General features: G+C 58.1%; 51 protein-coding genes and 3 tRNA genes. 21 read left to right on the plus strand and 33 right to left on the minus strand.

The features are described from left to right. The 3 genes from H9646_RS00155 to H9646_RS00165 all read right to left on the minus strand — a co-directional run bounded on the left by H9646_RS00155 (position 1) and on the right by H9646_RS00165 (position 704). A tRNA-Asn gene (locus H9646_RS00155) sits at positions 1-76 on the minus strand. 44 nt (positions 77-120) lie between these two features. Then, positions 121-196: transfer RNA gene (locus H9646_RS00160), tRNA-Asn, on the minus strand. Between the two features lie 73 nt (positions 197-269). Beyond that, positions 270-704 carry a YbaN family protein gene (locus H9646_RS00165; RefSeq protein WP_191721320.1) on the minus strand — a complete coding sequence of 145 codons (435 nt, stop codon included), beginning with the start codon at positions 702-704 and terminating at the stop codon, positions 270-272. A gap of 56 nt (positions 705-760) precedes the next feature. Between H9646_RS00165 and H9646_RS00170 the strand changes: the two genes are divergently transcribed. Then, entirely contained in the window at positions 761-955 is a 195-nt protein-coding gene (locus H9646_RS00170; protein WP_191721321.1) for a hypothetical protein, read from the plus strand. Between the two features lie 26 nt (positions 956-981). Here the strand turns inward: H9646_RS00170 and H9646_RS00175 are convergent, their stop codons facing one another. Next, positions 982-1,152: a DUF3149 domain-containing protein gene (locus H9646_RS00175; RefSeq protein ID WP_191721322.1), complete on the minus strand. Its 171-nt coding sequence runs from the start codon at positions 1,150-1,152 to the stop codon at positions 982-984. Between the two features lie 217 nt (positions 1,153-1,369). Between H9646_RS00175 and H9646_RS00180 the strand changes: the two genes are divergently transcribed. After that, complete coding sequence (locus H9646_RS00180) at positions 1,370-1,834, plus strand: DUF2721 domain-containing protein (protein WP_191721323.1); 465 nt, start codon at positions 1,370-1,372, stop codon at positions 1,832-1,834. A 42-nt stretch (positions 1,835-1,876) separates the two neighbouring features. Here H9646_RS00180 and H9646_RS00185 read toward each other — a convergent pair whose 3' ends face one another. Further along, positions 1,877-2,794: an HTH-type transcriptional regulator ArgP gene (locus H9646_RS00185; RefSeq protein ID WP_191721324.1), complete on the minus strand. Its 918-nt coding sequence runs from the start codon at positions 2,792-2,794 to the stop codon at positions 1,877-1,879. 70 nt (positions 2,795-2,864) lie between these two features. Between H9646_RS00185 and H9646_RS00190 the strand changes: the two genes are divergently transcribed. Continuing rightward, positions 2,865-3,509, plus strand: a complete 645-nt coding sequence (locus tag H9646_RS00190; protein WP_191721325.1) for a LysE/ArgO family amino acid transporter — start codon at positions 2,865-2,867, stop codon at positions 3,507-3,509. Positions 3,510-3,741: 232 nt separating this feature from the next. Here the strand turns inward: H9646_RS00190 and H9646_RS00195 are convergent, their stop codons facing one another. Both H9646_RS00195 and H9646_RS00200 read right to left on the minus strand, forming a co-directional pair. Continuing rightward, complete coding sequence (locus H9646_RS00195; RefSeq protein WP_191721326.1) at positions 3,742-4,050, minus strand: hypothetical protein; 309 nt, start codon at positions 4,048-4,050, stop codon at positions 3,742-3,744. Positions 4,051-4,258: 208 nt separating this feature from the next. Next, entirely contained in the window at positions 4,259-5,044 is a 786-nt protein-coding gene (locus tag H9646_RS00200; RefSeq protein ID WP_191721327.1) for a MetQ/NlpA family ABC transporter substrate-binding protein, read from the minus strand. Positions 5,045-5,225: 181 nt separating this feature from the next. Between H9646_RS00200 and H9646_RS00205 the strand changes: the two genes are divergently transcribed. Continuing rightward, entirely contained in the window at positions 5,226-5,441 is a 216-nt protein-coding gene (locus tag H9646_RS00205) for a DUF3820 family protein (protein ID WP_191721328.1), read from the plus strand. A gap of 74 nt (positions 5,442-5,515) precedes the next feature. Here the strand turns inward: H9646_RS00205 and H9646_RS00210 are convergent, their stop codons facing one another. From H9646_RS00210 to mfd, 5 genes are all read right to left on the minus strand, one after another. Further along, positions 5,516-5,983: an ABC transporter substrate-binding protein gene (locus tag H9646_RS00210; RefSeq protein ID WP_191721329.1), complete on the minus strand. Its 468-nt coding sequence runs from the start codon at positions 5,981-5,983 to the stop codon at positions 5,516-5,518. A gap of 470 nt (positions 5,984-6,453) precedes the next feature. After that, entirely contained in the window at positions 6,454-7,164 is a 711-nt protein-coding gene (gene serB / locus H9646_RS00215) for a phosphoserine phosphatase SerB (protein ID WP_191721330.1), read from the minus strand. 87 nt (positions 7,165-7,251) lie between these two features. Further along, positions 7,252-8,229 (minus strand): Bug family tripartite tricarboxylate transporter substrate binding protein, encoded by a 978-nt coding sequence (locus H9646_RS00220; RefSeq protein WP_225213902.1) that lies wholly within the window; start codon positions 8,227-8,229, stop codon positions 7,252-7,254. Between the two features lie 188 nt (positions 8,230-8,417). Beyond that, a complete protein-coding gene (locus H9646_RS00225; RefSeq protein ID WP_191721331.1) occupies positions 8,418-9,077 on the minus strand; it encodes a hypothetical protein in 660 nt (219 codons plus the stop codon). Positions 9,078-9,197: 120 nt separating this feature from the next. After that, positions 9,198-12,671, minus strand: a complete 3,474-nt coding sequence (mfd, locus tag H9646_RS00230) for a transcription-repair coupling factor (RefSeq protein WP_191721332.1) — start codon at positions 12,669-12,671, stop codon at positions 9,198-9,200. Between the two features lie 101 nt (positions 12,672-12,772). Between mfd and H9646_RS00235 the strand changes: the two genes are divergently transcribed. After that, the gene (locus H9646_RS00235; protein ID WP_191721333.1) at positions 12,773-13,591 is read left to right on the plus strand and encodes an IspD/TarI family cytidylyltransferase; all 819 of its coding nucleotides are present in this window, start codon (positions 12,773-12,775) and stop codon (positions 13,589-13,591) included. A 49-nt stretch (positions 13,592-13,640) separates the two neighbouring features. Beyond that, entirely contained in the window at positions 13,641-14,126 is a 486-nt protein-coding gene (gene ispF, locus H9646_RS00240; RefSeq protein WP_191721334.1) for a 2-C-methyl-D-erythritol 2,4-cyclodiphosphate synthase, read from the plus strand. 108 nt (positions 14,127-14,234) lie between these two features. Here the strand turns inward: ispF and H9646_RS00245 are convergent, their stop codons facing one another. Together H9646_RS00245 and ompR are read right to left on the minus strand one after the other, a co-directional pair. Further along, entirely contained in the window at positions 14,235-15,704 is a 1,470-nt protein-coding gene (locus tag H9646_RS00245) for a sensor histidine kinase (protein WP_191721335.1), read from the minus strand. A 48-nt stretch (positions 15,705-15,752) separates the two neighbouring features. Further along, the gene (ompR, locus tag H9646_RS00250) at positions 15,753-16,484 is read right to left on the minus strand and encodes an osmolarity response regulator transcription factor OmpR (RefSeq protein WP_191721336.1); all 732 of its coding nucleotides are present in this window, start codon (positions 16,482-16,484) and stop codon (positions 15,753-15,755) included. A gap of 206 nt (positions 16,485-16,690) precedes the next feature. Between ompR and H9646_RS00255 the strand changes: the two genes are divergently transcribed. Next, positions 16,691-17,437 (plus strand): SIMPL domain-containing protein, encoded by a 747-nt coding sequence (locus tag H9646_RS00255; RefSeq protein WP_191721337.1) that lies wholly within the window; start codon positions 16,691-16,693, stop codon positions 17,435-17,437. A 142-nt stretch (positions 17,438-17,579) separates the two neighbouring features. Here H9646_RS00255 and H9646_RS00260 read toward each other — a convergent pair whose 3' ends face one another. Next, on the minus strand, positions 17,580-18,362 hold the full coding sequence (locus H9646_RS00260) for a 3-hydroxybutyrate dehydrogenase (protein ID WP_191721338.1): 783 nt from the start codon (positions 18,360-18,362) through the stop codon (positions 17,580-17,582). Positions 18,363-18,437: 75 nt separating this feature from the next. On the opposite strand from H9646_RS00260, the gene H9646_RS00265 reads away from it, so the two are divergent. The 3 genes from H9646_RS00265 to H9646_RS00275 all read left to right on the plus strand — a co-directional run bounded on the left by H9646_RS00265 (position 18,438) and on the right by H9646_RS00275 (position 21,827). Next, the gene (locus H9646_RS00265; RefSeq protein WP_191721339.1) at positions 18,438-19,355 is read left to right on the plus strand and encodes an alpha/beta fold hydrolase; all 918 of its coding nucleotides are present in this window, start codon (positions 18,438-18,440) and stop codon (positions 19,353-19,355) included. A 154-nt stretch (positions 19,356-19,509) separates the two neighbouring features. Further along, positions 19,510-21,687, plus strand: coding sequence for a RelA/SpoT family protein (locus H9646_RS00270; protein ID WP_191721763.1), 2,178 nt, complete (start codon positions 19,510-19,512; stop codon positions 21,685-21,687). Positions 21,688-21,750: 63 nt separating this feature from the next. Then, a tRNA-Val gene (locus H9646_RS00275) sits at positions 21,751-21,827 on the plus strand. A 157-nt stretch (positions 21,828-21,984) separates the two neighbouring features. On the opposite strand, the gene H9646_RS00280 is transcribed toward H9646_RS00275, so the two are convergent. The 6 genes from H9646_RS00280 to H9646_RS00305 all read right to left on the minus strand — a co-directional run bounded on the left by H9646_RS00280 (position 21,985) and on the right by H9646_RS00305 (position 29,080). Further along, positions 21,985-23,673 carry a methyl-accepting chemotaxis protein gene (locus tag H9646_RS00280; protein WP_191721340.1) on the minus strand — a complete coding sequence of 563 codons (1,689 nt, stop codon included), beginning with the start codon at positions 23,671-23,673 and terminating at the stop codon, positions 21,985-21,987. Positions 23,674-23,685: 12 nt separating this feature from the next. After that, positions 23,686-24,834: an HD-GYP domain-containing protein gene (locus H9646_RS00285; RefSeq protein ID WP_191721341.1), complete on the minus strand. Its 1,149-nt coding sequence runs from the start codon at positions 24,832-24,834 to the stop codon at positions 23,686-23,688. A gap of 412 nt (positions 24,835-25,246) precedes the next feature. Continuing rightward, the gene (locus tag H9646_RS00290; RefSeq protein WP_191721342.1) at positions 25,247-26,542 is read right to left on the minus strand and encodes a TRAP transporter large permease; all 1,296 of its coding nucleotides are present in this window, start codon (positions 26,540-26,542) and stop codon (positions 25,247-25,249) included. After that, positions 26,535-27,041: a TRAP transporter small permease gene (locus tag H9646_RS00295; RefSeq protein WP_191721343.1), complete on the minus strand. Its 507-nt coding sequence runs from the start codon at positions 27,039-27,041 to the stop codon at positions 26,535-26,537. Before H9646_RS00295 ends, H9646_RS00290 begins: the two co-directional genes overlap by 8 nt. A gap of 115 nt (positions 27,042-27,156) precedes the next feature. Continuing rightward, entirely contained in the window at positions 27,157-28,140 is a 984-nt protein-coding gene (locus tag H9646_RS00300) for a TRAP transporter substrate-binding protein (protein ID WP_191721344.1), read from the minus strand. A 268-nt stretch (positions 28,141-28,408) separates the two neighbouring features. Further along, a complete protein-coding gene (locus H9646_RS00305) occupies positions 28,409-29,080 on the minus strand; it encodes a GntR family transcriptional regulator (RefSeq protein WP_191721345.1) in 672 nt (223 codons plus the stop codon). A 76-nt stretch (positions 29,081-29,156) separates the two neighbouring features. On the opposite strand from H9646_RS00305, the gene H9646_RS00310 reads away from it, so the two are divergent. From H9646_RS00310 to H9646_RS00320, 3 genes are read left to right on the plus strand one after another with little or no spacing between them, the layout of a single operon-like run. Beyond that, entirely contained in the window at positions 29,157-29,915 is a 759-nt protein-coding gene (locus tag H9646_RS00310) for a LamB/YcsF family protein (RefSeq protein ID WP_191721346.1), read from the plus strand. 11 nt (positions 29,916-29,926) lie between these two features. Continuing rightward, the gene (locus H9646_RS00315) at positions 29,927-31,543 is read left to right on the plus strand and encodes a 5-oxoprolinase subunit B/C family protein (RefSeq protein ID WP_191721347.1); all 1,617 of its coding nucleotides are present in this window, start codon (positions 29,927-29,929) and stop codon (positions 31,541-31,543) included. 46 nt (positions 31,544-31,589) lie between these two features. Then, a complete protein-coding gene (locus tag H9646_RS00320; RefSeq protein ID WP_191721764.1) occupies positions 31,590-33,317 on the plus strand; it encodes an acetyl/propionyl/methylcrotonyl-CoA carboxylase subunit alpha in 1,728 nt (575 codons plus the stop codon). Positions 33,318-33,392: 75 nt separating this feature from the next. On the opposite strand, the gene H9646_RS00325 is transcribed toward H9646_RS00320, so the two are convergent. Beyond that, the gene (locus tag H9646_RS00325; protein WP_191721348.1) at positions 33,393-33,839 is read right to left on the minus strand and encodes a diacylglycerol kinase; all 447 of its coding nucleotides are present in this window, start codon (positions 33,837-33,839) and stop codon (positions 33,393-33,395) included. 11 nt (positions 33,840-33,850) lie between these two features. Next, positions 33,851-35,626, minus strand: a complete 1,776-nt coding sequence (locus H9646_RS00330) for a phosphoethanolamine transferase (protein WP_225213904.1) — start codon at positions 35,624-35,626, stop codon at positions 33,851-33,853. Between the two features lie 120 nt (positions 35,627-35,746). Between H9646_RS00330 and H9646_RS00335 the strand changes: the two genes are divergently transcribed. Beyond that, complete coding sequence (locus H9646_RS00335; RefSeq protein ID WP_191721349.1) at positions 35,747-36,418, plus strand: response regulator; 672 nt, start codon at positions 35,747-35,749, stop codon at positions 36,416-36,418. A 14-nt stretch (positions 36,419-36,432) separates the two neighbouring features. Next, positions 36,433-37,863, plus strand: coding sequence for a sensor histidine kinase (locus tag H9646_RS00340; RefSeq protein WP_191721350.1), 1,431 nt, complete (start codon positions 36,433-36,435; stop codon positions 37,861-37,863). A 239-nt stretch (positions 37,864-38,102) separates the two neighbouring features. On the opposite strand, the gene H9646_RS00345 is transcribed toward H9646_RS00340, so the two are convergent. After that, entirely contained in the window at positions 38,103-38,240 is a 138-nt protein-coding gene (locus tag H9646_RS00345; RefSeq protein WP_191721351.1) for a transcription initiation factor TFIID subunit D10, read from the minus strand. Positions 38,241-38,733: 493 nt separating this feature from the next. On the opposite strand from H9646_RS00345, the gene phaR reads away from it, so the two are divergent. Together phaR and rimO are read left to right on the plus strand one after the other, a co-directional pair. Beyond that, positions 38,734-39,246, plus strand: a complete 513-nt coding sequence (phaR, locus tag H9646_RS00350; RefSeq protein WP_191721352.1) for a polyhydroxyalkanoate synthesis repressor PhaR — start codon at positions 38,734-38,736, stop codon at positions 39,244-39,246. A gap of 187 nt (positions 39,247-39,433) precedes the next feature. Further along, positions 39,434-40,819 (plus strand): 30S ribosomal protein S12 methylthiotransferase RimO, encoded by a 1,386-nt coding sequence (gene rimO, locus H9646_RS00355; RefSeq protein WP_191721353.1) that lies wholly within the window; start codon positions 39,434-39,436, stop codon positions 40,817-40,819. A gap of 151 nt (positions 40,820-40,970) precedes the next feature. Here rimO and H9646_RS00360 read toward each other — a convergent pair whose 3' ends face one another. Continuing rightward, the gene (locus H9646_RS00360; RefSeq protein WP_191721354.1) at positions 40,971-41,300 is read right to left on the minus strand and encodes a carboxymuconolactone decarboxylase family protein; all 330 of its coding nucleotides are present in this window, start codon (positions 41,298-41,300) and stop codon (positions 40,971-40,973) included. A gap of 174 nt (positions 41,301-41,474) precedes the next feature. Here H9646_RS00360 and H9646_RS00365 point away from each other — a divergent pair, with 174 nt between their 5' ends. Further along, positions 41,475-42,038: an HdeD family acid-resistance protein gene (locus tag H9646_RS00365; RefSeq protein ID WP_191721355.1), complete on the plus strand. Its 564-nt coding sequence runs from the start codon at positions 41,475-41,477 to the stop codon at positions 42,036-42,038. A gap of 76 nt (positions 42,039-42,114) precedes the next feature. On the opposite strand, the gene H9646_RS00370 is transcribed toward H9646_RS00365, so the two are convergent. From H9646_RS00370 to earP, 8 genes are all read right to left on the minus strand, one after another. After that, positions 42,115-42,846 (minus strand): ABC transporter ATP-binding protein, encoded by a 732-nt coding sequence (locus tag H9646_RS00370; RefSeq protein WP_191721356.1) that lies wholly within the window; start codon positions 42,844-42,846, stop codon positions 42,115-42,117. After that, positions 42,839-43,705, minus strand: coding sequence for an ABC transporter ATP-binding protein (locus H9646_RS00375; protein ID WP_191721357.1), 867 nt, complete (start codon positions 43,703-43,705; stop codon positions 42,839-42,841). The genes H9646_RS00370 and H9646_RS00375 overlap by 8 nt, the downstream gene beginning before the upstream one ends. Then, positions 43,702-44,796, minus strand: coding sequence for an ABC transporter permease subunit (locus H9646_RS00380; RefSeq protein WP_191721358.1), 1,095 nt, complete (start codon positions 44,794-44,796; stop codon positions 43,702-43,704). Before H9646_RS00380 ends, H9646_RS00375 begins: the two co-directional genes overlap by 4 nt. Continuing rightward, on the minus strand, positions 44,793-45,722 hold the full coding sequence (locus H9646_RS00385) for a branched-chain amino acid ABC transporter permease (RefSeq protein WP_191721359.1): 930 nt from the start codon (positions 45,720-45,722) through the stop codon (positions 44,793-44,795). The genes H9646_RS00380 and H9646_RS00385 overlap by 4 nt, the downstream gene beginning before the upstream one ends. Before the next feature lie 148 nt (positions 45,723-45,870). Next, positions 45,871-47,031 carry a branched-chain amino acid ABC transporter substrate-binding protein gene (locus H9646_RS00390; protein WP_191721360.1) on the minus strand — a complete coding sequence of 387 codons (1,161 nt, stop codon included), beginning with the start codon at positions 47,029-47,031 and terminating at the stop codon, positions 45,871-45,873. A gap of 82 nt (positions 47,032-47,113) precedes the next feature. Next, the gene (gene putA, locus H9646_RS00395; RefSeq protein ID WP_191721361.1) at positions 47,114-50,950 is read right to left on the minus strand and encodes a trifunctional transcriptional regulator/proline dehydrogenase/L-glutamate gamma-semialdehyde dehydrogenase; all 3,837 of its coding nucleotides are present in this window, start codon (positions 50,948-50,950) and stop codon (positions 47,114-47,116) included. Positions 50,951-51,293: 343 nt separating this feature from the next. After that, positions 51,294-51,848 (minus strand): elongation factor P, encoded by a 555-nt coding sequence (gene efp / locus H9646_RS00400; protein WP_191721362.1) that lies wholly within the window; start codon positions 51,846-51,848, stop codon positions 51,294-51,296. Positions 51,849-52,008: 160 nt separating this feature from the next. Beyond that, the gene (gene earP / locus H9646_RS00405) at positions 52,009-53,112 is read right to left on the minus strand and encodes an elongation factor P maturation arginine rhamnosyltransferase EarP (RefSeq protein ID WP_191721363.1); all 1,104 of its coding nucleotides are present in this window, start codon (positions 53,110-53,112) and stop codon (positions 52,009-52,011) included. 197 nt (positions 53,113-53,309) lie between these two features. Between earP and uvrC the strand changes: the two genes are divergently transcribed. The 3 genes from uvrC to H9646_RS00420 all read left to right on the plus strand — a co-directional run bounded on the left by uvrC (position 53,310) and on the right by H9646_RS00420 (position 56,459). Further along, complete coding sequence (gene uvrC, locus H9646_RS00410; RefSeq protein ID WP_191721364.1) at positions 53,310-55,253, plus strand: excinuclease ABC subunit UvrC; 1,944 nt, start codon at positions 53,310-53,312, stop codon at positions 55,251-55,253. A gap of 75 nt (positions 55,254-55,328) precedes the next feature. Next, positions 55,329-55,898 (plus strand): CDP-diacylglycerol--glycerol-3-phosphate 3-phosphatidyltransferase, encoded by a 570-nt coding sequence (pgsA, locus tag H9646_RS00415; RefSeq protein WP_191721365.1) that lies wholly within the window; start codon positions 55,329-55,331, stop codon positions 55,896-55,898. Between the two features lie 288 nt (positions 55,899-56,186). Beyond that, positions 56,187-56,459 carry an HU family DNA-binding protein gene (locus H9646_RS00420; protein ID WP_182327378.1) on the plus strand — a complete coding sequence of 91 codons (273 nt, stop codon included), beginning with the start codon at positions 56,187-56,189 and terminating at the stop codon, positions 56,457-56,459. Positions 56,460-56,479: the final 20 nt, after the last annotated feature.

Raw genomic sequence — 56,479 nt, forward strand, 5'->3', positions numbered from 1 at the left:
TGGCTCCCCGACCTGGGCTCGAACCAGGGACCTGCGGATTAACAGTCCGTCGCTCTACCAACTGAGCTATCAGGGAATACACTTTGGTGGTGCCTTGATGAATTGCAAGGCGTCAATATTTGGCTCCCCGACCTGGGCTCGAACCAGGGACCTGCGGATTAACAGTCCGTCGCTCTACCAACTGAGCTATCAGGGAACAAGACCTAGATTATATACATGGATTTTTCACTGATTTGGAAGTTGCAGCGAAAAAGTGGAGCAATCCAAGCTTATGCAGGCTCAGGGCGCAGCCACAACCAGACCAGAACGATGGCCATGCAGGTGCAGGCCAGTATGCGTGCCCACAGTGGGGTGGGTGTCAGCCACAGGATGACGGCACACACGGCCATCATGGCCGCAGCGCTGCGTTTGGCGCGGCGGCTGACAAATCCGCCTGCCTGCCAGTTCTGCAGCATGGGGCCAAACAATGGGTGGTTCCACAGCCATGCATGCATGCGCGGGGAACTGCGCATGGCGGCCCAGCCTGCAATCAAGATAAAGACGGTGGTGGGCAGGCCCGGAATGAATACGCCCAGGATGCCCAGACCCAGTGACGTGACGGCCAAAGCACGCAGCAGCCAGCGTGTGTACCAGCGGCGCACCAAAGCAGGCGCGGGTGTGGTGGCTAACGCAGAAGGCTCTTCAGACTTGGCAGGCAAGGACATGGTGCAATTGTGCCTGTGCGTTATGCCATGTGGGGAAAGTGTGGATCAGATGCGCTTTGAAAACAAGAGCTGACTGCGCTTGTCATGCCTGGTTTTTAAATGCTTTTGATTGTGCAATCTTTGTCAGGAAAGCGCTATCAGCTATCAATGTTGCCATTGCCATTGCTGTTGCTGTTGCTGTTGCTGTTGCTGTTGCTAAGGTGGCGGCTGTGCGGCCGCGCAATGACAAAGGCCTGCAAGAGCAGGCCTGAGAGTCAATTTGCTTGGTGACAAAGCTTTAGGTTTTGGCTGATGGTGCAGCTGTTTTCTTGGCGTGCTCTTTGCTGCTTTTACCAATTTTTCCCATGAAGAGTACGGTGAAGTAAATCCACATGGCGATGAGAATCAGAATAACGATCAAGCTCATCAAACCGTAATCGGTTGAGATTAAATCGGTGAGCATCTTCATGGCAAGCGTCCTCTGCAATCAGTCATGGGTTGATAGGGATGCGCTCACTATCGTGTGAGGTGCCAGACTGGCGTTTGCGGCACATCAAAGGCATGGGCTGCGCCATTTGCGTTAAAGCAAGTGTCTCAATGGTTGGCGGGGCCGGTTTTTTGCATACCATGCAAAGAGCTGCCGATAGGCGGTGGAAATTTTCAGTTTTTTACGGACAAGACGACACATGATCGATCCTTCCAACGTGACGCACAGCGTGCAACTGGCCGTTGCGCCGGTTTTCTTTTTGACGGCGGTGGCCGGCATGATCAGTGCAGTGGCCGGGCGCCTGGCGCGCATCATTGACCGTGCGCGGGTCATGGAAGAGCGCGTGCGTGCCAGCACCGATGAAGACTTTATTGACCGGGGGCTGCGTGAGCTGAATTACTTGCGCACGCGGGGGCGCATTGCCAATTGGTCGATCGGGTTGCTCACGCTGTGTGGCTTCCTGATCGGCCTGACGATTGTTTTTTTGTTCGTGGGTGAAGCATGGAGCGTGCGCGGCTACCAGATTGCCGTTTTTTCTTTTTTGGCGGGAGTGGGGTCGTTCATTGCAGCGCTGGCCTGCTTTATGTGGGAGACCGTGCTGGCGACAGATTTGCTGAACTTCAATGTGCTGGAGACGGGGCGGAAGATGGGACACGAGCGCTGAGTGAACAGGCCCGCCACTTTTCGCTCTCGTGGCCTGACAGCCTTACTGTCTGTGGTCGATGGGGTCTAGCCAGTCCTGGGCCGCGTTAATCACGCACTGGGTCAGCCGCTCCAAACCGGCTTGAGCGTTACGCGCATGCGCCCAGTACAGAGGCACTGAAATGCCGCTGTCAGGCACCAGCTCTACCAGAGAGCCGTCTTGCAGGTGCTCTTTGATCAATACAGTAGGGTGCATGCCCCAGGCCATGCCGGCCAGGCTGGCGCGTACAAAGGCGTGGGCAGAGGGCACCCAGTGGCGTGGTGGTGCATGGCGTGCAGTGACACCATGCTGCAGCAGCCATTTGTCTTGCATGGCGTCTTTGCGGCCATAGGTCAGCAGCGGTGCTTGGGACAGGTTTTGGGGGTTGATGCCAGCGCCACCAAAAAAGCGTGCAATAAATTCAGGGCTGGCGGCTGCTACGTAGTGCATGTTGGCCAAAGGCCAGATATTGCAGCCCGTGATGTGGCTGGACGAGGCGGTCACGGCTGCGATCACTTCGCCTTCTTTGATGCGCTTGGCAGTGTGGTCCTGGTCATCAATGCTGATGTCCAGCAACTCATTGCCCCCTTGTGTGAAGGCGGCCATGGCATCGACAAACCAGCTGTTGAGTGAGTCTGCGTTGACGGCCAGCTTGAGCGTAGGGCGCTGCACTTGCCCTTCTGGCACCAGCTCGGGGTTGTTGCGGCGCAGCTCATTTTCTAGCAACGCCACTTGCTCGACGTGCAGACACAAACGTCGCCCGGCCTCGGTGCCAGTGCAGGGCGAGCCCCGCATCACCAGCACTTGGCCCACGCGCTCTTCCAGCAATTTGATGCGCTGAGAAATAGCCGAGGGAGTGACGTGCAGCTTGCGCGCAGCGCGATCAAAGCTGCCTTCGCGCAGCACCGCGGCCAAAGCTTCCAGTCCAGCGTAGTCGAGCATGTAGTAAAACTTAATTCGATTGAGAATGTTTAATTTTACTTATGTTGCAAGTGCTTTGAGAATTCAGGGCATGTGGACTGAAAACATTGCTGCTTCGTGGCTGGCTGGTTTTACCGTTTGCCTGTCGCTCATTATCTCGATTGGTGCGCAAAACCTGTATGTTTTGCGGCAGGCCGTGCGCGGGCAGCATGTGCGAGCCTGTGTGGCATGGTGCGTTACCTCCGATGCCATCTTGATCGGACTGGGCGTGGCAGGCATGGCGCAATTGCTCAGCAGTCAGCCCAGCCTGGCGCTGTGGCTGGGCTGGGGTGGTGTGCTGTTTTTGGTGGGTTACGGCGCGTTTGCTTTGTGGCGCATGGCCATGGCCTCTGATGCCAGCGCAGTGGTGGACAGCACTCAGGTGGCACCCCGTGGACTGCTGGGCGTGCTGACCACGCTGGCGGTGATTACCTTGCTCAACCCCCATGTCTATCTGGATACCGTGGTGCTGGTGGGCTCCATTGGTGCGCGCCAAGAGGGCAATCTGAAATGGATTTTTGTGCTGGGCGCTGCATGCGCCAGCCTTGTGTGGTTTGGCCTGCTGAGCTTTGCCGCGCAGCGGATGCGTGCTGTGTTCGCAAGGCCTGTGGCGTGGCGTGTGCTGGACGGTGTGACGGGCGTGATGATGCTGGTGCTTGCATGGTGGGTGTGGCAAGGGCTGCCGGCGGCGTCTTAAACGCCTCTCACAAGTGCTCAATCACACCCCCCCTTGTTTGCGTCGCAGTTTTGTGTTTTCGCACGAGCCGTCTCGTAGCGCCTGTGGCTTAGTGCCTCGCTTGCGCCGCAAATTTTTGGCTTTTTTTGAGGGGTGCTTGCCACCCTGATTAAGTAAGGTGCAAGAGCGTTGAGCCCAGTAAAAATCTCGTGGTGATTGCCACGGGCTTTTTGTTTGGGTGCGCTGGCTGCGCTTAATCCAGGCGGGCCAGTACTTCCAGTAATTTCCACTGGTTGGCCAAAATCTGGTAGTGACCGGTTTCCCCTGTCTTGTGGCTCACCGCTTCGATGTAGACCACATTGCCATGCTCGCGGGCACGGGTCATCAGTGGCTTGATCTTGTCGTAGTTGTAGCGTTCGGCCAAGTCGCCACGAAAATTCAAAATGCGTTCGCTGCCAGATGCCCGGTGGGCGTCATAAAGCTCCAGAGTGCGGGCCAAGGTCACTTCGCTCAGACCTGCGGTGATCGCTTTGTCCATGGAGGGTGATGCGTTATCGCTCATAAAGAAGATCCGGTATGGGAGGGGAAACAACAGGTATGTCGCTTTGTAACGGCCTGCATCATGCCAGCGGCGTCAATCGATGCCTCTGCAGGTTGTTAGTGTTTTGCTCAGGCTTGCTCTTGCCAATCATGGCAAACCATGCTGTTGCGCAAAAAAAAACGCTGCTTTGGCAGCGTTTTTTCAGATTCATGTCTGGGGTTACTGGTTCTTAGAACGCAGGAACGACAGCGCCCTTGTACTTTTCTTCGATGAACTTCTTGGTTTCTGCCGAGTGCAAAGCCTTGGTCAGCTTGGCGATGTCTGCACCGTCGGCGCGGTCCTTGCGGGCCACCACAATGTTGGTGTACGGCGAGTCAGCGTTTTCAATGAACAGCGCATCCTTGGTGGGGTTGAGCTTGGCTTCAATGGCGTAGTTGGTGTTGATCAGTGCCAGATCCACGTCGTCCAGTGCACGGGGCAGCAAAGGCGCTTCCAGTTCCTTGAACTTCAGCTTCTTGGGGTTCTTCACCACGTCCAAGGCCGTTGCGGTCAGGTTCTTGGGGTCTTTGAGTTCGATCAGACCTTGCTTGGCCAGCAGCAGCAATGCGCGGCCACCGTTGGAGGGGTCGTTCGGAATGGCTACAGTCGCGCCACTCTTGAGATCGGCAATGTTCTTGATCTTTTTGGAGTAGGCACCAAAAGGCTCAACGTGTACCTTGCCGCTGGGCACTTGCACCAGGCTGCTCTTGCGGTCTTTGTTGTAGCTGTCCAGATAGGGCTGGTGCTGGAAGAAGTTGGCATCCAGCTGCTTGTCTTCCACGGCAGCGTTGGGCTGCACGTAGTCGCTGAATTCGCGCACTTGCAGCTCAATGCCGTCAGCCTTGAGCTGGGGCTTGATGAAGTTCAGAATTTCAGCGTGGGGCACGGCTGTGGCGGCAACCTTGAGCACGTCGGCAGCGTGGGCGGAAATAGCCAAAGTGGCAATGGCCACGGCAGTCAGAGTCTTCTTCAACATGGTGGATTCAGTTCCTGTGACAGAGAAAATGGTTGCTTGCATCAAGCCTTGTCAGCGCGATGGCGCCTGTATCAAGGTGTAGGGCAAGTGTAGCCTTGGGGCTGCGTTTTGTGTGTAAAAAATGAAGATTTGGTTATAAAGAAAGTGGTTTTTATGCAAAATTTGAACATTCAGGCCCGCCGTGCAAGCTGAAGACCTGGAAAAACTGGTCACTACCCGCATGCCTTTTGGTAAGCACAAAGACCAATTGATCTGCGATTTGCCCGGTAATTACCTGGCGTGGTTTGCCCGTGAGGGCTTTCCGCCGGGGCATATTGGCCAGTTGCTGGCACTCATGCATGAGCTGGACCACAACGGCCTGTCTGACTTGCTGCGGCCACTGCGTCAGCGCCGCTAGCGTGCCAAGCAAAACGCCCTGCGGTGTAAACCGGCAGGGCGTTTTTGGATGCCATGCGCACTAGGCGCCATCAATTACTTGATGGCAGCGCGGGCAGCTTCAGCCTTGGCCTTGGCGGCGTCCAGCTTTTGTTGCAGCTCGGTGGCTTCGGCTTCAGCGGCCTTGGCATCGGCTTCAGCCTTGGCCTTGGCTTCTGCGTCCTTGGAGGCGCCATCACCATTGAAAGCGCCAGCAATGGCGCTGCCAGCCACGGTACCAACCACTGCGCCTGCAGCAGTAGCGGCCATGGTGCCCATCAGGCCAGAGCCTGCAGGACGTGCTGTTGCCACAGGAGCGGCTGGTGCTGCGGCAGCAGCAGGTGCAGCTGGCGCGGCAGCGGCTGGTGCAGCCGGTGTGGCGGGCTTGGCCGGGGCCTTGTTGATGGCGGCAGGACGCACCGACTTGCCACCGCCCATGCGTTTGGCGTGGGCCAGCGTAGGCGCAGCCAAGGCGGCAATGGTTACGGCAATCACAGAAGCGGTGGTGCGAAAAGATGTCTTCACTGAGGATCCTGAAAAAAGGGTGTCAATCAACGTGGTCAAAACATGACCACAGCGCACACTGGCGCTGCTGTTAACTACATGGGGCTGAGGATGGATATTGCAAGCTGGGCAGCCTGTTTGCAGGCGCTGGCTGGCTTGCCGTGCCGGTCACACACGTTGGTATATTGCGTTGTAGGTGTGAGGCGACCATTCTAAGGAATGCACAGACCTGTGCAGATGAAATGACCTTGCCAAGTGATGCCGCGCTGTGCAGATGTGGTGGCTTGTACAGGTTGTGCAGCGCACACCCATGGCCCCGGCAGGCATGGCTGGCAATGCGGGCCTGAGCTTGCAGACTGGCCTTGAAGCGGCTGCACTGAAAATAAAAAAAGAGCTACCAGCGTTTATGTACAAACGTTTTCAGATAGTTTTATATCTGAAAGTGTTTCGCTGACTGCGCTAGCAGCTCTTTTTTTGAAAGCGTGGCTGGCTTACTTCAAAATTTCCAGCAAACGATCCAGGCCGCCTTCGTTGATGCACACATTGGCTTCTCCACGCACGCGGGGCTTGGCGTGGAAGGCCACAGACAGGCCCGCGGCCTGCATCATGGGAATGTCGTTGCTGCCGTCACCCACCGCAATGCATTGCGCCGGGGTAATACCCAGCAGGCTGGCCACTTCCAGCAGCGTGCGGCGTTTTTCGGCGCCGTCACAAATGTCGCCCCAGGCTTGCTCGATCAGGCCACCGGTCAAAGTGCCATTTTTTATTTCCAGCACATTGGCACGCACAAAGTCGATGCCCAGCAGGCCACGCACGTGCTCGGCAAAGAAGGTAAAGCCGCCAGAGACCAGCAGCACCTTCAGTCCTGCAGCCTTGGCGGCCTTGACCAGCGTTTCTGCACCGGGGGACAGCTTCAGGCGCTCGGCAATTACGCGCTGCATGTCGGCTTCGGTCACGCCCACCAATTTGTCGACGCGCTGGCGCAGGCTGTCCTTGAAGTCGGTGATTTCGCCGCGCATGGTGGCTTCGGTAATCGCCGCCACTTCGGCTTTCTTGCCGGTAGCGTCGGCAATTTCATCGATGCACTCGATGGTGATCAGTGTGGAGTCCATGTCAAAAGCAATCAGCTGGTAGTCGCTGAGCTTTTGCGGCACGGTGATGTTCTGAATGGTCAGACCGGGGGCGATTTCGGTAGCAGGCATGGACTCGGGGAGGCTGGAGGTTGCAGATCAGCCCCGTAACTGCCGACGGCGAAGGGGCTGGCCTGCATTATCGCGGTTTGGCAGCGCTTATTGCGGCTGTAAACCTGCGGCCTTCACCAATTGGGCGTGCAGCTTGATGTCGCTGGCAATGTTGGCCTTGAGTTCATCGGGCGTGGAAGGGGCGGGCTCCATCCCGTTGCTGGCCAGCTTGTCTTTGACTTCGCTTTGCAGCACGGCGCGCACTGCCTGGTTGAGCTTTTGCACAATCTCGGGCGGCGTATTGGCCGGTGCCAGCAGACCAACCCAGGCGGACAGGTTCAGGTCGGCAAAGCCGCTTTCCACCATGGTAGGTGTGTTGGGCAAGAGGGCGGAGCGCTGGGGGCTCATCAAGCCCAGCGCGTGCAGCTTGCCCGACTGAATGTGGGGCAATGCCTCGGGCAGCACGGCAAACAGCATGTCGACGTTGCCGGCCAGCGTGTCGTTGATGGCGGGCGCGCCGCCTTTGTAAGGCACATGCAGCATCTGCGCATGGGTGCGCGTTTCAAACATGAGGGCACCCAGGTGCTGGGGGCTGCCGTCGCCCGAGGAGGCGTAGGTCAGCTTGCCGGGCTCTGCCTTGGCCTGACTGATCACGGCGGCCACGCTGGGAAATTTGGTCTTGTCTTTCACCACCAGCACCATGGGCTGGTTGACCAGCTTGGAGATGGGTTGAAAGTTGCCCTGCGGGTCATAGGGCAGGGTTTTGAAAATGCTTTTGTTGGTGGTCAAAAACGAGGCAGGTGAGACCGTGAGCATGTAGCCATCGGGGGCAGAGCGTGCCACCTGAGGCATGCCAATCTGGCCCGAGGCCCCCGCCTTGTTGTCCACCACAAACGACTGGCCCAGCTGTTCGCCCAGCTTTTGGCTGACGACACGGGCAATCATGTCTGCACTGCCGCCAGCGGGCAGGGCCACCATCACTTTGACGGGTTTGCTGGGGTAGGCGTTTTGAGCGGTAGCGCTGCTGCACAGTATCAGTGCAAGCCATGCACCAGCGATTGGCGCAACGAGGGGTCGAGCGGACATGAAATTTTCCCTTGCAGTGCTTGTGCCTGCCAACATGGCAGGAGACGACACAGTGTCAGGGTCAGAGCAATTTCAGTGCCTGCCGTTAGAGCGGCTATGTTCCAGGCTCGCATGTACCGCTGGTCAGCTATGGGCCATTCGCTGCTTGTGATTGTTGAGGCGTTGTCTGCGCAGCCTGAAGGAGCGCTTCAGTCCTTTTTGCCGTAAAGGTACAAATCATCTGACCATGTGGCCAGCCACTGCGGCTTGTAAGCGACGAACACGGCACACATCATGCCGGTGACCACGGCGTCGCCCCAGGCCATGAGCCAGCGAGCAATGGTGGTCAGATCTTCATTCACACCGGGAAGCTGGTGTCCCAGCGCCGCAGACAGCATGCCTGCTAGAAACAGGCTGATCACCGAGCCCACAAAGCCGCGACCGAAGATGTAGGCAAACACTTTGGTGCCCAGCCAGCGTCGCACCAGTGCACCCCAGAGCATGGCGAAAGTAGCAGGTACCACGCCGTGCCACACGGTCAGGCGCAGGGCCTCTGCAGCCCCCAGCCCCGGTGACAGCGCATAGGCAATGCCGCCCACCAGGCACAGCGCTGGCACGGCCAGCGGCCAGCCAAGGCACATCATCACCAGGCATGCCCCGGACCACTGCAGTTGCAGCGGCATCTGGTGCAGCGTGGGCAGTGCCCACAGCCAGGGCAGCACAACCAGCGTGGCCAGCAGCGGGGTCCACAGGGGAGAGCTGTCGCCATGGTCTTGCGTGACCAAAGCTTTGCGATTGCTCAGCAGCCGCCAGGGGCGCATGGCCATGGCGGTGGTGAGTGCGACGACAACAAGAGCAACATCCAGCATGCGGCGATTGTGCTTATTTAGCGCTGCACGCGGCACGCCGCCGGAGCGGGTTTGGCTTGAGGTAGATCAAGCTGCACGCACGCAACAGGTGGGTTGCCTGCGCGCAGCGTGCATGCGTGATCAGGCCTTGGCTGGCTGCCCCAGGCTGCGCAGCACATCGCGCACCATCTGCGCGCGGGCCTTGGGGTCAGGCAGCTCGCGCTCAATGCGCAGCTTGTCGTTGCCAGCCAGCTTGATGTGCTTGTTCTTCTGAATCAGGCTGATGATCTGCATGGGCTCTACAGGCGGGTTGGGCTTGAAGGTGATGTTGATGACACCCGGGGCTGCATCCACCTTTTGAACGCCATAGGGCTCTGACAGAACACGCAGGCGGTGCGTGTCAATCAGGGTCTGGGCCTGTGCTGGCAGTTTGCCAAAGCGGTCCACGATCTCTTCCAGCAAGTTATCGATCTGCTCGGTGGTCTTGGCGGTAGCCAGCTTTTTGTAGAACGACAGGCGCAGGTGCACATCGCCGCAGTAGTCGCTGGGCAGCAGTGCCGGGGCATGCAGGTTGATTTCGGTGGTGGCAGACAGGGGCGATAGCAGATCGGGTTCTTTGCCGTTCTTGAGGCTGCGCACGGCCTCTGACAGCATTTCGTTGTACAGCTGGAACCCGATTTCCATCATGTTGCCGCTCTGGTTTTCGCCCAGCACCTCACCGGCACCACGAATTTCCAGGTCATGCATGGCCAGGTAAAAGCCACTGCCCAGCTCTTCCATCTGCTGGATGGCGTCCAGACGCTGCTGTGCTTGCTTGGTCAGACCTTCCAGGTCAGGCACCATCAGGTAGGCATAGGCCTGGTGGTGGCTGCGGCCCACACGGCCACGCAACTGGTGCAACTGCGCCAGACCAAACTTGTCGGCACGGCTGATGACGATGGTGTTGGCCGTGGGCACGTCAATACCGGTTTCAATGATGGTGGAGCACAGCAGCATGTTGTAGCGCTGGGCCACAAAGTCGCGCATGACTTTTTCAAGCTCGCGCTCGGGCATCTGGCCGTGGGCAACGGCAATGCGTGCCTCGGGCAGAATTTCTTCCAGCTGCTGGCGGCGGTTTTCAATGGTTTCCACCTCGTTGTGCAGGAAGTAGATCTGGCCGCCGCGCTTGAGCTCGCGCAGCACGGCTTCGCGGATCACGCCCTGGCTCTCGGAGCGCACAAAGGTCTTGATGGCCAGCCGGCGCTGCGGTGCTGTGGCAATGACCGATAAATCGCGCAGACCTTCCAGCGCCATGCCCATGGTGCGCGGAATGGGGGTGGCCGTGAGCGTGAGCACATCCACCTCGGCGCGCATGGCCTTCATGGCTTCTTTGTGGCGCACGCCAAAACGGTGTTCTTCATCAATGATGAGCAGGCCCAGGTCTTTGAACTTGACTGAGCTGGACAGCAGCTTGTGCGTGCCCACCACGATGTCCACAGACCCTTCGCCCAGCCCTTGCAGCGCAGCGTTGACTTCTTTGGTGGTGCGAAAGCGGGAGACTTCAGCAATCTTGACGGGCCACCTGGAAAAGCGGTCAACCAGCGTCTGGTAATGCTGTTCAGCCAGTAGCGTGGTGGGGGCCAGGAAGGCCACCTGCTTGCCGGCCATGGCCGCAACAAAAGCGGCGCGCAAGGCCACCTCGGTTTTACCAAAACCCACATCGCCGCAGACCAGCCGGTCCATGGGCTGGGGGCTGACCATGTCGTGAATCACCGCGTGAATGGCCGCCTTCTGGTCGGCAGTTTCCTCAAATCCGAAGTCTTGTGCGAACTGTTCGTAGTCTTGCGGGTTCAGGCGGAAGGCATGGCCCTGGCGCGCTGCGCGGCGGGCGTAGATGTTGAGCAGCTCGGCCGCTGCATCGCGCACCTGCTCGGCGGCTTTGCGCTTGGCTTTTTCCCACTGGCCGCTGCCCAGACTGTGCAGAGGGGCCGATTCAGGCGTCACGCCCGTGTAGCGGCTGATGTGGTGCAACTGACTGACGGGCACATACAGCACGGCATCTTTGGCGTACTCCAGGTGCAGGAACTCTTGCATGGCGGGTGTGCCGTCGTCGTTCTTTTGTCCAACATCCATATTGATCAGGCCGTGATAGCGCCCAATGCCATGCTGGCTGTGCACCACGGGGTCACCCACTTTCAGCTCGGACAGGTCTTTGATCAGCGCCTCGACATCGCTGACCTGCTCCTGCTTCTTGCGCCGGCGTGTGGTGCCGGTGCTGGCGAACAGCTCGGTTTCGGTGACAAAGTCGATGCCTTCTTGCACCCATGCAAAACCGCGCATGAGGGTGGAGGTGGCAATGCCCAGCTTTTCGCTGGTTTCGCTTTGGAACTCGGCCAGTGAATCAAAGGCCGGCGGGTTCAGCTGCGAAGAGCGTAAAAAGTCCAGCAGGCTTTCGCGGCGGCCATTACTTTCAGCCAGCACCAGCACGCGGCGCTTGGCAGTCTGTACGTGCTGCTGCAGGCGCTGCAGCGGGTCTTCTGCACCGCGTACGACGGACAGGTCCGGCAGCTTTTGAAAGATAGCGCTGTCTTGCACATCGTCTACGCCGGAACGCAGCGCCAGTTGCTGGTAAGACTTGGCAGCCGCGTAGAACTGCTCGGCACTCAGAAACAAGGTGTCCGGGGGCAGGACGGGGCGCTCGGGGTCGCCCTGCACCAGACGGTAGCGGTCCTTGGTGTCTTGCCAGAAGCGATGAAAAGCAGGCTCCAGCTCACCATGCAGCACCAGCGTGGCGGCATCGCCCAGGTAGTCAAATACCGTGGCCGTGCTGTCAAAGAACAGGGGCAGGTAGTACTCAATACCGGCAGTGGCTACGCCCGCACCCATGTCCTTGTAGATGCGGCTGCGTGTGGGGTCGCCCTCCAGCAGCTCACGCCAGCGCGAGCGGAACTTGGTGCGTGCATCCTCGTCCATGGGGAATTCGCGCCCTGGCAGCAGCCGCACTTCCTGCACGGTATCCAGGCTGCGCTGGCTATCAGGGTCAAAAACACGGATGGAGTCGATCTCGTCATCGAACAAATCGACACGGTAAGGCACCTCGGAGCCCATGGGAAACAGGTCAATCAACCCTCCGCGCACAGCGTATTCGCCGTGGCTGACCACTTGCGAGACGTGCTGGTAGCCTGCCAGCGTCAGCTGGGCTTTGAGCTTGGCCTCGTCCAGTTTCTGGCCTTGCTTGAATTCAAAGGTGTAGCCCGCCAAGAAAGAGGGGGGCGCCAGTCGGTACAGCGCTGTGGTGGCCGGTACCAGCACCACATCAGCGCCGTGCTGGTGGTCGCGCTCACGAATGCGCCACAGCGTGGCCAGCCGCTCACTGATCAAGTCCTGGTGCGGGGAGAACGTGTCGTAAGGCAGCGTTTCCCAGTCTGGAAACAGGGCGCAGCGCAACTGGGGTGCAAAGAACGCCATTTCTTCAATCAGGCGCTGGGCATCGCTGGCGTCTGCCGTGACGATGGCGGTGATGCGCCCTGCCGCGTGCTCTCGCTGCGCCAGTTGCGCCAGCAGCAGCGCATCAGCGCTACCAACGGGCGTGGGCAAGGAAAAACGTTTACCGGGCGTGAGTTTGGGCAAATCCATGGGGCCAGAAATCCTGATGCAGCAGACGCTGGGCCTGCAAAAAGCGCGGAAATGCGGCATGCAGCCGCGTGTGCGAAGCAGACGATTCTAGAATGTTGCGCATGACAGACTTGCTTGCTGCAGCGAATGCGCCCGGGTGTCCGCAGGGTCGTTTCTGGGGACTGATCCCGTGTGCCGGTGTCGGTGCGCGCGCCATTCCTGCTGGAGCGCCAGCGCCCGACTTGCCCAAACAGTACCACCTCGTAGCGGGCCAGCCGATGGTCTTGCACACGCTGGCCGCCTTTGCCGGTGCGCAGCGCCTGGCCGGTACGCTGGTGGCGCTGGCCCCAGGTGACACCTACCTTGACGGCTACCACAGCTCCTTGTGGTTTCATGCGCAGTGCGGTGGTGCAACACGGGCCGATACTGTAATTGGAGGCTTGAAAGTGCTGCTCGCGCGAGGTGCTGCGCAGCACGACTGGGTGCTGGTGCACGATGCGGCACGCTGCTTGGTGACCTCGGCGCAAATTGATGGACTGATTGCCGAGTGCGAGCACGACAGCGTAGGCGGCCTGCTGGCGCATAAATTGCCAGATACATTGAAGACTGCCATTACCGGGCCCACAGGGGTGCGTGTGGCTTCTACGGTAGACCGCAGCGACAAATGGCTGGCGCAAACCCCGCAGATGTTTCGTCTGGGCAGCTTGCTGGATGCACTGAACCGCATGGGTGCCGCTGCTACGGATGAAGCCAGTGCCATGGAGGCCATGGGCCACCGGCCCAAGCTCATACCCGGTGGCGCGCACAACTTCAAAGTGACCTATCCCGATGACTTTGCCTTGGCTGAAGCCGTGCTGATGCAACGCGGCGGCAGTGCCACGCTGGAGCTGTTCAAAGGCAAGCGTGACAATGCGCAGCCAGTGGGCAATCCTTTTTTCTAATTAATAACCTAATGGACCGCTGGTCATTGGCAGGCGGGCATAAATAACTATGAATTTTCGTATTGGTGAAGGCTGGGACACCCATGCTCTGGTCGAAGGCCGCAAGCTGATCATTGGTGGCGTTGAAGTCCCGCATGACAAGGGCTTGCTGGGGCATTCGGATGCTGACGTCCTGCTGCATGCCATCACTGACGCTGTGCTGGGCGCTGCTGGGCTGGGTGATATTGGCCGGCACTTTCCTGACACTGCAGTGGAGTTCAAGGGCGCTGACTCTTTTGTTCTGCTGCAAGAAGCCACGCGCCGGGTGCGCGAAAAGGGCTGGGAGATTGGCAATATCGACAGCACCGTGATTGCGCAGCAGCCCAAGCTGGCACCACACATTCCCTTGATGCAAAAACGCATCGCACAAGCTGTGGGTGTGGCCGAAGAGCAGGTGAACGTCAAAGCCAAAACAGCCGAGAAGATGGGCCCTGTGGGTGAGCTGCTGGCGATGGAGGCCAACGCGATTGCCTTGATCTACAAGCAAGCGCTTTAAAAAGCGCAGTGGCTAGCGCTTGTTGCAGCAGCGCCAGCATCGGTTGGTGGATAAATAAAAAGAGCCCTGTTGCGCAAGCAGGCAGGGCTCTTTGGTTGGGGCGGTGGTTTACATCGCTTCCGGTGGTAGCTGACGCTTGACCTGTGGGCGCTGCAAACGGTGCTGCGGGTCTTGGCCATCAGGCACGTCGGTGACGCGCTGCAATTGAATATTGGCCGCCAGGCCACCCGCATTGGCGTTGGTGATGGAGAAAATTCCACCCATGCGCTGGACGGTTTTATCAACAATAGACAAGCCCAGGCCAGCGCCGGCTGCAGCAGTGCGCGCCGAGTTGCCGCGAAAGAAGGGCTGTGTCAGGTTGGGCAGCTGTTCTGGCGGAACGCCGGGGCCGTGATCGCGCAGGCGCATCAGCACCCAGTTCTCCCGGGTTTTGATGCTGATGTCGACAAAAGCGGTGTCGGTATCAACGGTCTTGCCGTAACGGCGTGCGTTTTCCAGCAGGTTGGAAATCACGCGGGCCAGCTCTACCTCATCAGCCATCACATAGATATCGTCGGGGATGGACATGGAGATTTGCAGCTCGCGGTGGTTTTGTACGGCGTAGACGCACGAGGCCACCACGGCATGCAAATTCACGACTGTCAGCGTGACGTGGTCGGGGCGTGCGTAGTCCAGGAACTTGTCAATGGTGGCGTCGAGCTGAACAATGTCGGCCACCATGTGCTCGCGGGCAATGTCATCTTGCACGCTCATCTCGGTTTCCAGGCGCAAACGTGCCAGTGGCGTGCGCAGGTCGTGCGAGATACCTGCCAGCATCACGGCACGTTCTTGCTCCAGCTTGGCCAGTTTCTGTGCCATGCGGTTAAAGCCAATGTTGACCTCGCGGATCTCGCTGGTCACCGCTTCTTCATCGAGCTGACTGGCGGCAAAGTCACCATCGCGCACGCGGTTGGCGGCGTAACTCAATTGCTTGAGAGGGCGGTTGATCAGGCGTGCAATGACAGCAGCGCCCGCCAAAGAAAGCAGGCCCGCCGTACTCAGCCAGATCAGCCACGTGCGGCTGCCTGCGGTAACGAAGCGTGATTGATCCAGCAGCAGCCAGTTGGGGTCTTCATCGATGGTGAAGCTCACCCACAGCCCGGCTTCGCCATTGACACTGCGCGCCAAGATGGTGTCTGGCCCCAGGCGTGAGGTCAGCAGCTCATCCAGACGCATGTTCAGCTGGCTGGGCGGCAAAACCTCGAATTTGTCGCCAGGCTCACGCGGCTGAATGCGCACGCCTTCCTGGTCGGCCATGGTCTTGAGGAGCGAGACACGTGCAATGGCATCCGAGTGCTGCAGTGCGGCGCGGCTCAAGTTCACCAAAGAGGCAATTTGCTGCGCGGTCTGCAGTGTGCGTGGTTCAAATTCCAGCGCGCGCAGAGTCTGCAGCCACGCCAAAATGCTGCCCAGCAAAAGCAAGGCCAGCAGAAAGAAGGTGCGCCAAAAAAGATTGAGGCCCACGCGAGAGCGTGCGCCTGCATCATTGGTGGCGCTGGCGGTATGGTGACCGCCAGCATGCTTGGAAGAGCGTGACATGAAAGAAGGGCGCGCAAAGCGCCTTTGCCTTAGGCGTGGGAAAGTCGGTTAGCTGTTGCCATCTGGAACGAAGACATAGCCCACGCCCCAAACCGTTTGAATATAACGAGGCGCAGCAGCATCTTCTTCAATCAGCTTGCGCAGGCGCGAGACTTGCACGTCCAGACTGCGGTCGAAAGGCTCAAACTCGCGGCCACGTGCCAGCAGGGCCAGCTTTTCACGGGACAGGGGCTGACGCGGATGGCGTACCAGAGCCTTGAGCATGGCAAATTCACCTGTCGTCAAAGGCAGCTCTTCACCACTCTTTTGCAGCACGCGAGTGCCCAGATCGAAAGTGAAGGGGCCGAAAGTGACCGTCTCGTTGTCACCAGAGGGCGCACCCGGTGCTTCCACTGGAGGGCGACGGCGCAGCACAGCGTGGATGCGTGCCAGCAACTCTCGCGGGTTAAAGGGCTTGCCCAGATAGTCGTCAGCGCCGACTTCCAGGCCCACGATGCGATCTACGTCTTCACCCTTGGCGGTCAGCATGATGATGGGCGTGCGGTCATTTGCAGAGCGCAGACGGCGGCAGATGGACAGTCCATCCTCACCGGGCATCATCAAGTCCAGCACGATCAGATCGACGGTTTCACGCAGCAGGATGCGGTTGAGGGCTTTGCCGTCTTCGGCAATCATGACTTCAAAGCCTTCTTGCGTGAGGTAGCGGCGCAGCAGGTCGCGGATACGTGCATCGTCATCAACGACGAGAATTTTGTCGGTTCGATTGTTGGTCGTGGCCATGGATTCACCCCTTGTCCAATTTGTAACAGAGCCAATTCTGACCAGCTTGGCGCGAAAAATTCCCGTTTTAGCCGATGTTTGACACAGTGTTACATGTCTTTCCTAAAAGTAGAAAACAGCTTTCATCTCAAGTAGTCTCTGTCTGTCATGCTTTGCCCTTTGTTTGAATGCAACTGGGCGTGTATTTCACAGAAAGGAAATTTGATATGCAGCTTCGTAAAAATGGCGCACGTTCCCTGCCTTCTTTCGTAGGGGTATTGCTTTTAGCCACTGGTGCTGTAAGTGCTTTCGGGGTGGCCCATGCGCAGACCCCCGAGCCTTTGCGCAATGTGGTGCAGCTTTCAGCGTCTGGGCAAGTCGAGGTTGACCAGGACTGGCTGCAAATGAACCTGAGCGTGAACCGCGAAGGCACCAATGCCGCAGCAGTGCAAAAGCAACTGCAGCAGAGTGTGGACGCCGCCATGCGTAGCCTCAAACCTCAGGCTCAAGGTCAAGACATGCAGGTGCACAGTGGCAGCTTTGGCGTGTATCCGCGCCACGGTAGTGACGGAAAAATCAAAGGCTGGCAAGGTCGTGCCGAGGTGGTGCTGGAAGGTAAAGACTTTGCACGCATCAGTCAGGCTGCAGCGCAGGTGCCCGATTTGACAGTGTCCAGCATGGGCTTCGGGCTGTCCAAAGAAGGAAACATCAAGGTGCAAGACCAGGCCCAGGCCATGGCGGTTGAGAACTTCAAAGCGCGTGCATCACAGCTGACCAAGCAATTTGGTTTTGCTTCCTACAGCCTGCGCGAAGTGAGCGTCAACAGCCAGGATGGCTACTTTATGCCCCGCATGCAGCGTGCCAGCGTGGCCATGGCCGCAGCCCCCAAGATGGACATGGCTGAGCCAGTGCCTGTTGAGGCTGGGAAAACGCAGGTGACGGTGAACGTTTCAGGCTCTGTGCAGATGCAATAAGTTGCAATAACAAGAGCGTTGTACGTTTTCTGTCATTGCCTTTGAATCAAAAAAAGCCTCTGAAGATTCAGAGGCTTTTTTGTATGAAGATGGCAGCGCTTGGGGTTCGCAGAACGAGCCAGGCAGCCGAAAAATTGCTCTCTTACTGCGCAGCCCAGCCGCCATCCATGTTCCATGCGACACCGCGTACGTTGCTGGCGGCATCGGAGCAAAAGAACACGGCCAATGCACCCAGCTCTTCAGGGGTGGTGAATTGCATTGATGGTTCTTTTTCGCCCAGCAATTGCTTGGTGGCGTCTTCCGTGCTGATGCCCTGGGCCTGGGCTTTGGCATCAACCTGTTTTTGCACCAGAGGGGTGAGCACCCAGCCTGGGCAAATCGAGTTGCAGGTCACCCCTGTTGTGGCGTTCTCTAAAGCCGTGACTTTGGTGAATCCCACAATGCCATGCTTGGCAGCGACATAAGCCGACTTTTGTGCGGAGGCCACCAATCCGTGCACCGAGGCCACATTGATGATGCGGCCCCAATTGGCCTTTTGCATGGAGGGCAGTGCCAGCCGGGTGGTGTGAAAGGCGCTGGACAGGTTGATTGCCAAGATGGCATCCCATTTTTCAACAGGGAACTCTTGCACAGTGGCGACATGTTGAATGCCGGCGTTGTTGACCAAAATATCTACGCGACCCAATCGCTCAGCGGCAAAGGCCATCATGGCTTCAATTTCGGCGGGCTTGCTCATGTCAGCTCCGTGGTAATCCACCGAGATGCCGTGCGCGTTGCCTGCAGCCGCTACCTGGGCTTTGGCGGCGTCAACATCGCCAAAACCGTTCAATACGATATTGGCACCTTGCGCTGCCAGCGCTTGTGCAATCCCCAGGCCAATACCGCTGGTGGAACCCGTGACTAAAGCTGTTTTGCCCTTAAGCATCTGGATGTCTCCGCTGAAATATGAATTAGGATGGATGAATCCATTATCAATCGGCAAGTACGAGGATACGCACCCATGATTGAACCTACGCTGAACTACGTAACTTGCCCGGGCGCAGCGGTGCACGGTGGCTCAGAGCACCGCATGGCGTATTGGGAGTGGAACCAGACGGGCAATCCCTGGCATCCCCATGTGATTGTGTGTGTCCACGGGTTAACGCGACAAGGTCGTGACTTTGATGTGCTGGCGCGCACGCTGAGCCAGCATGCACGGGTAATTTGTCCCGATATTGCAGGGCGCGGCTACAGCGACTGGCTGGCGCAGCCGATGGATTACGGGCTTGTGCAATACACGGCCGACATGCTTGTTTTATTGCATCACGTCAATGCCACCGCGCCTGTTCAGGTGCTTGACTGGTTTGGCACCAGCATGGGCGGCCTGATTGGCATGAGTGTGGCGGGCAACCCTGCGTTGCCATTGCCTGTGCCTGTTCGCAAGCTGCTTTTGAATGATGTGGGCCCTGTTTTGGAGTGGCCAGCGTTGCAGCGTATAGCCTCTTACGTAGGAAAGCCCGCGCACTTTGACACGGAGCAGCAAGCTGCTGCTGCGTTGCAGGTACTGTCGGCAGGCTTTGGTCCGCATACCACGCAAGCGTGGCTGGCGTTGAGCCGGCCTATGCTGCGCGCAGTGCAGGGCGGTGGCTATCGGTTGCACTATGACCCAGCCATTGCGCTACCCATGCAAGGCATGACACAGGAGCAGTCAGAACGTGGACAGGCCGTGCTGTGGGGCCTGTATGACGCAATTCGTGCACAAACATTGCTTGTGCGAGGGGCACAGTCAGATTTGGTGACACAGGACACTGCTCGCAAAATGCAGGAGCGAGGTCCTTTTGCACAATGCATAGAGCTTGAAAGTGTGGGACATGCCCCCACCTTTGTGGCGGATGACCAGGTGGCCATCGCACGGAATTTCTTGTTGGGTGATGAATGAAAAAAGAATGTAAGGCCCTGCTGCACAAGCCATATCTGTTTGGCTGGAATCTGCACGAGGAGCTTGTATGCGCAGTGTGACGTCCTTGCCCCCAACAACAGGTGAAGACAGTGCGGTGCCGACGGGGTTGAAGGCACCGGCTGGGCCGGTGGAGATGCCGCACCTGCTGGCGGCCACAGCAGGCAATATTCCAGATCAGGTGGATGCCTTGCGTCGAGCACGTGCGTTTGCAGAGCCGCTGCTGTCTGGGGAAGAGCTGTCTTCTGGTGAAAACACGCTGGCACACGCGGACGCCACTGCGGCAATTTTGCAGGGCATTGGCGGTTCAGAGGCAATGCAGGCTGCGTGTTACCTGGTGTATGCCAGCATGCACCTGAACAAACCGCTGGAAGTGTTGATCAAGGCGTTTGGTCCCAATTTTGCGGAGCTGGCGGTAGAAACCACCAAGCTCATGCAGGTGCAACAGCAAGCTCGCGCAGGCGAGAGCAGCGCACAGCGGGTGGATGACCCCGCCACGCAGACAGAAACCGTGCGCAAGATGCTGCTGGGCTTTTCGCGTGACGTGCGCGTAGTGCTGCTGCGCCTGGCATCGCGTTTGCAAACCTTGCGCTGGTATGCCGCCAGCAAGCGGGCGGTGTCGCCCAGCTTGGCGTACGAAGCGCTGCATGTCTTTGCGCCGCTGGCCAACCGTTTGGGTATTTGGCAAATTAAGTGGGAGCTGGAAGACCTGTCTTTCCGCTTTCTGGAGCCAGATACATACCGCAATATTGCCAGGCTGCTCGACGAAAAACGTGCCGAGCGCGAGGTTTACATGGAGCAGTTGCGCTCGCGCCTGGAGTCCGGGCTGCGTGCTTACAGCATCAGTGCCACCGTATCGGGCCGGCCCAAGCACATCTACAGCATTGTCAAAAAAATGCGGGGCAAGTCGCTCAACTTCGATCAGTTGTTCGATATCCGGGCTTTGCGCGTGGTGGTGCCGACAGTCAAAGACTGCTACACGGCCCTGTCGTGGGTGCACGAAAACTTCAAGCCGATTGAGTCGGAGTTTGATGATTACATTGCCAAGCCCAAGCCCAATGGCTACCAATCGTTGCATACGGTGGTGCGCGATGAGCAGGGCCGAGCCATTGAAATTCAAATTCGTACCCAGGCCATGCATGACCATGCCGAGAACGGTGTGGCCGCGCACTGGGCCTACAAAGAAGCTGGAGTCAAAGGCTATGCAGGCGTTAGCGCCACAGGTGATTACGACGCAAAGATTGCCGTGTTGCGCCAGCTTCTTGCCTGGGGGCAGGACTTGTCAGAGAACCCCTCGCACCGGGGACTGTTTGATGACCGCATCTATGTGCTGACACCGGATGCCGCTGTCATTGAGCTGCCTCAGGGGGCAACGCCAGTGGATTTCGCGTACTCAGTACACACTAATTTGGGGCATCGCTGCCGGGGCGCTCGCGTTGACGGCAACATGGTGACGCTCAATACGCCCTTGCAAAGTGGGCAGACCGTGGAAATCACAACGGTCAAAGAAGGGCGTCCATCGCGTGACTGGCTGAACCCAGAGCTGGGTTACTTGGTGAGCAACCGTGCCAAAGCCAAAGTGCGCGCTTGGTTTAATGCACAAGCCATGAATGAAACGGTCATGCGTGGCCGTGAGGCAGTAGAAAAACTGTTGCAGCGGGAAGGTAAAACGGCGGTCAAGCTGGACGATCTGGCCGTGCAGCTGGGCTTTAAATCTGCTGATGCTCTGTTTGAAGTGGTGGGCAAGGATGAATATTCCTTGCGCAATATCGAAACGGTATTGCGGCCTGCTGAGCCCAGCGAGCCTGAGGATGATATCCAGGCCATGGTGCGCAAGCCCCGTGCCAACAATGCTGCCCATAAAGGCGGTGTTCTGGTTGTGGGTGTTGACTCGCTCATGACGCAACTGGCCAAGTGCTGCAAGCCAGCGCCACCGGATGAAATTGGTGGTTTTGTCACGCGTGGCAAAGGGGTCAGTGTGCACCGCGCGGATTGCAGCAATTTCCGGGAAATGGCCGCACGCAACGAAGAGCGCGTTATTGATGTGGCATGGGGGTTGCCCAAGGCAGAAAAGCTGACAGCGGTTTACCCGGTGGATGTTTCTGTAGAAGCCACCGACCGTCAGGGTTTACTGCGCGATATCTCCGATGTTTTTGCCAAAGAGAAAACCAACGTCATCGGTGTGCAGACCCAGTCGGTCAAGGGGACTGCCTGGATGACATTCACCGTGGAAGTCTCTGACTCTGGCCGTTTGAACAAGGTGCTGGGGATTGTGGCCAACGTTTCTGGCGTGCGTTCTGCACGCAGGCGCTAATTTTTGAGTGTTCTTGAATTGGCGTCATAACCCGTGCTACAATCGCTGCTTCTGATGAATTTCAGGCGCGTAGCTCAGTTGGTTAGAGCACCACCTTGACATGGTGGGGGTCGTTGGTTCGAATCCAATCGCGCCTACCAAACATATGCAAGTATTTATTGCTTGCAAAAAATGCCCACTAACAAGTGGGCATTTTTGTTTGTGCAGCATGAATTTCTTAAAGGATTCAGCCTCGGTCAGAAGGCTGCAGACCTCCTGCCTGACATTGCCAGCCCATGCTTGGTTTATGCGTATTGCTCAAGACTTGCTCATGCTGGCTGATGGAGTGGGCGCAGGCTCGAAATAATCCACCAGCTGGTTAAGCTCCTGTGCCGTGTGCTTGAGCTCTTCGGATGCTTTCCATGCCCGCTGTGCCTCGGCTCTGTTTTCAACGATCAATTCGGCCACCTGGTGCATGGCACTGGCGACTTCCTCAGCGCCAAATGCTGTTAAACGTGTAGCCGTGGCCAGTTCACGGGCTTCGAATGCCAGGCCCGCAAGGCTGCTGTCAGGCGCTGGCTGATCTGCCAGCAACATCAGTCGTTCTGCGTGCGCGCTGAGATCGCTGGTTTCCGCCACGGCGGCATTGAGCGAGCGAATCGCAGAGTACACGCGGTCATGCTGTTCTTCTGAGTGCTCCGTGACTTCATACAGTGCCACATTCAACGTGGCGCAGTGGCGATGAATACGTCTGGCTGCCAGCGCGATTTCATCGAGCATCACTTTCAAATGCAGTTGCATCACTGCGGCTGCGTGGTTGAGCTGGCCGCTCTCGCCGGTGCCGGACAGATCGATATCTCCCTGTAGATCCCCTTGGGCAATGCGGTTCAGGCGGCGGATAGAGGCATTGAGCGGGTTGACAACGCCTCGGATAAACATGTGGCCTACCAGCACGACCACGGCAAGCCCCAGGGCAATACCTGCCATTGCAAAGCTGCGTATGCGGTTGTTGCGCTCCAGTGTGCTTTCGTACTCGCTACGCGCCGCTTGTGTGAGTGCATTGCGCAGTGCCACGGCAGCGGTCATTGCGGCTTGTTCCAGTGGCAGCACCCGCTGCTTGATCAGCTGCTCAACTTGCTGGGGATCATCGTGCGCCACAGCCTGCTCTACTGGGCGCAGGCCATCGCTGGTGTATTGGGCCAGTGCGTGGGTCAGCATGGATTTTTGCTGAGTGACCTGTGCATCCATGTCGGCCAGCTGGCCCAACAGGGCGTGGATCTCATCACGGTGGGTGCGCAGTTTGCTAATCTGGCCGGCCAGTTGTCCCTGCAGATGGCTGTTTGCACTTTCGTGGCGAGCTAAGCGGATTTCCATCATGGTGGTCCGGCTGTCGCTGAGTCTTGCTTCGATCTTGCCAATGGCGGTGATTGGCGCCAGCTGTGCGTGGTAGAGCTGGGTTAACGCGTTGTCGGCCAGCCTGAGGCCTCCAATCCCCAAAGCGCCTCCAGCCAGCATCAGCAGAGCGACAAACAGGCTACCTGCTCGCATGCCTGTGCGTATGCCAAGCCAGTCTGGCAAACGAGGCTGCGGCTTTGATGTGCCGGCTGCCATGTCGCGGTAGCGCGTCTGTGCTGCATCAATGGCACTGGCTGGAGCGTGCTTGCGCACCGACATGTAGCCAATCACCTGGTCGTTGCGTTTGATGGGCACTACACAGGCATCAACCCAGTAGTAGCCGCCGTCCTTGCAGCGGTTTTTGACGATGCCGCGCCAGGGTTTGCCGCTTTTTAGTGTGTGCCACATGTCTTCGAATGCGGCGCAGGGCATGTCTGGGTGGCGAACGATGTTATGGCTGCGCCCCAGCAGTTCGTCGAGCGCATAACCGCTGGCGTTGACAAAAGCCTCATTGGCATAGGTGATCACGCCCTTGAGGTCCGTCTTGGAGACCAGGGTGATGCCTGGGGGGATGTCAGTGTGCCGTGACGTCACGGGCAGGTTCTGCTTCATGGGTGGGCTTTCTCAGGGTTGCGTCCACAGACGCTTGAGCACCAGTGCTGCGGAGCGGCAGTCTTCAACTCGCAGTGAGCCTGTGATGTCGTGGGCAGGGTCGGTTGAATCGCGGTACTGCGGTCGCAAGATGGGCATGCCGTTACTGTCATAGAGGCTCCAAAGGTCAATGGATTCATTGCGCTTTTTTCGTGAGCGCACCACTGCGAATTCACCGTTAGCCAATCGCACCAGCGTGCCCGGGGGATGCATGGTCAGTGTCTTGATTGAAAGTTGTAGCAGCGGGTCGTCGTACAGCCGTACCCGGTCTTGAAACAGTGCTTTGAGTGCATCGCGAGGAAACTGCCCGGCACGGTTGGGCCGGGGTGTGACCATTGCTGCATAAGAGTCGGCAATGGCAAGCAGGCGTGCTCCGACCACAATGGCATCGCCGCTGAGCCCCCGTGGGTAGCCTGATCCGTCATAACGTTCATGGTGCTGGCGCACCAGCTCCAGCCAGATGGTGTCGGTGACCCCCATTTCAGCCAGCAATGCGGCAGAGCGATCTGGGTGGCTGCGCACCAGTGCAGCCTGTTGCGGTGTCAGGGCGCCTGCCTGCTGATCCAGCTGTGCCTGCATGGACAGCAGCGACAGATCACGTGTCAGTGCGGCGCATGCCAGTGATAGCCGTTCGGACTCACCCAGCCCCAGCTCGCGTGCCGCAATTTCTACCAGGGTGGCTCCCAGCAATTGCTGGATCACCAGGTAGGGATGCTGGCGATCCAGGTGTAAGGCTGCCAGGAGTGCATCGGCATCCTCGGCACAGGCATCCAGAATGCCGTGGGCCAATCCCAGAACAACCGGGTGCAGTTCAATTCTTAGCGTGGCCGCTTGCAAATGGGTGTGCAGGCGCTTCAAGGTCATTGCCAGCCGATCGGCCCGAACGAACACTGGATCGGCTGTAGACAGCGCTACCGTGCATTCTGGCAACACCAGCGTGGGCTGTTGCGACGGATCGCTGGGTGGGAGCGGGGCATATGCGCCGCGTGTGAGCAAGGTGTTGATGTGGCGTGGAATGCTCAGCACATAGCCTTCACGAAACAGCAAATTGCCGTCCTCGTCATACAGCGGCCACGGTAATGGCTCGTTCAGTACCAAATCGCTTTGGAGGACGCGTCGCATGGTGAGAAGTCAGCCTGTCAATAAATAGTGAGGATCGCTTTTGTATGCGATTCACTACCTTGATGCAGATACATTTAGCAACAAAATGACTAATGTCAATATTGCCACTTATGGCTTATGAGTACTGACTACTGCGCTCGCATATTTGATAGTTAAATTACTTTTCCTGGGCAAAATTCATGATCGTGGTGTCTCGTAATTCCGGATTGTTTTACAGACTAAATCAGGTTTAGCCATCTACTGTGTACGCTGTGTGCCGCTGCGTCGTCGTTGCTTTTTGGTGAGGCATGGCGGCTGGACTGCCATGGGCTTTATGCCTGGGTGCATGTGGCCCAGACTTCGCCTGGATGGACAGGGCCATAAAAAAAGCCGCCACAGAATGCGAAATCTGTGGCGGCTTTTTTGTGTACGGTCACATCTTGTTAGGCAGCGCCGTCACGATTTCTGGGAAAAACCACAAGATAGCCAGTGCCAGCACCATCAAGCCAAAGTAAGGGGCGCACACTTTGGCGATGTAGGTGATCTGCTTGCCGGTCATGCTTTGCAGTACGAACAAGTTAAATCCCACAGGCGGAGTGATTTGGGCAGTTTCCACCGTGATCACCAGGAAGATGCCGAACCACAGCGGGTCAATACCTGCAGCCTGAATGATGGGGAGCACAACGCTCATGGTCAGCACGATGGTGGAGATGCCATCCAGGAAGCAGCCGATCAAGATGTAGAAGATACCCAGTACCACGATGAGCATGGCGGGGGAGAGGTTCAAGCTGCCCACATACTCCGCCAGTTGGCGTGGCAAGCCGATGTAGCCCATGGATAGCGTCATGAATGCTGCGCCAGCCAGGATCAGTGCAATCATGCAATACAGGCGGGTAGCGCCAAACAGGGAGGCCTTGAAGCTGTCCCACGTCAACGCCTTTTGTGAGGCAGACAGTATCAGTGCACCAGTTACACCAATCGCTGCAGCTTCTGTGGCAGTTGCAATGCCGCTGTAAATACTGGCTACCACGCTGGAAATCAGAAGCACCACAGGAATCAGGTGACGCGCCTCATACACCTTTTGCTTGAATGTCAAAGTGGCATCGGCTTTGGGCACTTTGTCCGGGTTGAGCAAAGCCCACACGATGATCCAGCCGCTGAACAGTACCGCCAGCATCAAACCGGGCAGCACGCCCGCCATGAACAGCTTGGAAATGGACAGTTCTGCCGATACACCGTACACAATCAAAATGATGGAGGGTGGAATCAGCAAGCCCAGTGTTGCAGGGCCACCCAGCGAACCGATGATTTGCGCTTCGGTGTAGCCGCGTTTTTGCAGCTCCGGAATGTTCATCTTGCCCACTGTGGCGCACGTTGCGGCGGAGGAGCCGGACACCGAGGCAAAGATGGTGCAGCCAATGACGTTGGTGTGCAGCAGCCGACCGGGCAGCGCATTGACCCATGGCGCCAAGCCACGAAACATGTTTTCGGACAAGTTGGTGCGGTAGAGAATCTCTCCCATCCACACAAACAAAGGCAAGGCAGTCAGCGTCCAGCTGCTGGCAGAGCCCCAGATGGTCATGGCCATCGCATCACCGGCAGCACGTGCCGTGAAAAACTCCATGCCAAACCAGGCCACTCCGGCCAAAGTCAGGCCGACCCACACGCCGCCACTCAGTAAAACGAGCAGCACTACGATCAGTGCAACGCTGGCGAAAATTTCATTCATGGTGAGCATCCTCAGTTTCTCGGGGCTTGCGCTTGCCTAGCAGTTCCATCACCAATTCATCACAGAACGCAATGAAGAAGATCAGCGTCCCCAGTGCCATGAAAATTTGTGGAATCCACAGCGGAGTGGCATCAATGCCAACGGAAATATCATCAATTTCCCAAGACTGCCAAACCAGGCGGCTGGCATAAAAGGCCAGAAAACCAGCCAGCAGCGTGGCGATCGTCAAGGCTGTTACTTCCAGAGTCTTGTAGGCTTTGCCTTTGAGCATGCCCAGCACCAGCGTGACGCGAATATGCTCGCCGGCTTTGAGCGTGCTGGCCAAAGCCATGAAGCCCGCGCCTGCCATGGCATACCCGGCATAGGCATCGGTGCCAGGGGCTGCGAACCCAAAGAAACGGCTGACAATGGTGAGCAGCACCATGAGCAGCACACCTATCATCGAGATGCCTGCCAGCCAAGCGCTGGCGGCATAGAGACCATCAAGCAATCTGCGCATCGCAAATGTCCTTCGTGTTGCCCGTGCAGGCGTTCACGGAAATGCATGGGAAAACAAAAATGCCCTTGAACGGCAAGGCGCTGCAGCAAGGGCAAAAAATACAAGCTGGGTCTAGTTACTTGGATGCTTTGAAAGTGTCCACGATGGTTTTACCGTCAGGGCCGGCTTTTTCCAGCCATTCCTTGATAACGGTATCCCCCACCTTGGCCAAATCTGCCTTCAGTTGTGCAGAGGGCTCTTCTACGCTGACACCGCCAGCTTTGAGGGTGGCAATCGAGCGGGCATCCACTTCGCGCGATTCTTTCCAGCCGCGCTCTTCGGCAGCACTGGCGGCTTTCAGCACGGCGTCTTGTTCTGGCTTGCCCAGCGCATTGAAGGCTTTCTTGCTTACGACAACGGCGTTCTTGGGAATCCAGGCTTGCACGTTGTAGTAGTACTTCAGGTTTTCAAACAGCTTGTTATCTGCACCAGTGGCGCTGGAGGTGATCAAGCCTTCAACCACACCTGTTGCCAATGCTTGAGACAGTTCAGCCTCTTGAATGGTGACGGGCTGTGCGCCCACCAGTTCACCAATGCGGGCGGTGGTGGGGGAGTAGACGCGCCATTTCATGCCCTTGAGGTCAGCGGCTGAGCTGATGGGTTTCTTGGTGTAAATGCCTTGTGGGGGCCATGCGACGGAATACAGCAAAACCTGTCCTTGCTTGTCCAGCAGCTTTTGCAGCAATGGCTTTTGTGCTTGGTACAGCTTGAAGGCTTCGTCGTAGTTGCTGGCCAGGAAAGGCAAACCATCGGCGCCAAAGATCTGTGATTCGTTCTGGAAGCTCACCAAAAAGAACTCACCCATCTGTGCATTGCCAGTTTGCACGGCACGCTTGATTTCAGGCATCTTGAACAGCGACGCGCCAAAGTGCGGCGTGATCTTGAGCTTGCCCTGGGTGGCTGCGTCCACGTCCTTGATAAATTGCTCGTTGTTCTTGGAATGGAAATTGTGGGCTGCATAGGCTGTGGCGAAATCCCACTTGGTCTGTGCAGCGGCTGTGCCGCTAAAACCGATGCTGGCTACGAGAGTGGCTGTAGCACAAAAAATTCGACGCTTCATGGATGGCTCCTTGCAAAGGGTGGCAATGAAGGTGGCTGGGCAGATCTTGGAAAGACGTTGCAGCCCCTTGTCTCAGTGTTATAGGCAAATCGCGTGCCAAAAGTACCACCGTCATTGACAGATGACCATCAGGGATTTCAACAATACAGAGTATTTGTGGGTGATGTAGCGTTACGTTGTTGGTTGTTTTGGTATTAATTGTTCAATCAAACTTGGTGCATTGTTCTTCGTTTGCCCAAATTTGGTGCAATCCATGCTTTGTAATGGTTCAGGGAATGTGCCGTGCGTACACGGCAAGAACCATGCGTTCGGATTGAACAAGGTAAGTCTCCAGTTCGCGTGCAGCGGCAGCGGTCTGGCCTTCGATGAACATTTGCAGCAGGCGTGCGTTGAGGTCGACATAGGGGGCGTGCAGGTATTCGGCGTCATCGAGCATGCCGAAGGCCAGACGCAGCTCTGCGGTCAGGTCTTCAAACATGGCGGACAGGCGGTCGCTGTCACTCAAAGCCACGATGGCGGCATGAAAAGCCATGTTGGCAGAGCCCACGCGGCGCCAGTCTTTGGCATCGCGGGCTTGCTGGGCGTCTTGAACAGCCTCTCGCATGCGTTTGTGCGAAGGATGCAGGGGCCATGCTTTTTCCAGTGCAGGGCACTCGATGAGGCGGCGTACGCGGTAGATGTCAATGATGTCTGCAATGGATGGAACAACGACGGAGACGCCCCGATTGGGTTCGTGGCGCAGCAGCCCCTCTTTGATGAGGATGCGAAACACTTCCCGCAAGGTGTTGCGTGAAATGTCCAGCTGCTGGCTCAGTGCCGCTTCTGACAGATGCTGTCCGGCACGCAGCTCGCCGTGGATAAGTTGCTGGCGAATGTTGCTGGCGACGGTGTCAGCCAGGCTGGTGGGAGTGGTGCTGGTAGAAAAGTGCCGAGACTGCATGGTGAAGATGCTGGTAAGGAATTTGCTTTGATTGTTCAACAATCAAGACGTGGTGTTTGAAGAAAGAGGATACAAGATGGACATCAACAGTGATCTGGGTGAAAGCTATGGGGCATGGCGCATGGGTGACGATGCAGCCATGCTGGATATCGTGAGCAGTGCCAATGTGGCATGCGGCTTTCATGCCGGAGACCCCGCCGGCATCTTGCAAACACTCAAGCAAGCCGCTGCACGCGGTGTGGCGGTGGGGGCGCATGTGGCCTATCCCGATTTGGCGGGTTTTGGCCGCCGCAATATGGACCCCAGCAGCGCCGAGCTGGTGGGCGATGTGATCTACCAGATCGGTGCCTTGCAAGGGCTGGCCACGGCTGCGGGCACGCGTGTACGTTACGTCAAACCCCACGGTGCGCTGTACAACACCATTGCGCAGGACGCCCGCCAGGCGGGGGATGTGATCGAGGCCATTCAGGCGGTGGACCCGCAACTGACACTGATGGCGCTGGCGGGTGCTCCGCTGATTGAGTGGGCCAAGGAGCGTGGTTTGCGCGTGGTGGCAGAAGCCTTTGCCGACCGCGCCTACAACGAAGACGGCTCTCTGGTGTCCCGCCGTCTGCCGGGGGCCGTACTGCATGACCCCCAGCAGGTTGCGCAGCGCATGCTGCAACTGGTGCAAACAGGTGAGATTGAAACCATCACCGGCAAACGTATTCGCCTGCAAGCAGACTCTATCTGTGTGCATGGTGACAGCCCCGGTGCGGTCGAGATGGCGCGCTGCATGCGCGAACGCCTGCTGCAGGCGGGCGTGAGCCTGCAGCCTTTTGTGTCGATGGCGTGAAGGACTGCAGCATGCGATTTTTGCCAGCCAGTGACAAAGCGTTGCTGGTCGAACTGGATGATTTGGCGCAGACCATGGCCTTGTACCGGCACGTGGCTGCGCAGCGCTTGCCGGGTGTGCAGGAGTTGGTGCCCGCCGCGCGAACCTTGCTGGTGCACTTTGAGCCGCATGTGATCAGCCCATCGAGCTTGATCGACATCTTGCGAGCGCTCGGCGCGCAAGCGGCGCAGGCGCAGCAAAGCGCAGAGGCGGTGCAGGGGCGTTTGGTGGACATTGCTGTGCGTTACACCGGAGAAGATTTACCCGATGTGGCCGAGCTGCTTGGAATCTCTGTGGCACAGGTGATTGAGCGGCACACCGCGCAACCTTACGACGCAGCTTTCGCCGGCTTTGCCCCGGGGTTTGTCTATCTGTCTGGCGGCGCCAATTTTCAGATGGCTCGGCGCCAATCGCCGCGCACCAAGGTGCCTGCAGGCTCGGTGGCTTTGGGAGGGAACTTCAGCGCCGTCTATCCCAGCGCCAGCCCAGGTGGCTGGCAGCTCATTGGCGTGACAGATGTACCGATGTGGGATCTGCAGCGGCCTGAACCCGCCTATGTGCAACCGGGCTTTCGTGTGCAGTTTGTCGATGCCGCGCGCAAGGTGACGCAGGTGCATTTGCCTGCGCATAACATCATCGAGTCAAAACAGCCTCCAGCGCAATCACAGCAAGCGCTGACAGCGATTGAATTTGTTTCTGCCGGCTTGCAAACGCTGGTGCAGGATGGTGGGCGCCATGGCATGTCGGGGCTGGGAATTTCTGCCTCTGGAGCGCTGGATACCGTGGCCATGCACCAGGCCAACCGGCTGGTGGGCAACCCTGTAGCCACGCCGGTGCTGGAGAACGTGCTGGGCCAGATGCGGTTGCGCAGCCATGGCGCAACCACCGTAGCCATCACGGGCGCGCAAGCGTCGTTGACCGTGCACAGTGCCCAAGGTGGCGCATGGCCCGTCGCAGCTTATGCGCCAGTGGCCTTGAATGATGGGGATGTGCTGCAACTGCATGCACCCACCGCAGGTGTGCGCAGCTACCTTGCTGTGCGCGGCGGCTGGCAGGTTGAGCCGGTACTGGGCAGCTGTGCCACCGACACCCTGGCGTTGATCGGCCCTGCACCCCTGCAAAGTGGGCAGCGCGTGCCAGTCGGCAGTGCCGTTGCTCCAGCAGATTTGCGCCCGGTACAGTTGTGCTGCTTGCCAGCCGTCGTTTTACCCAAAGCGGGTGATGTGGTGGTGCTGGATGTGGTGCTGGGCCCGCGCACGGATTGGTTCACAGAGCAAGCGCTGCAGACCTTTGCGCAGCAGGAGTGGCTGGTGACGCCGCAAAGCAATCGCGTCGGCATCCGTGTGACAGGGGCGCAAGCTCTGGAGCGCAGCCGCCACGATGAACTGCCCAGCGAAGGAACGGTTGCCGGGGCCATTCAAGTGCCTATCAATGGGCAGCCTGTACTGTTTTTGGCCGACCACCCCCTCACGGGCGGCTACCCCGTCATTGCGGCGGTGGCCAGCTACCACCTGGGGCTGGCAGCACAGATTCCTGTGGGTTGCCGTATTCGTTTCAACGTAGTGGCGCCGTTTTTTGAGCAGCATTGATATTGAGCGCTGACCCAGACACTGGGGGCGCGAAAGGAAGACGATGATTCGCAAAGTTTTGATTGCCAACCGTGGCGAAATTGCCGTTCGCATTGCCCGTGCCTGCAAAGACTATGGCGTGGCTTCGGTAGCCGTGTATGCCGACCCTGATGCTGATGCGCTGCATGTACGCGCTGCCGATGAAGCCTGGGCGTTGCATGGTGTGCGCTCTGCCGAGACGTATCTGGACATTGCCAAGCTGCTGGCTATCGCCAAGCAAAGCGGGGCAGATGCCGTGCACCCTGGCTACGGTTTTTTGTCGGAGCGCGCCGAGTTTGCACGGGCGGTGATGGATGCCGGTTTGGTATGGATTGGCCCCCGCCCCGAAACGATTGAAGCTCTGGGCGACAAGGTAGCGGCACGCAAGATTGCATTGCAGGTTGGTGCGCCTTTGGTGGCCGGCACGGCAGAGCCGGTGCAAAGCGCCCAAGAAGTCGTGAGCTTTGCCAAGACACACGGTTTCCCGGTGGCCATTAAAGCGGCCTTTGGTGGCGGAGGCCGTGGCCTGAAGGTGGCGTGGCAGATGGAGGAAGTGGCCGAGCTGTATGAATCTGCGGTACGTGAGGCCACAGCCGCCTTTGGTCGTGGGGAATGCTTTTTGGAGCAATTTCTGGATCGCCCCCGCCACATTGAGGCACAAATTCTGGCCGATCAGCACGGTCACGTCGTCGTGGTGGGTACGCGCGATTGCTCCCTGCAGCGGCGCAACCAAAAGCTGGTAGAAGAAGCTCCGGCACCTTTCTTGAGCGATGCGCAACGCAGCAGCATTCACCAGTCTGCACGCGACATTTGCGCGGCGGCTGGCTATGTGAGCGCGGGCACGGTGGAGTTTTTGCTCAGTCGTGGCGGGCAAATCTCGTTCCTGGAAGTCAATACGCGCTTGCAGGTGGAGCACCCGGTGACCGAAGAAACCACGGGCGTGGATCTGGTGCTGGAGCAACTGCGCATTGCCGATGGCTTGCCTCTGTCGTTCACCGAAACACCGGCTCCTCGCGGGCACAGCATTGAGTTTCGAATCAATGCGGAAGACCCCGGGCGCGGTTATCTGCCAACGCCGGGGTGTATTCATCGGTTTGCTGCGCCCAGCGGCCCCGGTGTGCGCGTTGACAGTGGTGTCGTGTCAGGCAGTACCGTGCCTGGCAGCTTTGACTCCATGATGGCCAAACTCATCGTCACGGGCGCAACGCGTGAGCAGGCATTGGCGCGCGCCCGCCGTGCCTTGCACGAGTTTGATATTGAAGGTGTTGCCTCGGTCTTGCCGTTTCACCGGGCGGTAGTCAGTGATGCAGCATTTACGGCAGAGCAAGGATTTGGCGTGCATACGCGCTGGATTGAAACCGAGATGCAGCAGTCCTGGGCAGCGGCACCGCGCCCCGATGCAGTGCCTGATGCGCCCCTGCATCGCAGTTGCATCGAAATTGATGGCAAACGGGTGGTGCTGGGTTTGCCTGCAAGCTTGCTGCAAGGCTTGGGCCGCGCTGGCAGCGTGCAAGCCAGCGCTGCACCCCTTGCCCCTGCAGTCCACAGCGGAGACCTTGTGGCTCCTATGGCAGGCAGCTTGGTTGCATGGAAGGTGCTGGAAGGCGCCCAAGTGCGCGAAGGGGATGTGCTGGCGCTGATCGAATCGATGAAGATGGAAACCCCCATCCTTGCAACTGCGCCCGGCACGATTCAAATCCAGGTGCAGGCCGGTGCAGTTTTGCAGGCAGGTCAGGTGATTGCCAAAGTAGCTTGATGTGGTGAGCAACGCGAGGTCGGGGTAAAGCGTCGGTGCAAGCTGGCGTACGCTTTGCCTTGTCCATCGCGGGCATTAGAAAAAGTAGCTATACACAGCAGTGATCCAGGCCCCTGCGCACAGCAGCAGTGCCATGAACACGGCAGCACTGCCAAAGTCTTTTGCTTTTTTGGACAGTGCATGCCACTCCAGACCGATGCGGTCTACTGCCGCTTCCACGGCGGAGTTGAGCAGTTCGACGACCAAGACCAGACATACCGTCGCAATCAGTATGAATGCTTCCACCCAGCTTTGGCCGAGCCAGCAGGCAGCGGGTATGAGCACCACGGCCAGACAGGCTTCTTGGCGAAATGCTTTTTCTTGCCATGCAGCCTGCAGACCCTGCAGCGAGTACAAGGTGGCGTGCCAGATGCGCTGAAAGCCTGTGCGATTTTTCTGAGGATTGGCATCTTGGATCGGTGCCTGCTGTGGTGCAGATGCTTGCAGGCTGCTGCCTGCCTGGGCCAGTGGTGTGTGTGACATCACGGATGGCCTTAACTGATGGTCTTGGGTGTGGCGGGTCTGCAGTTTTGCAGTGCATCGCGTGCGCTTTGGTAGCTGTTGCTACGCACATCCAAGAGCCCCAGTACGGTGTGATAAAAATTATCATGTGTCAGTGCCTGATCCAGATCCTGGCGCACACACGTCTCATTGACCCTTGTGCGGCTGAGCAAGGAGCCGGGCCACAAAACCCAAGGCACATGTTTTTGCGCTTGCGGCGCGATCACGTAGGGCAAGCCATGCAAGTAAAGGCCGTTTTCACCCAGTGACTCTCCGTGGTCCGAGAGGTAAATCAGGCCAGTTTCGTAGCGGTCTTGCTGGGTTTTGAGCCAATCAATGGTGCGGGCCACGAAATGATCGGTTTCCACCATGCTGTTGTCATACACATTCACCAGCTGGCCGCGGCTGCAGTCTGAGGTGACATTGGTTGTGCACTCTGGCTGAAAGTGCTTGCTGGGCTGCGAAGAGCGGCGGTAATAGGCGGGGCCATGGCTGCCCATTTGGTGCAATACCAAGACGGTGCCGTTGTTTTTGCCATGGCTGTTGACCGTCTGCAGTCGCTCGTTCAAAAGCTCCACCATCAACTGGTCCAGGCATTCACCGTCTTTGCACCAGCGTTCAACCAAGGCTTTGCTCGCCACCTGGTCAGCCTGTGCATGCGAGATGCGATTGCAGACATCTTTGCAGCCCGCCTGGTTGTCAAGCCAGTCCACGTTCAGCCCTGCGGCGTTCAGAACGTCGAGCAAATTTTCATATTCAAACTTGCGTGACTCAAAGCCACTCTTGCCCAAATGCGAAAACATGCAAGGCACAGAAGCCAAGGTGTTGGTGCCACAAGACTGCACGTTGCGCCAGCTGATGACATGGCGTGCTTCCATCTCTGGCGTGGTATTGCGCGGATAGCCATTCAAGCCAAAGTGGTCCGCGCGCGTGGTCTCTCCCACAATCAAAACCAGCAAGGGCGGTTTGTTGCCGGATGCCGCAGCGGGCGCAGATGCGGCAGTCATGCCCATGCCCTGTAGGCCATAGCTGCGGCCCAGAGTGGCATCGTTGCTGATGGCTTGAAATGCCAGCGGTCGCTTGAACAATGGCTTGAGCGTGACATGGCTGAAAGACACAACGCTGGCCAGCGGATTGATGAGGTAACGAATCTCTGTATGGTTGCGCACCAGCGGTGCCATGGGCTTGTACAGCAGCAAGCCACCACCCACCAAGACAGCGATGTTGGTCAGGACCAGCAGTGCTGAACGCCACAGGTCGCGGCGCCATGCTGTGGATTTAAGCTCAACCCAGCCGTACAGGGCCGCAATAGGCAGACCTGCGAACAGCAAAACGTGCACCAGCAAGCCACTGCTCATCAGGGCCAGACTTTCGCTGGTATTGGTTTGCAGCGTATTGCGCACCATGCTGCTGTCCATCACGATGCCGTAGTGCAGCATGAAATACTGCACCGATGCGGCTACCAGCAGCGTCATGCTCCAGCCCACGCGCCGCACTTTGGGCCATGAAAGCAGCATGAACCACAAATAGGTGGCCGCGGTGAGCACCAAAGCGGTCAGAGTCATCTGCCATGCGCTCAGGCTTTGTTCGCTGGAAAGCTCGGCCAATTTTCTCCACCAGGCCTGATTCAAGGCCAGGCTGCACCAGATGGCCAAGAGCAGGGCGGCCCAGCGCGGGGCCATCGAGAGAGCAGGCAGGTGTGGAAGGTGGAAGCTGTGACGGGTACTGGTGGGAACACCAAGAGGGGCAGGGGCGTGCAATTCAGTCATGCTCTGCACTCTAAAAAAGCTGTCTGAATATCCCCTGAAGTTACTGTTCAGACAGCGTTCAGCTTTCAGTGCTTTTTCCGGGCCTTCTACACTGGGCACTTCATTCGATGGGGGCTGAAATTGCGAATCCTCTTGGTAGAAGACGATCGATCGCTTGGGCAGGCGGTATTAAGCTATTTGAAGAGCAAACAGTTCAGCGTCGATTGGGCTGAAGATTTGCAGCAGGCGCGCGCTTTTGTTGCGACGACACACTATGCGGCCGTGCTCTTGGACTTGAACCTGCCAGATGGGGAAGGGTTGCATTTGTTGCCATTTCTGCATGCCGCTGCCCTCGCAGAAAATGCACGCCCCACGGTGATTGTGGTGACAGCGCGGGACCAGGTCAGTGACCGTATCCGGGGGCTGGACGCAGGCGCAGATGACTATCTGGTCAAACCTTACGACCCCGAAGAACTGCTGGCCCGGCTGCGTGCCATTGAGCGGCGCAGAGGGGCGCAAAACAGCTCCGTGCTGCAATGCGCTGAAGTGGCCATTGACTTGGCGCGGGAGTCTGTGCGCAAAGGCATGTCGCCCATCATATTGACGCCCAAGGAATGGGCCTTGCTGCGTGTACTGGCCAGCCGCCCGGGGCAAATCTTCACCCGTGAGCGTTTGCAAGAAGCGCTTTATCAATGGGATGCCAGCAGTGACAGCAATACGCTGGAAGTTTTCATCAGCCGCCTGCGGCGCAAACTGGGTAGTGCCTTGATTGAAACCGTACGCGGTACGGGCTATCGGTTGCTTGCGCAATGACTGCTACGTTGAAAATGCCCCTCAGTCTCGTGCAGCGCCTGAGCCGCGCGTTGACGTCTGCTGTCCTGGCCGTGTGGTTGCTCAGTACTGCGTTGGTGGCTTGGTATGTGGACAGCCAGATTCAGGAAAATTTTGATGTGGAGCTGATCGAGAGCGCACATCGCCAGCTGTACCCAGCGTTGCTGGAAGTTCAGCTGGCCCACCCCCAGCAAGCCAGTATCCACGAGGCGTTGAGCGACATGGCATCCACCGCTTCGGAAGCGGGCCCGCAAGTGATGGGTGAGTTGCCGGGGTCCGGCCATGCAGAAGCTTTGCTGCTGCAGTTGCGCAATGTGACCGGGCAGGTGCTGCTGCGCACACAAGCTACGCCGGCTTCACCTTTTGCGGTGCCTCTGCGGCAAGGTTTTTATGACACCGATGACTACCGTGTGTTCAGCCTCTACGACGAGCAATACCAGGTGTGGCTGCAGCTTGCCGACCCTTTGAGTGAGCGCCGTGAAACCAGCCAGCGCATTGTTTTGGGGCTGGTCGCCGTGTTGCTGGTGATACTGCCAGTGCTGCTGTGGCTGGTGTCGATGGTCGCACGCCGCGAGCTGGGTGCGGTGGAGCAATTGCAGCAGCAAATCACTTCACGCAGCGGCAGCAATTTACAGCCTTTGTCAGTGCAGGGCATGCCTTTGGAGTTGCGTGCCGTGGGAGAGGGCGTCAATCAGTTGCTTGGCCGCCTTGGGGAGGCGCTGAATGTAGAGCGTTCGCTGGCTGCCAATGCAGCGCATGAACTGCGCACGCCACTGGCGGAGGTGCGGCTGCGTTTACAGACGGCGGTGGACCAAGCCCTGGAGCAGGGTGCAAGCGTGCCGCTGCATGAGGTACGCATGGCGCTGCAGTCGCTGCAAACGCTGAGCCACCGCACAGAGCGACTGCTGCAGCTGTCACGTGCTGAAGGTGGCGACAGTGCCCACTTTGCCTGGGTGAACCTGGTGCAGCTGGCGCAAGAAGTAGCCCAAGAGTTCTGGCAGCAAGCGCAGGCCCAGAAACGTCTGGACTGCATCACCCCTGATGCCTGCTGCGCAGTCTGGGTGTGGGGAGATATTGATGGTTTGGCCATTGTCTTGCGCAATTTGATAGAGAACGCACTGCGCCATACGCAGGGTGCGGTTGTGCTGCAAGTGCAACCTGCACCGCATGCCGCGCTGGTGGTCAGGGATAGCGGGGCAGGGTTGAGCGCTGAGGAAATTCAAAAAATTCAGCAACGGCATGCGCGCATGGACAGGCAGCACATTGGCTATGGCCTGGGCATGTCCATTGTGAAAACCATTGCCGACAAGCACGGTGCTGTATTGACTTTTACATCTGCGCCTGAGGGCTTTGCGTGTGGCCTGGAGGTGGCCCTGGCATTTATACACGCCACGAATGGTGCCAAGCCCCAGCAAGCAGGCCCATAACAAGCAAGGCCCGCACATGCGGGCCTTGCTTGTTATGGGGTTAGTGCATTTGCTCCTGCGCTAAGGGCTTGGGCTCTGAGCCAATTTGCCGCTTATTGCACTTGCTTTGCTGTTGGCTGTATTTGGGTTCCGTCAGCGGCTGACCAAGCTGTAGGGGCCAGGGCTGCTGCTCGTTCCAAGGCGTGTAGTGAGTCTGGGGAAGTGGTGACATGTAGGCCTCCTTCCTCCCAGTCAAAATCTCAGCGCTGTTGACTGGGCTGCTGTTTTTGCTGCCCGGGCTGCTGCTGGTTGGGTGCTTGCTGCTGTTGCTGCTTTTCCTTGGCAGTCTTGTCTTGGTCTTGCTGCTGGTTCACATGGTTTTGCTGTTGCTGGGCCATAAGTTACTCCTTCAGGATAGTGACCGACAAACAAATGCTGTTTGCCTGTGGCCCAGTGTGCGCCAGCGTTGGCGCAGCGTGTGTAGGAGACCGACTGTCACAGCCGTCCGTCATTTCTTGGTATTTTTCTGACAGCAATTTCCTGTTATTTTTTACAAATTGTGCGGTTTGTTTTTGGAAAGAAATGCTCGAAAACGTACTGCTCCAGAAAGCCCCTTGCGGGCAAGAAATGCCTGGGTGGTGGCGGTGCGCAGTGCTGCCTGTATCTGACTGGAAATTTCAGAAAAGTGGGCGAGCAAGGCAAGCACAATGCTTGTGGGAAAGCATGAAACATGCTGAAATGCCTGCCGTAAAAGCACTTGAAGCTCATATTTTTACAAGATACATCGTGAGCTTGGCTAGGGTTAGTGCTGCGCTGCGACAAGAAAGCCTTTCCTACAATGGCTGCACGCGCCGACCCCCTCTTTCCCCCGTTCGCCATGAGAATTTGCCGATGACCGCACAAGAAAACACCTCAACCTCTGCACCCAGCAACCAGCGCGTCATCAAGAAGTACCCCAATCGCCGCTTGTACGACACGGCAACGTCTACCTACATCACGCTGGCAGAAGTCAAGCAACTGGTAATGGAGCGCGAGAACATCGTGGTGAAAGACGCCAAGACAGGCGATGACCTCACGCGCTCTATCTTCATGCAAATCATTCTGGAAGAAGAAGCCGGTGGTGCTCCCATGTTTACCGAGCCCATGCTGGCAAACATTATTCGTTTCTACGGGCACACCATGCAGGGGCATATGGGCAGCTTCATTGAAAAGAACGTGCAGATGTTCACGGACTTTCAGGGCAAGATGGCTGAGCAGGGCGGTGGTGTCGATGCCTGGGCCAAGATGCTGCAGATGCCCAACCCCATGGTGTCTGCAAGCTACACCGAGCAAATGCAAAAAATGCAAGAGCAAATGCAAAAGCAGACGGAGCAGATGATGGGCATGTTTGGCATCAAGCGCTGAGCATTGCCGCGTTCGTGCAGCGGGCCATGTGGCCCGTTTTTTTATGCCGCTGCTGGGCTATGGGCTTGGCTTTGGGCACAAAAAGGCGTCACTCGTTAAAATCACGCCTTGATTTCGCCGGCCGGGACTTAGATTTCCCTGCGCAGGTTGTGCGCAGTTGGCGCAATCCCCCACAAGTATTCACACAATGATCACCGAAAACAGCGCCCCTAAAGTGGGCTTCGTCAGTTTGGGCTGCCCCAAAGCCTTGACCGACTCTGAACTCATACTGACCCAGCTGAGCGCTGAGGGTTACCAGACTTCCAAGACCTTCGAAGGCGCGGATCTGGTGATCGTGAACACCTGCGGGTTTATTGACGATGCAGTCAAAGAAAGCCTGGACACGATTGGCGAAGCGCTGGCTGTCAACGGCAAGGTGATTGTCACGGGCTGTCTGGGTGCCAAGGCGGGCAAGGAAGGCGGCGCCACCATGGTGGCTGAAATTCACCCCAGCGTGCTGGCGGTGACAGGCCCTCACGCGACGCAAGAGGTGATGGATGCTGTGCACACCCACCTGCCCAAGCCCCACGACCCCTTTGTGGATCTGGTGCCTGGCAGCTTTGGCGAGGCGGGGATCAAGCTCACACCCAAGCACTATGCCTACCTGAAAATTTCGGAAGGCTGCAACCACCGTTGCACTTTCTGCATCATCCCGTCCATGCGCGGTGACCTGGTTTCGCGCCCGATTGGTGACGTGCTCAAGGAAGCCAAAGCGCTGTTTGAAGGCGGTGTGAAAGAGTTGCTGGTGATCAGCCAGGACACCTCTGCCTATGGCGTGGACGTGAAGTACCGCACCGGGTTCTGGGACGGCAAACCCGTCAAGACCCGCATGCTGGAGCTGGCCGATGAGCTGGGCAAGCTGGCCCAGCAACACGGCGCGTGGGTGCGCATGCACTATGTGTATCCCTATCCGACGGTCGATGCCGTTTTGCCTTTGATGGCCGAAGGCAAAATCCTGCCTTACCTTGATGTGCCCTTGCAGCACAGCCACCCCGATGTGCTCAAGCGTATGAAGCGCCCGGCCTCTGGTGAAAAGAATCTGGACCGCATCCGCGAATGGCGCAAGATTTGCCCGGAGCTGGTGATTCGCTCGACCTTTATCGCTGGCTTTCCCGGCGAGACTGAAGAAGAGTTTGAGCACTTGCTGGACTTCATCCGCGAAGCGGACATTGACCGTGCGGGCTGTTTTGCCTATAGCCCTGTGGAAGGCGCTACGGCCAATGAGCTGCCCGGTATGCTGCCGCTGGAAGTGCGCGAAGCACGCCGTGCCCGCTTCATGGAAGTGGCTGAAGAGGTCTCCACGCAGCGCCTGCAGCGCCGTGTGGGCCAGGTCATGAAGGTGCTGGTCGACAAATCTGTGGGCCTGGGCAAGAAGGGCGGCGTTGGCCGTACCTATGCCGATGCGCCTGAGATTGACGGTGTGGTGCATATCCAGCCGCCCGAAAAGGCGAGCAAGACCTACAAGACTGGAGAGCTGATCTCCGTGCGTATCCTGGGCGTGCAAGGGCACGATCTGGTGGGCATTCCGGTTTAATGTTGAATTAAAAGTGAGCTGCTAGCGCTGGTGTTTACTACGTTTCAGATAGAAAACTATCTGAAACGCAGGTGGTGTAAGCGCAAGCAGCTACTTAAATTGAAAAAAGGCTTCTATCTGGAAGCCTTTTTTTTGGAAAAACCGTCCCTATCTACTCGCCAAGGGCATCCAGCGCTCGAGCTGAATAGACCATCGCAGCACCGGCATTCAAGGCCACGGCCACGCCCAGTGCTTCGGCTATTTCCTCTCTGGTTGCGCCCGCTGCTTTGGCTGCCTTGGTGTGCACGGCAATACAGCCGTCACAGCGGGTTGTGACGCCCACGGCAATCGCAATCAGCTCGCGCGTCTTGGCATCCAGATGGTGGGTCTTGCTGCCTGCGGTGGAAAGTGCTTTGTAGCCTTCCATGGTGCCGGGGCTGAGGGTGGCAAATTCACCCAATCGGCCTGCAAGTTCTTTGCGGTATTCGTTCCAGTCCAGCATGTGGGGCTCCTGTCCATGTCGTTGGCTGTGAGGGTGAAAATCATGCGCCAGCAACAATACTAATCTGGCAGGCCTTGCTCGGGCATGTAGGCCAAATGCCTCAGAAGGCGACTGCCATGCGCCGCGGGATGAAACAAGGTCATACTGAAAAAAACTTATGTCAATGGAGGTGTTATGGGAACTCAGAATCCACAAGCGAGTGCACTGCAACTGACCATCGGCCGAACCTGGTGGGTGATTTTGCTCTTCGGTATCTTGTCCACCTTGTTTGGATTGATGGCCATTTTTGAGCCGGTACGCGCGGGTGCAGGCATTACGTGGGCGATTGGCCTGCTGGCCATTGCCGAAGGCATCGTGAGTTTGATCGCTGTCTTTAATAAGAATTTGCCCATTTCGCGGGGCTGGATGATTGTTTACGCGCTGCTCTCGCTGCTCTTTGGCGTGATGGCTGTAGCCAACCCTGTGTCCATGGCCGCCGCCTTCGTGACGGTGATGGCGGTCTGGTTCATTATTTCGGGTGTGCTGCGCATCATCTTTGCGGTGCGCGTTCGCAAAGAAATCGACAACGAATGGATGCTGATTTTGAGCGGCGTGCTGGGCGTGGTTCTCGGCGGCCTGATGCTGGCAGCACCGATTGCCGGGCTGATTGTGGCAGTGATCTGGATTGGCGTAGGCGCTTTGTTCTATGGCATTCTTCAGATTGTTGCTGCGTTCAAAATCCGAAAACTGGCCGCGTAGCAGGGCTGCATCCAGAAGACAAAAAAGGCTTCCCTTGGGAAGCCTTTTTTGTTGGGCGCTGCCAGGCAGCGCATGCTTATTCGCCCAAATAGGCGGCGCGCACTTTGGGGTCGTGCAGCAGCTCGTGCCCGGGGCCCTGCAGCGTGAGCTCACCCGACTCCAGCACATAGCCGCGCTGGCTCACTTCCAGTGCCAGGCGGGCGTTTTGCTCGATGAGCAAGATGGTGACGCCTTGCTTGGAAATGTCTTCGATCACTTCAAAGATCTTGTCCACCATGATGGGCGCAAGCCCCATGGTGGGTTCATCGAGCAGCAGCAACTGGGGCTTGGACAAGATGGCGCGGCCCATGGCCACCATTTGCTGCTCGCCACCGGACAAGGTGCCTGCGGTTTGTTTGCGGCGCTCTGCCAGACGCGGAAAACGCTGGTAGACCTGCTCGACTTCGTGAGCAATCGCGGCTTTGTCGCTGCGACTGTAGGCACCCATGCTCAGGTTTTCTTCAATGGTCAGCTGTGGAAAAATGCCGCGGCCTTCCGGCACCATCACCAGTCCCTCGCGCACCATGGAATGCACGGGCTGGCCTGCCAGGCTTTGGCCTTTGTAGTGGATGGCACCTGCTGCCAGTGGCACCAGGCCGCAAATAGCGCGCAACGTGGTGCTTTTACCTGCGCCGTTGGCACCAATCAGCGCAACCAGCTCTCCGGGGTTGACGTGCAAGTTGAGCTTGCGCACGGCGCGGATACCGCCGTAGGCAACGTCAATGCCACGCACATCCAGCATGGGGGTGGGGGCGTTCGCTTCAGTCATGGCGAGGCTCTTGTTGGGTAGGGTGGGTAAGTTCGGGGTGCAGCAGCGGGTCTTGTGCCGCACCTTTACCCAGATAGGCTTCGATCACGCGCGGGTCACGCTGTACATCGTGCGGCAGTCCATAGGACAGCACTTGGCCGTATTCCAGCACCAGTACGCGGTCACACATGTTCATCACCAGTTTCATGTCGTGCTCAATCAGCAGCACGGTGATGCCGTCATCCCGAATCTTTTCGATCAGCGTGCGCAGCACCACCGTCTCAGAGGGGTTCATGCCTGCGGCAGGCTCATCCAGAGCCAGCAGCGCGGGGCTGGTGGCCAGAGCGCGTGCAATTTCCAGGCGGCGCTGGTCACCATACGACAGCGATGACGCCACCTCATTGGCAACGTGAGAGATGCCTACGTACTCCAGCAGCTCCAGCGCCCGGGCCTCGGTGCGGGCTTCTTCCTGGCGTGTGGCCTGGTTGCGCACAATGGCACCCCACAGACCGGCCTGTGTGCGCAGGTGCTGGCCAATCATCACGTTCTCCAGTGCAGTCAGGGCAGAGAACAGGCGAATGTTCTGAAACGTGCGCGCCAAGCCCTGTATGGCGATCTCATGCGGCTTCAGGCGGGTGAGCTCTACCCCCTGAAACTGGCAGCTGCCAGATTCGGGGATGTACAGCGCCGTCATCACATTAAACAGCGTGGTTTTGCCTGCCCCGTTGGGGCCAATCAGGCCAAAGATTTCGCCCTTGCGAATCTCAAAACTCACATCGTTCAAGGCTTGCAGGCCGCCAAAGCGTTTGCTCAGGCCTTTGGCAATGAGCAAAGGCTGGCCGGTGGCGATGCCTTGGTGGGTGTGTGGCAATGCGCTCATGCCTTTGTCTCCTTGCCACTGTTCAATTCACGCTTGCGCACCGCAGAGGGCCACAGGCCTTCTGGGCGGAAGATCATCACCGTTACCAGCGCCACTCCAAACAGCAGCATGCGAATGGCGTCCGGGTCTACCACTACGCTGCCAAACAGCGTTTCTTGAACGGGCACCACGATGTTGCGCAAAATTTCAGGAAAGATGGACAGCAGCAGCGCACCCGCCACAACACCGGGTACATGGCCCATGCCCCCCAGCACCACCATGCACAAGATGGCAATCGATTCACTCAGCCCAAAACTTTCCGGGCTGACAAAGCCTTGCATGGAGGCAAACAGGCAACCGGCCACACCACCAAAACTGGCACCCATGCCAAAGGCCATGAGCTTGATGTTGCGTGTGTTGATGCCCATGGCCTTGGCGGCAATCTCGTCTTCACGGACGGCCTCCCAGGCACGGCCCACGCGCGAGTTTTGCAGGCGGATGCAGATGAAGATGATGACAATCACCAGCGCCATCAGCAGGTAGTAGTACTTCTCGGGCCCAGTGATGCGAAAGCCCAGAATGGTTTCCGGGCGACCCAGTGCCCATTCGCCAATCTTGACGGTATCGATGCGGTTGATCCCCTGGGGGCCATTGGTGATGTTCACCGGCGCATCCAGGTTGTTCATGAAGATACGAATGATTTCACCAAAGCCCAGCGTGACGATGGCCAGGTAATCGCCCCGCAGCTTGAGCACCGGAAACCCCAGCGCAATGCCTGCCATGGCCGCCAGTGCGACCCCGATGGGCAGCACGATCCAAAAAGGCAGGTGCAGGTCAAAGTGTGGCGATGCCAGCAGCGCCCAGGCATAGGCACCCACGGCGTAAAAGGCGATATAGCCCAGATCCAGCAGGCCTGCAAAGCCCACCACAATGTTCAGGCCCAGGGCCAGCATCACATACAGCAGTGCAAAGTTCAGGATGCGAATCCAGCCCTGCCCGGCGGTAGCGCCCAGCAAGAAAGGCAGCATCAGCAGCACCGCACCAATTGCAAATGCGCCCAGCCAGACTTTGGCCGGAGTGCGGTGTTTGGAGGTCGAAGCGGTGTGGCTCATGCACGGTCTCCTGAACGCTCGCCCAGCAAGCCAGAGGGGCGGAAGATCAGTACCACCACCAGCACGATGAAGCTGAACACGTCTTGGTAGTGGCTGCCAAATACGCCATTGGTCAGGCTGCCCACGTAGCCTGAGCCCAGTGCCTCAATCAAGCCCAGCAGCAGGCCTCCCAGCATGGCGCCACCCAGGTTGCCAATGCCGCCCAGCACCGCCGCGGTAAACGCTTTCAGGCCCAGCATGAAGCCCATGGTGTATTGCGCCACGCCGTAGTAGCTGGTGATCATTACGCCGGCCACCGCAGCCAGGGCAGAGCCAATCAGGAAGGCGGCTGAGATGACGGTGTTGATGTTCACACCCATCAAGCCCGCAACTTCTCGGTTTTGTGCGGTAGCGCGCATGGCCATGCCCAGGCGTGTTTTGTGTACCAGCAGCAGCAAGGCCACCATGATCAGCGCAGAGCCCAGCATGATGGCAATTTGCAGCATGCTCAAGCGTGCATCACCAACCTGAAAGACGGTGGGTTCGATGACATGCGGAAAATTCAGGTAGTTGCGGCCCCAGGCCATCATGGCCACGTTCTGAATGATGATGGACACGCCAATGGCCGTTATCAGAGCCGCCAAGCGGGGGGCACGGCGCAGTGGTCGATAGGCAATGCGCTCAGCGGTCCAGCCCAGTGCCATGCACACAGGAATGGACACTAAAAGTGCCGCGCCCAGAGCCACGAAAACAGAGACGTCACCAAAGTGGCCAACCAGCCCCAGCACTACGCTGGTAGCGGTCATGGCACCGACCATGACCACATCGCCGTGGGCGAAATTGATCAGACCGATGATGCCGTAGACCATGGTGTAGCCCAGTGCTACCAGCGCATATACGCTGCCAGCAGTCAGGCCGTTGATGATTTGTTGCAGAAAAATATCCATGACGGGCGCGCCGCGCGGCGTGGGCAGTCGGAAAAAAATGAACTTGCTGTGAGTGGCAAGTCCGAGATGTTGCGGTGAAGTCAATCACAGCAAATGGCTGCCTAAGCAGCTGCCACCGCCCATGCAAGCGGGCGGTGGCAGGCTCGCATTACTTGGCCGAATCCACGATGGTCTTGACCTCTTCCCACTTGCCGCCCTTGACGGTGTAGATGGTCACGGCCACTTCGTTCAGATCGCCATTCTTGTCATAGGCAATGTTGGCGCTGGTGGCACCGCTGCGCTTCAGACCTGCCAGCTTGGGCAGGTATTTGTCGCCCTTGGCAGAGCCTGCAGCTTGCATGGCCGTGATCATGTTCCATGCGCCGTCATAGGCGTAGGGCGCGTAAACGCCGGGATCGGCCTTGAAGCGGGCCTTGTAGGCTGCGGCAAATTTCTCACCCTGGGCCATGGTTTTCAGGGGTACGCCGGCCAGCGATGCATAGGTGCCGTTAGCGGAGTCTCCAGCCAGACGCAGGAAGGTGTCGCTGCGGGTCATTTCACCCGAGACCAGCGGCTGGGTCAGACCCAGCGTGGCCATCTGGCGGCGCATGGGGCCCGATTGCGCGTCCAGACCGCCAAAGAAGATGGCTTCAGCACCCTTGGCTTTGATGCTGGTGAGGATGGCGGTGAAGTCGCTGGCCTTGTCCGTGGTGTATTCGCGGGCCACGACGGTGCCGCCAGCGCGCTTGACGGCCTGGATGACCTGGTCTGCCAGACCTTGGCCGTAAGCGGTGCGGTCATCAATGATGGCAATCTTCTTGGCCTTCAGATCCTTGACCATGAACACGCCCACTGCTGCACCTTGCTGGGTGTCGCTGGTCATCATGCGGAAGGTGTTGTCATAACCTTGCAAGGTGTACTCAGGCGATGTGGCCATGGCGATCTGGGGAATGCCTGCGTCGTTGTACACGCGCGATGCAGGAATGGTGGTGCCCGAGTTGAAGTGGCCCAGCATGCCGTTGACCTTGGCGTCGGCAATTTGCTGTGCAACCTGCACGGCGGTGCGGGGGTCTGCCTGGTCATCTTTGGAGACCAGCACGAATTTGGCGGTATCACCATCGAGCTTGATGCCCTTGGCGTTGGCCTCTTCCAGCGCCAGTGTCAGGCCGTTGCGCATGTCTTCACCGTAGTGCGCCTGAGGGCCGGTCAAAGGCGCTGCAAAGCCCAGACGCACGGTGGTTTCTGCTTGAGCGGCGCTCATCAGGCCGCCAAAGGCGCAGGCCAGTGCCACGGTGCTGGTCAAAGTCTTGAAAGATGAAGAAGTTTTCATGCTGCGGTGCTCCTAGGGTTGGAAATGAGAGGTCAGAGGGAAAAAGGGACTTTAGAAAGCTGTAGTGGCAAAAGGAATGGGGCTAACCCACCATCATCAGGCTGGCGTTACCACCGGCTGCGGTGGTATTGGTGCTGATGCTGACCTCTCGCAGCAAACGCTCATGGCGGTAGCGCTCGCCACTGCGAATGTCTTCTGTGGTCAGGCCCTGAACCAGCAGCAGGGGGCCGGGGCGTGCGCTGAACTGCTGCTGCAGGGGAAGCAGGGCATCGGTGTCGATTTCGGCCAGCGCGGCCTGCAATGGCAGCTGTGCAATCTCGGCCTCGGTGGCCCATTGCAAAGCAGCATTTTGTGCAGCAGGTGTTTGCTGCTGCCATTGCATGACCAGTGCCCGCAGGCTGTCGCTGTCTTGCAGCAACATGGCATTGCCGGTGGCGTGACATGCCTGCCACTGCGCGTGCAGCCCTTCAACGGTGGTGGGCATGCACCAGATAAGGCCGCGTGCAAGCAGCAGGTATTGATTGACCTCGCCAGTGGGGCCATCCAGCATGACGTGCTGGTCAGCGGCAATGGCCAAAGCTTGCGTGCCGCGCGCAGTGCTGATGGGCAGCTGCGACAGCTCGGGCGCTTGCGCCAGCAGTCGGAACAGATACAGCGGGCCACCGGCTTTGGGGCCGGTGCCAGACAGCCCTTCACCGCCAAACGGCTGTACGCCCACGACAGCACCCACAACGTTGCGGTTGACGTAAATATTGCCAGCGTGGATACGGCCAGAGACGTGGGCCACGGTTTCATCAAGGCGCGTGTGCACACCGAACGTTAAGCCAAAGCCCAGGCGGTTGATTTCCTCCAGGAGGGCATCCAGGTCCTTGCGGGCATAGCGCAGCACGTGCAGCACGGGGCCAAACACTTCGCGGCTCAGGTCCTGTACACGGCTCACTTCAATCAGCGTGGGTGCGACAAAGTGGCCGTGGCGGCATTCTGCGGGCAGCTCCAGGCGCGTCACCCGATGACCCTGACTGCGCATGGTGTCGACATAGGCTTCGATATCTGCCTTGGCCTGCGCGTCAATCACGGGGCCTACATCGGTGGCCAACTGGTCGGGGTTGCCAACGCGCAGCTCTTGCATGGCGCCGCGCAGCATGTGCAGCACGTGGTCGGCACTGTCATCTTGCAGGCACAGCAGGCGCAGCGCTGAGCAGCGCTGGCCCGCAGAGTCATAGGCGGACATCAGCACATCGCCCACCACTTGCTCAGACAGTGCCGACGAGTCCACCACCATGGCGTTGATGCCGCCGGTTTCTGCAATCAGTGGCACCGGCTTGCCGTGGCTGCCCAGGCGCTCAGAGAGTGTGCGGTGAATGTGCTGCGCCACAGGGTGCGAGCCCGTAAACACCACGGCCTCTGTGGCTGGATGGGCCACCAGGGCCTGGCCAACGGTCTCGCCGTCCCCGGGCAGCAGTTGCAGCGCATGCTCTGGAATGCCTGCCTGGTGCAGCATGGCTACAGCTTGGGCAGCGATCAAATTGGTCTGCTCTGCCGGTTTGGCAATCACCACATTGCCGGCTGCCAGCGCAGCAGCCACTTGGCCGGCAAAGATGGCCAGCGGAAAATTCCAGGGGCTGATGCACACCACCACGCCCAAGGGGCGGTGGCTGTCGTTGTTCAGGTGCTGCTCGGCCTGCTGCGCGTAATAGCGCAGAAAGTCAATGGCCTCGCGCACTTCAGAAATCGCATTGGGCAAGGTCTTGCCCGCTTCGCGGCACAGCAAACCCATCAACGGCTGCAGTTGCGCCTGCATGCTATCGGCAGCGCGTTGCAGTGCTTGCGCGCGGGCATTGACCGGCGTGGCTTGCCAGATGGGGGCCGCGTGCTGGGCCTGTGCCATGGCCAGCGCCACTTCTGCATGGCCTGCCATGCGCACCTCGCCCAGTACATCGCTGGCATTGGATGGGTTGTGAATGGCTTGTGCGCTCAGGTGCGCAGCGTTGGCGGGCTGGGCTGTCAACGGTGCCACGCTGCCCAGCAGCGCGGCCGACAAAGAGGCCAGGCGCTGCTCGTTGCTCAAATCGACGCCCGCTGAGTTGCTGCGCGCCTGCGCGGCATACAAATCAGCAGGGGCAGGAATGCGATCATGCGGGCGGCCCAGCGGGGTCAGCGCCTGGGCTGCGGCCACGGGGTCTGCCACCAATTGCTCGATGGCCACGGTTTCATCCCCAATTTGGTGAACAAAAGAGCTGTTGGCACCGTTCTCCAGCAAGCGGCGCACCAGGTAGGCCAGTAAGGTCTCGTGCGTGCCTACGGGTGCATAAATGCGGCAGGGGCGTGCCAGCTTGCCGTTGGCGGTATCGCCCACCACCTCTTCGTACAGGCCTTCGCCCATGCCGTGCAGGCATTGAAACTCGTACTGACCCCGGTAGTAGTTGTTGCCAGCCATGTGGTAAATGCTGGCCAGTGTGTGGGCGTTGTGCGTGGCGAACTGCGCAAAGATGGCCTCCGGTGCACCCAGCAGCTTGCGGGCGCAGGCAAGATACGACACATCGGTGTGCAGCTTGCGCGTGAACACGGGGTAGTCTTCCAGCCCGTCTACCTGGGCGCGCTTGATTTCGCTGTCCCAGTACGCGCCTTTGACCAGACGCACCATCAGGCGGTGCTTGCTTCGGCGGGCCAGATCAATGATCCAGTCCAGCACGGCATATGCACGGCGCTGGTAGGCCTGCACCACAAAGCCAATACCGTTCCAGCCTGCCAGTGATGGGGCAAAGCACAGCTGCTCCAGCAGATCGAAAGAGATTTCCAGACGGTCTGCTTCTTCGGCGTCAATGTTCAGGCCAATGTCGTAGTGGCGTGCCAGTTCAGCCAGCTTGAGCAGACGCGGAAACAGCTCTTGCATCACACGATCACGCTGGGAGCGGCTGTAGCGGGGGTGCAGGGCCGACAGTTTGATGGAGATGCCCGGGCCTTCGTAAATGCCACGGCCTTGTGAGGCTTGGCCAATGGCATGAATGGCCTGCTCGTACGACTGCAGGTAGCGGGCGGCATCTTCTTCTGTGGTCGCGGCCTCGCCCAGCATGTCGTAGGAGTAGCGAAAACCTTTTTCTTCCAGCTTGCGGCTGTTGGCCAGTGCGGCGGCAATGGTCTGCCCGGTGACAAACTGCTCGCCCATCATGCGCATGGCGGTGTTGACACCCTGGCGAATCAGGGGCTCGCCCCCTTTGGCAATCAGGCGACTGAGCGCAGAGCCCAGCTTTTGCTCGCTGTGCACGCTGACCAGCTTGCCGGTAATCATCAAGCCCCAGGTGGCCGCGTTGACGAAGAGGGAAGGGGAGTCGGTGTGCGACTTCCAGTCGCCCTTGCTGACCTTGTCGCGAATCAGTGCATCGCGTGTGGCACGGTCTGGAATGCGCAGCAAGGCTTCAGCCAGACACATCAGGGCCACGCCTTCCTGGCTGGAGAGCGAGTACTCCTGCACCAGCGCTTCAACGCCCGACGTCTTTTTGTGGCGTTTTTCGCGCAAGGCCTGTACCAGGCGAGCAGCCAGTGCGTGCACGTCCGCGGGGTGGGTGCTGGTGGCAGGTGCCATCAGCAAGGGCAGGCACTCGGTTTCAGGGCGGCGGTAGGCGGCAGTAATGGCCGCGCGCAGCACGCTTTGTGCTTGCACATCTTGGGCCAGTGCGTAAAACGGTGCATAGGCTTGACCGCCGTCAGGCATTTGCTCGGGTTCTGCAGCATCGCCCTGGCTGGTGCTGCCCAAGTACTGCAGCTCAGGCAGTGGTTTACCTTGTTCAATCGCTTCCAGGTAACTTTGCAGCGCTTGCTTGTGCAACCAATGCGGCGTGCAGCCCAATTGCAGGGCTGCAGCCTTGAGTCTGTCCCGCATCAACTCGTCTACCTTGATGCCAATGGTCGTTGTCGCCATAACCGCCTAGCTCCTGAAGAAGAACCTGTGCCTATTGCAAAGTGGCGCGATTCTAAAAAGATGCAACCCAAACAGATATTGGGGTTTACCTGTTTCCGGATTGGTGCAACCGCATCAATCGGGGGGGTTAACTGCAGGAAGCGTGCCAGGGGCGGGTGGAGAATGGTGGAAATAAAAAGAGAGCTGCTATCGCTTATCAGATAACGATTTCAATATGTTTTGTATCTAAAAGATAGCACTGGTAAGCGTTATGCGCTCTTATTTTTTCATATCAGGCAATAAAAAAGGCTTCCCGCAGGAAGCCTTTTTTCAATGGTGGGCAGCGGCAGGCGCTGCACGGCCATTACACGCGCTTGCGGTATTCGCCAGTGCGGGTGTCGATTTCGATCTTGTCTTCCTGGGCCACGAACAAAGGCACAGCCACTTCAAAACCGGTAGCAATCTTGGCAGGCTTGAGCACCTTGCCGGAAGTGTCGCCCTTGACGGCTGGCTCAGTCCAGGTGATTTCGCGCACCACAGTGGTAGGCAGCTCGCAGGAGATGGCCTTGCCGTCATAGAACACGACTTCAGCTTCCATGCCGTCTTCCAGGTAGTTGATGGCGTCGCCCATGTTGGCGGCTTCCACTTCGTACTGGTTGAACTCGGAGTCCATCCACACGTACATGGGGTCCGCGAAGTAGGAGTAAGTGCAGTCCTTCTTTTCCAGGATCACGTTGTCGATCTTGTCGTCGGCCTTGAACACGTTTTCTGTGCCGAAGTTGCCGATCAGGGACTTGAGCTTCATGCGCACAGTGGCTGCACCGCGGCCGCCACGAGCGTATTCGGTCTTCAGAACGATCATGGGGTCCTTGCCGTGCATGATCACGTTGCCGGCACGGATTTCTTGTGCGATTTTCATAGCTTGCTTAGCTGGTTGGGTTGAAGCCGCTCAACACAGCAGGCAAGCATGTCGCTTTTGAAAGCGTAAAAGCCTGCCGCATGTTCCGCGGCGGGAGCCGTCCAAAACGCCGTAGCTGCACACGTGGGTGGCAGCCGATCAGGAGGGCAAAACCGAGATTTTAGCTTTTTTCTGCCACAAACTGTTGTAGCTGAGCGATCAAGTCGTTTTGTGTCAGTAATTTTTCTCGTGCTTGCAGGGCGCAGGCATGCCATTCCTGCAGTAATGCAGGGGTGATTGTGGGCAGTGTGGCGGCATCTGTCAGGCCGTTCCAGGCATGGTGAAAGCTGCGCAAACTGGCAGGAGCCTGCAGCCAGTCCAGAAAAGCATCGAGCTTGGCATGGTGGGCGTTGTCATCTTGCGGGTAGATATGCCAGACAAAGGGCTGGCCCGCCCACAGTGCCCGGACGAGCGAATCTTCCCCGCGCACCAGATTCAAATCACAGGCCCACAGCATCTCGTCAAAAGCCACTTGCGTGCGTACGGGTAAATAGACGGGATGCAGGCGCTGGGCACTGTCCAGTGCCTTGACGGCAGCCGCAGCACGCCCCGGCGTGACCAGCAAGCGTGGAGCGAACCCGGGGCTGGGGGTGGCCAGTTGCTGCAGCAGCGCGGGAAGCGCGGGTGGTTCGTAGCAAAACAGAGAAATGGCATGGTCGTCACTGCGCACGCCATGCTGCGCGCGCCATGTGGTGCGGTCAAAGTTGGCCTGTCGGGTGTGCAGCTGTTGCTCGCGTATCAAACCGCCTGTACGGACGGTAAACCCCGGATAGAAGAACCAGCGGGTCATGCCTGCGGCGGGTCCGGACATGATCAGCGAGGGCAGGCGGTGACAGCGCTCTACATAGTCTTCGGCAGACAGATACTCCAAATTCACCAGCACAGGCAGGCGTGCTCCCACTGCCGGGCATTGCGCATGGCGTTGTGCCAAAGCATGCAGATAAGGTGCAGGCGCTTCACAGCCAAACGCTTCAATGACGACATCGGCGTGTGTGTCGGCGTCGGTTGCTGCGTCATAAGGCAGGATGCTGACATTCTGTGCACCCTGTGGCGCCATCCATGCCAGAGCCGATGCATCGTCAGTGCGCAGCCTGACGTAGGCGCCACGTGCGCCCAGCTCTGCCGCAAGACGCCAGCACACACCAATATCTCCATAGTTGTCGATCACCTGACAAAAAATATCCCAGCGCTGGGCGGGCATGAAGCGGGGTGTTGCAGTGGGCATGGCTGTGTCAAAAAGATCCGCAATAGTGCGGGCGGGCGATGGTAGCGCAGGCGGGTCAGTGCACGAGGCTGTGCGTGATTGCTGCAGACGCGGCAGCTTTTTGTGCATAACAAAGACCGCTAGCGCAGGCAGCTATTTATTTGAAATAGCACAAAGCGTTTTTGTGCGGGCTTTGCACAAGACGCCACAATGCGTGCATGTCTTTTGTTGAGCATTCTCCTGAAATATTGGCCCAGGTTGCGGCTTTGCCGTCGCTGCCTGGCGTGTATCGCTATTTCGATGCGGCCGACCAGCTGCTGTACGTGGGCAAGGCGCGCAATCTCAAGCGCCGCGTCAGCAGCTATTTTCAGAAAGACCATGGCGGCACGCGCATTGGGCACATGGTCAGCAAAATTGCCAGTCTGCAGACCACGGTAGTGCGCTCAGAGGCAGAGGCGCTGCTGCTGGAAAACAACCTCATCAAAACCCAGCACCCCAAGTACAACATTCTGTTTCGGGATGACAAAAGTTATCCCTATCTCAAGTTGACCGGTGTGTCGGTGCGCGATGGTGATGCAAGCGCCCCCCCGGGCCAGCGCTTTCCGCGCATAGCGTATTACCGCGGCAGTACCGACAAGAAGCACCGTTACTTTGGTCCTTACCCCAGTGCATGGGCAGTCAAGGAAAGCATTCAACTGCTGCAAAAAGTATTCAGGCTGCGCACCTGTGAAGACACGGTGTTTGCCAACCGCTCTCGTCCTTGCTTGCTCTATCAAATCAAGCGCTGCTCTGCCCCTTGTGTCAATCACATCAGCCCACAGGACTACGCCGTCGATGTGCGCAACGCCGAGGCCATGCTGCGCGGAGAAACGCAGGAGTTGCTGCAGCAAATGGAGGCCCGCATGATGGCGCATGCGCAAAAGCAGGAGTATGAAAAAGCGGCAGAAATCCGCAATCAAATGTCAGCCCTGTCCACAGTGCTGCACCAGCAGGCGATTGAAACCACCAGCGATAAAGATGTCGACATCCTGGCCGTCAAGGTGCAAGGTGGACGCGCCTGTGTGAATCTGGCCATGGTGCGCGGTGGCCGGCATCTGGGTGACCGCGCGTACTTTCCTTCTCAACTGGACGATGCCATGGGTGTTTACCAGCTGGAGGACGAGGTGCTGCAGCAATCGGTAGAGGTACGTGTGCTGGAGGCCTTCTTGGCGCAGCACTACATTGATGTGCCCATCCCGCCTGTGCTGGTCATGAGTGAGGCAGTCGATGTGCTGTTGATTCAGGCGCTGTCAGCCCAGGCTGGTTACAAGATCACGGCGGTGCAGCAGCCCCGTGAGCAGCGTCGCATCTGGCTGGAGATGGCAGAGCAAAATGCCGCCATTCAGCTGGCACGTTTGCTGGCCGAGGAGGGCTCGCAGCAGGCGCGTACGCGCGCACTGGCCGAGGCACTGGATTTGCCGCAGGAACGCCTGGATGAACTCACGATCGAGTGCTTTGACATTTCGCACACGGCAGGTGAGAGCACACAGGCTTCGTGCGTGGTGTTTCACCACCACAAGATGCAAAACAGCGAATATCGCCGCTTCAACATCACAGGCATTACCCCAGGAGATGACTATGCCGCCATGCGCCAGGTGCTGACGCGGCGTTACCAGCCTGTGGCAGAAGCCTTGCAGGCCGCCGGCGGTGCAGAGCCTGAGCGCGGTGCACCCCGTTTGCCTGATCTGGTCTTGGTGGACGGAGGTAAGGGGCAGGTCAGCATGGCGCGCGAAGTATTTACCCAGCTGGGACTGGACTTGTCCCGGATTGCGGGTGTTGAAAAAGGTGAAGGCCGCAAAGTCGGCCTGGAAGAGCTGGTGTTTGCCGATGGCCGCCCTAAAGTCTATTTGGGGCACGACTCGGCAGCCTTGATGCTGATTGCCCAGATTCGTGACGAGGCACACCGGTTTGCCATTACGGGCATGCGTGCACAGCGCGCCAAGGTGCGTACAGGGCAAAGCACTCTGGAGGACATTGCAGGTGTCGGCCCCAAGCGTCGCGCCCGCTTGTTGCAGCGATTTGGCGGGGTGCGTGGTGTGACCAACGCCAGCATCGAAGATCTGATGACGGTAGACGGTATTTCTGCCAGTTTGGCTGATGATATTTACCGCGCATTGCATTGATGCTTGGCTACCTACGCAGTTTTACCAAGTGCACGCTTGCGTTCAAAGTGCGTCAGGCGTGACACAATCGCGCCCATGTTCTTCACCATTCCCACCTTGATGACCTGGACGCGCATTGTCGCGATCCCCTTGATCGTCGGGGTGTTCTACGCGCCATTCCCTCCCGAAACTCGCAACCTGATTGCGGCGTTGATGTTCATCGTCTTTGCGGCGACAGACTGGCTGGATGGCTTTTTAGCGCGGCGCTTGAACCAGACTTCCTCGTTTGGAGCCTTTCTGGATCCTGTGGCAGACAAGTTTCTGGTGTGCGCTTCGTTGCTGGTGCTGGTGCATTTGCAGCGTGCCGATGTATTTGTGGCGTTGATCATCATTGGCCGCGAAATCGCAATCTCTGCTTTGCGTGAATGGATGGCACAGATTGGCGCCAGCAAGAGTGTGGCTGTGCACATGCTGGGCAAGCTCAAGACGACGGTGCAAATGGTGGCAATTCCCTTCATGTTGTATGACGGCGTATTGTTTGGCGTAGTGGATACCCGCTTGTGGGGACAAATCCTGATTTGGATTGCCGCTGTGCTGACCGTTTGGTCCATGGTGTATTACTTGCAAAAAGCAATTCCAGAGATTCGCAGCCGCGTCAAGCACTAGCTCGCATCGCACAACGCAAGAGCGCCAAGGACACACCTTTGGCGCTTTTTTGTTGCCTCTATCTGCAGGGCCGTGTAAAAAGTGAACGCTTGCCGCAGATGAAGCGGTAGATGCATTTGTCAATGCGGAAAGTCACTTCGCGCAAAAGCGGTAAAAAAATCGCTTTTTCGTCAAAATGCCTGGCAAACCTGACTAGAATCTCGCCTAACGCTGACAAGCACCATGCGGTGTTGAGTTTCCAACTCTGTCACAAAGGCGCTCCAACAACCATTTCTCGAGAGGCATCTTGTGAATAAGACTGAACTGATTGAGCACATTGCTAATAACGCCGACATCTCCAAAGCTGCTGCAGCTCGCGCGCTGGAGTCGACGATTGATGCAGTGAAGAAAACCCTCAAAAAGGGCGGTACAGTTTCTTTGGTAGGTTTTGGTACTTTTGCAGTTGGCAAGCGTGCTGCACGCACTGGCCGTAATCCACGTACCGGTGATGCCATCAAGATCAAAGCAGCTAAGGTGCCTAAATTCCGTCCAGGTAAGGCACTGAAAGACGCTTTGAACTGATCAAGGTTTTAACAGTGGGG

It is taken from the genome of Comamonas avium, assembly GCF_014836675.1.
In the GTDB taxonomy this organism is placed as follows: Bacteria; Pseudomonadota; Gammaproteobacteria; order Burkholderiales; family Burkholderiaceae_C; genus Comamonas; species Comamonas avium.

What these genes read in the sequence shown, in the direction of transcription:
- rimO (WP_191721353.1), top strand. Translation starts at nt 39,434, where the DNA reads ATGATCACCGAAAACAGCGCCCCTAAAGTGGGCTTCGTCAGTTTGGGC.
- H9646_RS00260 (WP_191721338.1), bottom strand. Translation starts at nt 18,362, where the DNA reads ATGCTTAAGGGCAAAACAGCTTTAGTCACGGGTTCCACCAGCGGTATT.
- H9646_RS00180 (WP_191721323.1), top strand. Translation starts at nt 1,370, where the DNA reads ATGATCGATCCTTCCAACGTGACGCACAGCGTGCAACTGGCCGTTGCG.
- H9646_RS00200 (WP_191721327.1), bottom strand. Translation starts at nt 5,044, where the DNA reads ATGTTGAAGAAGACTCTGACTGCCGTGGCCATTGCCACTTTGGCTATT.
- H9646_RS00255 (WP_191721337.1), top strand. Translation starts at nt 16,691, where the DNA reads ATGCAGCTTCGTAAAAATGGCGCACGTTCCCTGCCTTCTTTCGTAGGG.
- H9646_RS00295 (WP_191721343.1), bottom strand. Translation starts at nt 27,041, where the DNA reads ATGCGCAGATTGCTTGATGGTCTCTATGCCGCCAGCGCTTGGCTGGCA.
- H9646_RS00385 (WP_191721359.1), bottom strand. Translation starts at nt 45,722, where the DNA reads ATGGATATTTTTCTGCAACAAATCATCAACGGCCTGACTGCTGGCAGC.
- H9646_RS00365 (WP_191721355.1), top strand. Translation starts at nt 41,475, where the DNA reads ATGGGAACTCAGAATCCACAAGCGAGTGCACTGCAACTGACCATCGGC.
- H9646_RS00375 (WP_191721357.1), bottom strand. Translation starts at nt 43,705, where the DNA reads ATGAGCGCATTGCCACACACCCACCAAGGCATCGCCACCGGCCAGCCT.
- H9646_RS00390 (WP_191721360.1), bottom strand. Translation starts at nt 47,031, where the DNA reads ATGAAAACTTCTTCATCTTTCAAGACTTTGACCAGCACCGTGGCACTG.
- H9646_RS00300 (WP_191721344.1), bottom strand. Translation starts at nt 28,140, where the DNA reads ATGAAGCGTCGAATTTTTTGTGCTACAGCCACTCTCGTAGCCAGCATC.
- H9646_RS00165 (WP_191721320.1), bottom strand. Translation starts at nt 704, where the DNA reads ATGTCCTTGCCTGCCAAGTCTGAAGAGCCTTCTGCGTTAGCCACCACA.
- H9646_RS00190 (WP_191721325.1), top strand. Translation starts at nt 2,865, where the DNA reads ATGTGGACTGAAAACATTGCTGCTTCGTGGCTGGCTGGTTTTACCGTT.
- earP (WP_191721363.1), bottom strand. Translation starts at nt 53,112, where the DNA reads ATGCCCACTGCAACACCCCGCTTCATGCCCGCCCAGCGCTGGGATATT.
- H9646_RS00305 (WP_191721345.1), bottom strand. Translation starts at nt 29,080, where the DNA reads ATGCAGTCTCGGCACTTTTCTACCAGCACCACTCCCACCAGCCTGGCT.
- H9646_RS00245 (WP_191721335.1), bottom strand. Translation starts at nt 15,704, where the DNA reads ATGTCACGCTCTTCCAAGCATGCTGGCGGTCACCATACCGCCAGCGCC.
- ompR (WP_191721336.1), bottom strand. Translation starts at nt 16,484, where the DNA reads ATGGCCACGACCAACAATCGAACCGACAAAATTCTCGTCGTTGATGAC.
- putA (WP_191721361.1), bottom strand. Translation starts at nt 50,950, where the DNA reads ATGGCGACAACGACCATTGGCATCAAGGTAGACGAGTTGATGCGGGAC.
- phaR (WP_191721352.1), top strand. Translation starts at nt 38,734, where the DNA reads ATGACCGCACAAGAAAACACCTCAACCTCTGCACCCAGCAACCAGCGC.
- H9646_RS00185 (WP_191721324.1), bottom strand. Translation starts at nt 2,794, where the DNA reads ATGCTCGACTACGCTGGACTGGAAGCTTTGGCCGCGGTGCTGCGCGAA.
- H9646_RS00380 (WP_191721358.1), bottom strand. Translation starts at nt 44,796, where the DNA reads ATGAGCCACACCGCTTCGACCTCCAAACACCGCACTCCGGCCAAAGTC.
- H9646_RS00315 (WP_191721347.1), top strand. Translation starts at nt 29,927, where the DNA reads ATGCGATTTTTGCCAGCCAGTGACAAAGCGTTGCTGGTCGAACTGGAT.
- mfd (WP_191721332.1), bottom strand. Translation starts at nt 12,671, where the DNA reads ATGGATTTGCCCAAACTCACGCCCGGTAAACGTTTTTCCTTGCCCACG.
- uvrC (WP_191721364.1), top strand. Translation starts at nt 53,310, where the DNA reads ATGTCTTTTGTTGAGCATTCTCCTGAAATATTGGCCCAGGTTGCGGCT.
- H9646_RS00235 (WP_191721333.1), top strand. Translation starts at nt 12,773, where the DNA reads ATGACAGACTTGCTTGCTGCAGCGAATGCGCCCGGGTGTCCGCAGGGT.
- H9646_RS00195 (WP_191721326.1), bottom strand. Translation starts at nt 4,050, where the DNA reads ATGAGCGATAACGCATCACCCTCCATGGACAAAGCGATCACCGCAGGT.
- H9646_RS00285 (WP_191721341.1), bottom strand. Translation starts at nt 24,834, where the DNA reads ATGCGACGCGTCCTCCAAAGCGATTTGGTACTGAACGAGCCATTACCG.
- H9646_RS00330 (WP_225213904.1), bottom strand. Translation starts at nt 35,626, where the DNA reads ATGACTGAATTGCACGCCCCTGCCCCTCTTGGTGTTCCCACCAGTACC.
- H9646_RS00360 (WP_191721354.1), bottom strand. Translation starts at nt 41,300, where the DNA reads ATGCTGGACTGGAACGAATACCGCAAAGAACTTGCAGGCCGATTGGGT.
- H9646_RS00280 (WP_191721340.1), bottom strand. Translation starts at nt 23,673, where the DNA reads ATGAAGCAGAACCTGCCCGTGACGTCACGGCACACTGACATCCCCCCA.
- H9646_RS00310 (WP_191721346.1), top strand. Translation starts at nt 29,157, where the DNA reads ATGGACATCAACAGTGATCTGGGTGAAAGCTATGGGGCATGGCGCATG.
- H9646_RS00220 (WP_225213902.1), bottom strand. Translation starts at nt 8,229, where the DNA reads ATGTCCGCTCGACCCCTCGTTGCGCCAATCGCTGGTGCATGGCTTGCA.
- H9646_RS00265 (WP_191721339.1), top strand. Translation starts at nt 18,438, where the DNA reads ATGATTGAACCTACGCTGAACTACGTAACTTGCCCGGGCGCAGCGGTG.
- H9646_RS00225 (WP_191721331.1), bottom strand. Translation starts at nt 9,077, where the DNA reads ATGCTGGATGTTGCTCTTGTTGTCGTCGCACTCACCACCGCCATGGCC.
- H9646_RS00370 (WP_191721356.1), bottom strand. Translation starts at nt 42,846, where the DNA reads ATGACTGAAGCGAACGCCCCCACCCCCATGCTGGATGTGCGTGGCATT.
- pgsA (WP_191721365.1), top strand. Translation starts at nt 55,329, where the DNA reads ATGTTCTTCACCATTCCCACCTTGATGACCTGGACGCGCATTGTCGCG.
- H9646_RS00175 (WP_191721322.1), bottom strand. Translation starts at nt 1,152, where the DNA reads ATGAAGATGCTCACCGATTTAATCTCAACCGATTACGGTTTGATGAGC.
- H9646_RS00345 (WP_191721351.1), bottom strand. Translation starts at nt 38,240, where the DNA reads ATGGCCCAGCAACAGCAAAACCATGTGAACCAGCAGCAAGACCAAGAC.
- H9646_RS00340 (WP_191721350.1), top strand. Translation starts at nt 36,433, where the DNA reads ATGCCCCTCAGTCTCGTGCAGCGCCTGAGCCGCGCGTTGACGTCTGCT.
- serB (WP_191721330.1), bottom strand. Translation starts at nt 7,164, where the DNA reads ATGCCTGCTACCGAAATCGCCCCCGGTCTGACCATTCAGAACATCACC.
- efp (WP_191721362.1), bottom strand. Translation starts at nt 51,848, where the DNA reads ATGAAAATCGCACAAGAAATCCGTGCCGGCAACGTGATCATGCACGGC.
- H9646_RS00325 (WP_191721348.1), bottom strand. Translation starts at nt 33,839, where the DNA reads ATGTCACACACACCACTGGCCCAGGCAGGCAGCAGCCTGCAAGCATCT.
- ispF (WP_191721334.1), top strand. Translation starts at nt 13,641, where the DNA reads ATGAATTTTCGTATTGGTGAAGGCTGGGACACCCATGCTCTGGTCGAA.
- H9646_RS00290 (WP_191721342.1), bottom strand. Translation starts at nt 26,542, where the DNA reads ATGAATGAAATTTTCGCCAGCGTTGCACTGATCGTAGTGCTGCTCGTT.
- H9646_RS00270 (WP_191721763.1), top strand. Translation starts at nt 19,510, where the DNA reads ATGCCGCACCTGCTGGCGGCCACAGCAGGCAATATTCCAGATCAGGTG.